The sequence below is a fragment of the Spirosoma lacussanchae genome (genome assembly GCF_005870035.1).
Taxonomy (GTDB): Bacteria; Bacteroidota; Bacteroidia; order Cytophagales; family Spirosomataceae; genus Spirosoma; species Spirosoma lacussanchae.
The window spans coordinates 230687-288357 of sequence record NZ_SWJG01000003.1 but is presented as its reverse complement, the minus strand read 5'-3'; the positions used below and the strand labels follow the sequence as shown (position 1 = coordinate 288357).

At 57.1% G+C, this 57671-nt stretch carries 30 protein-coding genes and 1 tRNA gene (2 of these 31 running past the window's edge); 12 read left to right on the top strand and 19 right to left on the bottom strand.

Annotated elements, in window-relative coordinates; genetic code table 11:
* Window positions 1-2316, top strand: partial view of a hypothetical protein gene (locus FBR45_RS14345; RefSeq protein ID WP_138503498.1) — the 3' portion only. The gene continues 165 nt to the left of window position 1, outside the view; only the last 2316 of its 2481 coding nucleotides appear in the window; its start codon lies beyond the left edge, outside the window; it ends in the stop codon at window positions 2314-2316.
* Window positions 2317-2440: 124 nt separating this feature from the next.
* On the opposite strand, the gene FBR45_RS14340 is transcribed toward FBR45_RS14345, so the two are convergent.
* The 10 genes from FBR45_RS14340 to FBR45_RS14300 all read right to left on the bottom strand — a co-directional run bounded on the left by FBR45_RS14340 (window position 2441) and on the right by FBR45_RS14300 (window position 16525).
* Window positions 2441-3022, bottom strand: a complete 582-nt coding sequence (locus FBR45_RS14340; protein ID WP_138503496.1) for a hypothetical protein — start codon at window positions 3020-3022, stop codon at window positions 2441-2443.
* Between the two features lie 202 nt (window positions 3023-3224).
* A complete protein-coding gene (locus tag FBR45_RS14335; protein WP_138503494.1) occupies window positions 3225-4703 on the bottom strand; it encodes an MBOAT family O-acyltransferase in 1479 nt (492 codons plus the stop codon).
* Between the two features lie 21 nt (window positions 4704-4724).
* Entirely contained in the window at window positions 4725-5801 is a 1077-nt protein-coding gene (locus FBR45_RS14330; RefSeq protein WP_138503492.1) for a hypothetical protein, read from the bottom strand.
* 99 nt (window positions 5802-5900) lie between these two features.
* A complete protein-coding gene (locus FBR45_RS14325; RefSeq protein WP_138503490.1) occupies window positions 5901-6653 on the bottom strand; it encodes a DUF5602 domain-containing protein in 753 nt (250 codons plus the stop codon).
* 165 nt (window positions 6654-6818) lie between these two features.
* Window positions 6819-10916, bottom strand: a complete 4098-nt coding sequence (locus tag FBR45_RS14320) for a hybrid sensor histidine kinase/response regulator transcription factor (protein WP_138503488.1) — start codon at window positions 10914-10916, stop codon at window positions 6819-6821.
* A 162-nt stretch (window positions 10917-11078) separates the two neighbouring features.
* A complete protein-coding gene (lepB, locus tag FBR45_RS14315) occupies window positions 11079-12245 on the bottom strand; it encodes a signal peptidase I (protein ID WP_138503486.1) in 1167 nt (388 codons plus the stop codon).
* Window positions 12246-12421: 176 nt separating this feature from the next.
* Window positions 12422-12580 carry a hypothetical protein gene (locus tag FBR45_RS26385; protein ID WP_171044896.1) on the bottom strand — a complete coding sequence of 53 codons (159 nt, stop codon included), beginning with the start codon at window positions 12578-12580 and terminating at the stop codon, window positions 12422-12424.
* A 352-nt stretch (window positions 12581-12932) separates the two neighbouring features.
* Window positions 12933-13691 carry a succinate dehydrogenase/fumarate reductase iron-sulfur subunit gene (locus tag FBR45_RS14310; RefSeq protein WP_138503484.1) on the bottom strand — a complete coding sequence of 253 codons (759 nt, stop codon included), beginning with the start codon at window positions 13689-13691 and terminating at the stop codon, window positions 12933-12935.
* A gap of 110 nt (window positions 13692-13801) precedes the next feature.
* Complete coding sequence (locus FBR45_RS14305) at window positions 13802-15739, bottom strand: fumarate reductase/succinate dehydrogenase flavoprotein subunit (protein ID WP_138503482.1); 1938 nt, start codon at window positions 15737-15739, stop codon at window positions 13802-13804.
* Window positions 15740-15829: 90 nt separating this feature from the next.
* Complete coding sequence (locus tag FBR45_RS14300; protein ID WP_138503479.1) at window positions 15830-16525, bottom strand: succinate dehydrogenase cytochrome b subunit; 696 nt, start codon at window positions 16523-16525, stop codon at window positions 15830-15832.
* Between the two features lie 252 nt (window positions 16526-16777).
* On the opposite strand from FBR45_RS14300, the gene fabD reads away from it, so the two are divergent.
* The 3 genes from fabD to FBR45_RS14285 all read left to right on the top strand — a co-directional run bounded on the left by fabD (window position 16778) and on the right by FBR45_RS14285 (window position 18912).
* Complete coding sequence (gene fabD, locus FBR45_RS14295) at window positions 16778-17662, top strand: ACP S-malonyltransferase (protein WP_138503477.1); 885 nt, start codon at window positions 16778-16780, stop codon at window positions 17660-17662.
* 116 nt (window positions 17663-17778) lie between these two features.
* Window positions 17779-17849 (top strand) — tRNA-Gln (locus tag FBR45_RS14290).
* A gap of 370 nt (window positions 17850-18219) precedes the next feature.
* Entirely contained in the window at window positions 18220-18912 is a 693-nt protein-coding gene (locus tag FBR45_RS14285; protein WP_138503475.1) for a TetR/AcrR family transcriptional regulator, read from the top strand.
* Between the two features lie 104 nt (window positions 18913-19016).
* Here the strand turns inward: FBR45_RS14285 and FBR45_RS14280 are convergent, their stop codons facing one another.
* The 8 genes from FBR45_RS14280 to FBR45_RS14245 all read right to left on the bottom strand — a co-directional run bounded on the left by FBR45_RS14280 (window position 19017) and on the right by FBR45_RS14245 (window position 38602).
* Window positions 19017-21050, bottom strand: coding sequence for a glycosyl hydrolase family 95 catalytic domain-containing protein (locus FBR45_RS14280; protein WP_394344384.1), 2034 nt, complete (start codon window positions 21048-21050; stop codon window positions 19017-19019).
* A gap of 99 nt (window positions 21051-21149) precedes the next feature.
* Window positions 21150-21869: a hypothetical protein gene (locus tag FBR45_RS14275; RefSeq protein ID WP_138503471.1), complete on the bottom strand. Its 720-nt coding sequence runs from the start codon at window positions 21867-21869 to the stop codon at window positions 21150-21152.
* Window positions 21870-21946: 77 nt separating this feature from the next.
* A complete protein-coding gene (locus tag FBR45_RS14270; protein ID WP_138503469.1) occupies window positions 21947-23302 on the bottom strand; it encodes a vanadium-dependent haloperoxidase in 1356 nt (451 codons plus the stop codon).
* Window positions 23303-23519: 217 nt separating this feature from the next.
* Window positions 23520-26897: a VCBS repeat-containing protein gene (locus FBR45_RS14265; RefSeq protein WP_138503467.1), complete on the bottom strand. Its 3378-nt coding sequence runs from the start codon at window positions 26895-26897 to the stop codon at window positions 23520-23522.
* Window positions 26894-30334 carry a VCBS repeat-containing protein gene (locus FBR45_RS14260; protein WP_138503465.1) on the bottom strand — a complete coding sequence of 1147 codons (3441 nt, stop codon included), beginning with the start codon at window positions 30332-30334 and terminating at the stop codon, window positions 26894-26896. Before FBR45_RS14260 ends, FBR45_RS14265 begins: the two co-directional genes overlap by 4 nt.
* A 29-nt stretch (window positions 30335-30363) precedes the next feature.
* Window positions 30364-33660 (bottom strand): VCBS repeat-containing protein, encoded by a 3297-nt coding sequence (locus FBR45_RS14255; protein ID WP_246082245.1) that lies wholly within the window; start codon window positions 33658-33660, stop codon window positions 30364-30366.
* 137 nt (window positions 33661-33797) lie between these two features.
* Window positions 33798-35348: a RagB/SusD family nutrient uptake outer membrane protein gene (locus FBR45_RS14250; protein ID WP_138503463.1), complete on the bottom strand. Its 1551-nt coding sequence runs from the start codon at window positions 35346-35348 to the stop codon at window positions 33798-33800.
* Window positions 35349-35500: 152 nt separating this feature from the next.
* Window positions 35501-38602 carry a SusC/RagA family TonB-linked outer membrane protein gene (locus FBR45_RS14245; RefSeq protein ID WP_246082244.1) on the bottom strand — a complete coding sequence of 1034 codons (3102 nt, stop codon included), beginning with the start codon at window positions 38600-38602 and terminating at the stop codon, window positions 35501-35503.
* 943 nt (window positions 38603-39545) lie between these two features.
* Between FBR45_RS14245 and FBR45_RS14240 the strand changes: the two genes are divergently transcribed.
* The 7 genes from FBR45_RS14240 to FBR45_RS14210 all read left to right on the top strand — a co-directional run bounded on the left by FBR45_RS14240 (window position 39546) and on the right by FBR45_RS14210 (window position 53855).
* Window positions 39546-42500, top strand: a complete 2955-nt coding sequence (locus tag FBR45_RS14240) for a SusC/RagA family TonB-linked outer membrane protein (RefSeq protein WP_246082243.1) — start codon at window positions 39546-39548, stop codon at window positions 42498-42500.
* 60 nt (window positions 42501-42560) lie between these two features.
* On the top strand, window positions 42561-44021 hold the full coding sequence (locus FBR45_RS14235; RefSeq protein WP_246082242.1) for a RagB/SusD family nutrient uptake outer membrane protein: 1461 nt from the start codon (window positions 42561-42563) through the stop codon (window positions 44019-44021).
* Between the two features lie 83 nt (window positions 44022-44104).
* A complete protein-coding gene (locus FBR45_RS14230) occupies window positions 44105-44662 on the top strand; it encodes a hypothetical protein (protein ID WP_138503457.1) in 558 nt (185 codons plus the stop codon).
* A gap of 41 nt (window positions 44663-44703) precedes the next feature.
* Window positions 44704-48138, top strand: a complete 3435-nt coding sequence (locus FBR45_RS14225) for a VCBS repeat-containing protein (protein ID WP_246082241.1) — start codon at window positions 44704-44706, stop codon at window positions 48136-48138.
* Window positions 48139-48155: 17 nt separating this feature from the next.
* Window positions 48156-49880: a GMC oxidoreductase gene (locus FBR45_RS14220; protein WP_138503455.1), complete on the top strand. Its 1725-nt coding sequence runs from the start codon at window positions 48156-48158 to the stop codon at window positions 49878-49880.
* On the top strand, window positions 49877-50473 hold the full coding sequence (locus FBR45_RS14215; protein WP_138503453.1) for a gluconate 2-dehydrogenase subunit 3 family protein: 597 nt from the start codon (window positions 49877-49879) through the stop codon (window positions 50471-50473). The genes FBR45_RS14220 and FBR45_RS14215 overlap by 4 nt, the downstream gene beginning before the upstream one ends.
* Window positions 50466-53855 (top strand): VCBS repeat-containing protein, encoded by a 3390-nt coding sequence (locus FBR45_RS14210; protein ID WP_138503451.1) that lies wholly within the window; start codon window positions 50466-50468, stop codon window positions 53853-53855. The genes FBR45_RS14215 and FBR45_RS14210 overlap by 8 nt, the downstream gene beginning before the upstream one ends.
* A gap of 22 nt (window positions 53856-53877) precedes the next feature.
* Here FBR45_RS14210 and FBR45_RS14205 read toward each other — a convergent pair whose 3' ends face one another.
* Entirely contained in the window at window positions 53878-54630 is a 753-nt protein-coding gene (locus FBR45_RS14205; RefSeq protein ID WP_171044895.1) for a CPBP family intramembrane glutamic endopeptidase, read from the bottom strand.
* Between the two features lie 237 nt (window positions 54631-54867).
* Between FBR45_RS14205 and FBR45_RS14200 the strand changes: the two genes are divergently transcribed.
* Window positions 54868-57671, top strand: partial view of an FAD-binding and (Fe-S)-binding domain-containing protein gene (locus FBR45_RS14200; protein ID WP_138503447.1) — the 5' portion only. It continues 157 nt past the right edge of the window; 2804 of the gene's 2961 nt are visible here — the first part of the coding sequence; it begins with the start codon at window positions 54868-54870; its stop codon lies beyond the right edge, outside the window.

Sequence of the window (57671 nt, the reverse complement as noted above, 5' to 3'; positions counted from 1 at the left end):
GCAGGCCGGCTCTGGGTAATTACCTACGGCCCGCACCTACCGTTCGGCTCGTCGGACAAACTCTACGAAATAACCCCCGACCGGAAGCAGATTGTGCGGTCAGAAAGTATCGGCGGAACCCCCGCCAACCGGATGATCCACCCCGAGAGTAATCAACTTTTTATTGGCCCGTATGCCATAGACAGCAAAGCCCACGTTCGGGTTATTCCCTACAGCGCCATGCCGGGACGCCATACCGGTAATGCCCGCCACCTGACCGACCCGAAAGACAAGATCTACTACGCCACCATGGAAGAAGGCTTTTACGAAGTAGACGTAAACACCCTGACGCCAACCCTGCTGTACGAAGACGGAAACCTGAAGACCAAAAAAGAGTCGGACGAGTCGAATAACCTGCGAAACAACCTCCTGCCCGGCGCCCATGGCAAGGGTGCCTACTCGGGCCAGGGTGTACTGGTCTACTCGAACAACGGCGAGCCGGGTCCCAAAGCGCTGGCCCAGTTCGACGTAGATGCCGGCTCGCTTTCGGAGTGGAACGGTAAAGACTGGACCGTTGTCCGCCGGAATCAGTTCGTTGAGGTAACGGGCCCCGGGGGTCTTTACGGCAACAAAAACCCCGCTACCGACCCCATCTGGGCTACCGGCTGGGACCATAAGTCGGTGTTGCTGGGCGTACGGGACAGCCAGATCGGATGGCATTTTTTTCGTCTTCCCAAAGCCAGCCATGCCTACGACGGCGCCCACGGCTGGAACACCGAATGGCCCCGCATCCGCGATGTCGGCACGGCCGCTCAACCCGACTATCTGATGACCATGCACGGCATGTTCTGGCGGTTTCCGGGTACATTTAGCGCTACCAGCACGGCCGGCATCAGACCGCGTTCGGCGTATCTGAAAGTCATCGGCGACTACGCCCGCTGGAACGATCAGCTGGTGTTCGGCTGCGACGATTCGGCCCAGAAAGAGTTCCTGAACAAGCGGAAGACCAAAGGCAACCTCGAAGGCCCCGGCCAGTCGAACTCCAACCTCTGGTTTACGCCCCTGACCCTGCCCGATCAGCTCGGCCCCGCTACGGCCGAAGGCGCTGTCTGGCTGAACGAATCCGTCAAGGCCAACGAACCGTCGGAACCGTTTCTGTTTGCAGGCTGGGCCAACCGCTCGGCCTGGGTCCAGAATACCGGCGCCCAGCCGATACAGATCACCTTCGAGGTCGACAAAACCGGTCAGGGTACCTGGACACCCCTGCAAACCGTTACTGTTGGTGCCCGCCAGTCGGCCTACACCGCCTTTGGTACCGACGCCCCCGGCGAATGGATACGGGTCCGATCCGACAAAGCCACCACGCTGTCGGCACAGTTTACGTACTCGGCAACCGATACCCGCAATACCGCTCCCAGGGCGCTGTTTTCGGGACTCAGCTCCGTATCCAGCGCCAGTACGTCGGGCGGTTTGATGTACGGTCTGGGTAACAACCGGCGGGCGCTGGGCCTGGCTGCTCTGTCATACGAGGGTGGGCAGGCTACCGATGTCGGCTATTATGAACTGAATGCCAGTATGCAGCTCGTTCGGAAAGAAGACGCCGGGGTTCTGGACGTGATCAAGGATAAATTCGCCATTCCGAAGCAGGTAGTGACGATCGATGAGTCGAGCGTGCTGATCGTTGATGACAAAGGCCGTCGCTGGCGGCTTCCCCTGGGTCATGCGGCCTATACGCCCCTGACCAACCAGGCGGCCCTCCGCATCTGCCGGGAAGTATCGACCGAGCGCGACCTGCTCAACTGCCACGGCACCTTTTACGAATTACCCGCCGAAAATGCCGACGGCTACGCCAAGATGCGGCCGGTGGCGTCGCATACCCTGCGCATCAACGATTATGCTTCGTACCGGGGCCTGCTCGTTATGACGGGCATCGACCTGAAAGCGGCCGGCAAAAATCCGCACATCATCGTCTCGGACGATAAGAAAGCGGCCGTTTGGGCGGGGGCCATTGATGATCTCTGGCAACTGGGCAAACCCACCGGACAGGGTGGGCCCTGGAAGAACGCATCCGTAAAAGCCGACGAAGCCTCCGATCCGTACCTGATTGGTTTTTATGACCAGCGCAGCCTGCAGCTCTCCCACAAAGCGACCCAGCCCGTAACGATCACGGTCGAAGCCGATCCGGTCGGCACCGGGGTCTGGATGCCGTACAAGTCGTTTACTGTGGCGCCCGGCCAAACCGTCGATTATAAATTTCCGGCCGATTTCCAGGCTCGGTGGGTCCGGTTCAAAGCTGATAAAGCCTGCCAAGCAACCACCCTGCTCCAGTACCGCTAGAGTAGCCGTTTGCGCCAACGCATCGGCCGCGTACTATACAGTTGTAGGTACGCGGCCGATGCGTTAATGACTCGTTATCAACACGGAAAACGCTACAACCTGTCAGCCACCAAACGGGTCAGCCCTACTGTAGCTTAACCTTGAACCGACCATTCCGGAAGCGGGCTGTCGGGGCCGCGTCTGAGTAGGCAGGCCGCGTCGTGTCTCGAACCAGGGTAATCTCGAAGGTACCTTCAACTTCGGCCAGGACAGTATCATAGCGGGTTATGGCCAGCGTGCCGGACTGGGTTGGGCGGGGTTGATACTGATCCTGTATCACATCGCCCCCAATCAAGGTTATGTAACTGGCCCCAACCCGGCCTACAACGGCCGAAGAGCAGGGTTGCGACGGAGTAAAGGTATACTGCCCCACGGCCCGGGGGATACGGTTAAAATTCAGGCTCTGGGTTCCGCAATCGACGCAGAACGCCGGTGCCTGCACCCGCGCCCCTTTCGGATAGGGAGAGCTGCTTGTTATGGATATAGTGAAGGTATTAGCCGCGCAGGGTTCGTTCTGAACGTTCGCCTGCCAGGCCGTGGCCAGCCCGTCCCACGGCTGATCATTCAGCAAAGCACGGGTGTTTGCCCCGAGGTCCGGATTAGGGCCGTCTTTGCCGCACGACATAGCGCCCACCAATATACAACACACCAGTCTGTAGAGTCTCATAGCCCGGTCTTTATCGGAACAGACCCCAACCCGGTCAGAAACGTTGGAACCAGCAGGCGTATCACAAACAAAATCCGGCTCGGGCTGCGTTTGCCCAGACACTATTGACCGGTCACAACCCGATAACCGAACAGGCCCGGCCTGCCGGACAGCTAACCCGCTGAATGGCGTTGACTTACCGGCAACAAGCGCATTGATCCCGTCAGAACTGGAAGTAGATGAACGAACTGCTGCTTTTCTGGCTTAGCACCACCAGCAGTAAAAGCCCTGCCCAGCCTGCGCTCAGCACCCACCACGGCAACCGCTTTGCCTGCTCGGCCACCGACGTGTTCCGCATGAGCCAGTGGCAGCCGACCAGCCCGACCGTTACAACGCCGACCGTCAGCAGGGCGGTGTTGGTCAGCATAGGAGGCCCGTTGCTTATCAGTCCGAACATAGACAGCAGGAGCAGCATAGCCCCGTCGAAGGTAGGCGCCCGAAAAAAGACCCAGGTGATGTTAACCAGAAAGAGCGTCAGCAGTACCAGCCCGAAGCGGGCCAGCGGTGCAGCCAGCGAAGCCGGTACTACTGAAGCCCGGCTAATTACGGCTCCGTCGGCGATGGAGACGGCGGCCTGCCGGTTCGCAAGCCCCTGCCGGATCAGGCGTTCGGCGCACAGAAACAGCCCGTGTAAGGCGCCCCAGACCACAAACGTCCAGGAGGCTCCATGCCAGAGCCCGCCTATGAGCATCGTCACCATCAGATTCACATACGTCCGGACGGGGCCCTTCCGGTTGCCACCGAGCGGAATGTAGAGGTAGTCGCGGAGCCAGGTCGAGAGGGTAATATGCCACCGGCGCCAGAAGTCCTGAAACCCCATGGCCGCGTACGGATACCGGAAGTTGTCGGGCAGTACGAACCCCAGACAAAGCGATACCCCGATGGCGCAAGTCGAGTAGCCCGCAAAATCACAAAAAATCTGCGACGAAAAGGCCAGTACCCCCATCCAGGCATCGAGCGTCTGCACCGGAAACGGCAGCGAGAATATTAGATCAGCCGTATCGGCCAGCAGGCCATCGGCTACGGTCACTTTCATGAACAACCCCAGCGATAGCAGAAACAGCCCCCAGCTTAGTTGCTGAGCAGTGGCCCGGCGCGGGGTTTCGAACTGCGGAATCAGGTCTTCGGGCCGCACAATCGGGCCGGCCACCAGGTGCGGAAAAAAGGTAACGAACAGGGCAAAGTTCAGGAACGACGGCTCGGGCGCGAACTTACGACGGTACACATCGAGCGTGTAGGAAAGCGTGACGAAGGTATAAAACGAAATGCCGACCGGCAGAATGATATCGGGCTGGGCGGCCTGAAACGCAATCCCCATTGCCGACAGCAGGGCCGTAAAGTTGTCGAGCAGGAAACCGCCGTATTTGAAGTAGCTCAGCATACCGAGGTTCAGCACGAGGCTAACCGTCAGCAGGAGTTTTCGGCGCAGGGGGCGCTCTTCTTCCCCAATCAGGCGGGCCATGTAGAAGTCGACCACCGTTGAGAGCCACAGCAGCAGAATAAAGGGCGGGTTCCAGAGGGCGTAGAAGAGATAGCTGGCCAGCAGCAGGATTATTTTCTTCGTCCGCCAGGCCAGCGGCAGGCTATGCAGCCCCAGAACGACCGCGAAGAAGACGATGAATGTGTAGGAGTTGAAGACCATATCAGGAAGAGCGGCTGTGGATTAACGACAGGTAGGAATTGACTGGCTGAGCATGGCCGACAGCGGCTCGCCCAGCGGCCAGCCCGTTTTCCGGGCCACGATCGGAATCAGATCTTCGGTAAACTGAACGGCGTCGGCCGGGGTCAGGTGCGACCATTCGGGGCAGCTGAAACGGGTCAGGGCCGGGTAGTCTTCAAAATAGATGCCGGGCGCCTGGGTGTAGGCCAGCAGCCGATCCCAGTACTGAGCCCGCGGGTAGAGCTTGTTTTCGGCTGCCCGCATGACCCCATCCGATGGGGTTCGGAGAAACAGCACCTGCCCGCCCCGCGCCCGAATCTGCTTGACCGACCGTTTGGTCGCGTCCAAGATAGCCTGCAGGGCCGGGCCCGTAACGGCGTTCGGTGGACTATGGGCGCCCACATCCAGCCAGACGCCTTTTACTTTGTTCTGCAACGCCGTATCGGCCACGAACGCCGGGGTCATAATCGACTGCCGGTTCTGATCAACCACGAAGAACTCACGCGGAAACTGCGGCCCACTCCAGGTGCCGGGCCGGGCGGGCAGCGGCAGCAGGTTCAGCAACGGCCCCAGCGCCAGATTCCGGTCATCGAGGAAGAGCAGACCCGACTCGAGCAGCCGGTTAATCTGGAAGCTGGCCTGCTGCGACAGCGACCAGGTTGGGTAGGCCTTGACCCGTTTGATGGCATCTTTCTCCGGAAAAGACCCGTCTGGCGCGAAGAACAGCATTTCCGTCACGTCGATGATCAGGGTGCCTTTAAAATTCGGGTCGTTACCAAGGTCGGTCAGTACCGGGCGCGGAGAGGTGCCGTCCATCGACAGCTGGATGGGTTTTTCGCCGGTAATTCGTGCCCAGGTCCCCTGGTCGAGGTCGAATTTGATCCGCGACGAGCCGATCAGAACGGGGCGCGTGGGGCTGCTCTCGTACACCTGTCTGCGTTTGCTGGCCCACATGCTTTCATCGTCATTGTAGCCAATGGGCAGGTGCTGGCTCCGCCAGTATAGCTCCCAGCCAGCTACGAAAGCCAGCACCAGGCCGAGCGCCAGCCAGGCCGATTTTGCGTAATTAGGTGTGTTCATTGGAATGCATAGCCATGGTTCATCCCAACCCTCCCATCAGGCCGACGGGAGGATTGAGAAAAGAGGAAGGTAGAATAAAGTATATAGGAGAGAGAAGAATTAGCGCCTGGTGAGGCCGTCCATCGCCACGTCCTGACTGCCGTCGGCGTTGGTACGGATGCTGTAGCGGGTTGGGTAATAGCCCGGCGTCTCGAATTTGGCGGGCTGCCGGATGGCTTTGTCCAGATTCGGATTCGTTTTCAGGAAATCGAGGGTTACCATCTGCTCCCAGAATGTCACCTTGCCATCGTACGACCCGAATACGAACGTTTCGGTAAAGGGCTGGCCTTTGAACTCGGGGCTGGTAACGTCTGACCAGTGCGCGCCCATAGCCGGAACCCCGCCCGGCCCCTTCACGAAGTCGACGGGCAGATAGGCCGCAGCCGGTACGTTATCGAATTTGGCGGGGGCTTTATCGTAGGTCGGAATAGCCATCACTTCGTTCATCGGCTGTATATAGAAATGGAAGTCGAAGTGCGGCACCGTATAGATGCCCGCCGGTTCGTGTCCCTGCGGGTTCCAGTCGATCATCACGTGTTTGAAAGGCGTTTTTTCCGTTGCCTCATCGGGCAGCGCCAGCATGAACGCGCTGACGGTCTGGATGGATGGCATACTTTCCAGCGCTTCTTTGGTCATGGTGAACCCGATAGAAGCCGGATTACCCTGAGCATCGCGCGAAAGCCAGGTTCTGACTTTTCCTTTTCCCATCGCTATCGAAGGCCCGTAGACCCGATCGGGCAGGCTGTCGGTATCGCTTTTGCCGCAGCCCAGCAGTAGCGTAGCGGCTGATAAATAAAGGAGAATTTGTTTCATTGACGGGTTAAAAAAAGAGCGTTTCATGGCGAACTGATTAGGTCGGCAAGTAGCGCCCGGCGGCTCCAATCCGCTAACACCCTCGTAACATCTGCTAACACCCTCGTAACAATCCCCAAAAAAAGCCCGGAAAACCGGGCCTTCAACGCTATAAACAACCAGCTATCAGACCGTTGCCGCGCCGGGCTTGTGGTACTGGGAGGGCAGCACGCCGTACTTTTCCTGAAATACCCGGGCAAAGTAGGACAGGTTATCGAACCCCACGGCATACGCAACCTGGGTCACACTCTGATTGCCCTGCCGGAGCAACCGGGCAGCCTGGTCCAGCCGGATCTCCCGAATGAAGTGGGTTGCGGTTGAGTTTGTCAGGGCTTTGAGCTTACGATGCAGCTGCATCCGGCTTAGGTTGGCAGCCTCGGCCAGCGCTTCGACCGAGAAATCGGTATCGTCGAGGTGTTGCATGACCAGCGCCGTCAGCCGATCGATGAACCGTTGCTCGGCCGTGAGCGGAGCCAGTACGAGCAGGCTGGCGCTGGTCGTACTTAGCCGGGTAGCGAACCACTCATACAGCCGCTGCCGCTGCCGGATCAGATTTCGTACCCGCGTCTGGAGTTCGACCCGGTTGAAGGGCTTGGTCAGGTAGTCGTCGGCCCCGCGCTCGAACCCCTCGATGCGCTTTTCAACGGTAGACCGGGCCGTCAACATCACGACCGGAATGTGGCTGGTTGTTTCCTGGGTTTTCAGCGCCTGGCAAAAGCCGAAGCCGTCGAGCCGGGGCATCATCAGATCACAGATTACGAGGCTGGGTAACAAGGTCGTAGCTTTGTCGAGGCCGTCGTAGCCATCTTCCGCTTCGATGATCTGATACTGATCGTCAAACACGGAGCGGATATACGCCCGGATATCGGCATTGTCGTCGATGATGAGTAGACTGTCGGCCGACTCGCCCAGCGGAACAGCGGGCTCGGGCGGCACCGCCGTGGGTTCGGGTTCGGGCAACATCGCAACGGGCTGAGCCCCTGCCGACGTACCAGCCGACGGCAGGGGGAGCCAGACGGTAAACGTGGTACCGGCCCCGTGGGTACTGGCTACGTCGATGGTACCGCCCAGCACGTCTACCAGCTCGCTGACCAGCGCCAGCCCGATGCCTGTGCCTTCGTACAAGCGGTTGGCTTTCCCATCGGCCTGGTAAAACCGCTCAAAAATATGCGGGAGGTGATCGGGTGCAATGCCGATGCCCGTGTCGGCAACGGTAAGCTGCAGCCTGTCGGCCCGGGGTGGTTCGGGGTAGCTGACCGTCAGGCATACGTCCTGCCCGGCCGGCGTGAATTTCAGGGCGTTGGCCAGCAGGTTGGTAACAATCTTCTCGATCTTGTCAGCGTCGAAATCAGCCCAGTATTCGGTAGCGGTCTGGCGAAAGCTGAACCGGATCTGCCGATCCCTGGCCAGGGCGTCGAACGAATGAGCCAGCAGCTGAAAGAAAGCCGCTATGTCGCCCCGCTCGGGTTCAGGCCTGAACTGTCCTGCTTCCAGCTTACTCAGATCGAGCAACTGGTTAATCAGGCTCAACAGGCGGTGACTGCTTCGCTCCATCAGGGCTACCGTCTGCTGGGTCAGCGTCACCGTCGCCTCCGTCTGGAAACGCCGTTTCAGATCGGTGAGCGGCCCTAGAATCAGGGTAAGGGGAGTGCGAAACTCGTGTGAGATGGTCGTAAAGAAGCGGGTCTTCAGCGCATCCAGCTCGGCCAGCCGGGTAGCCTCCTGCTGCTCGAAGAGAAGCCGCTGCTGCAGTTTCCAGCGCTGGGTCTGAAACCGGTAAAGCTGCCAGCTCAGCAGACCCGCTGCCAGCGCGTACAGCAGATAAGCCCACCAGGTTCGGTAAACCGGCGGATGAATCCGAATCCGTAACGCGACCGGCTCGCTCCAGGTCTGCCCGTCGGCCGACCCCATAACCCGAAAAGTATAGTACCCGTCGGGCAACTGGGCGTAGTTGGCAAAGCGGGTTGTACCGGCTTCGACCCAGTCCTGATCGATACCTTCCATCCGGTACCGGTAGCGGTTTTTGGCCGAATTGGTAAAGTCCATGACCGAGAACTCGAGGGTAAGCAGGTTCTGGTTATGAGCCAGTTCGAGCCGGTCCGTATAGTCGATGGTCTGGGTCAGTATGGCCGTGGGATCGGCCACGGAAACGGCTTTGTTATTAATCCTAAGGCCGATGATATGAATCAGCGGCCGCTTTTGCGAGGTACCGGCCACCTCAGACGCCCGGAGTGTGGTGAGGCCATTCACCCCGCCGAAGAGCAGCTCACCCGTGGGTGACCTGACGTACGAGCTGGTGTTGAACTCATCGTCCTGCAGGCCATCGGCCTTGGTGTAGGTTTTGAACCGGAGGGTTTGCGGATCGAGCTGGGCCAGCCCCCGGTTCGTGCTCATCCAGAGCATCCCGAACTCGTCGGCCAGCAAACCGTACACGACCTTATTGGGCAGCCCCTGCTCTTCGGTGATGTGCATAAACTGCCCGGTTTGTTTGTCCAGCCGCTCCAATCCGCCCCCTTTGGTAGCTACCCACAAATAGCGATCGGGCTGGCGCGGGTCGTTGATAACGCTCAGCACAAAGTCGTTGCTCAGGCTATGCCGATCCTTTTTCGAGTTTTTATAGATTGAAAAAGTGGGTTTTGTCTGGTAATGCCGGGCTTTGACCAGCCCCTGCTGCGTGCCGATCCAGAGCGTGCCGGATTGATCCTCACAGAGCGAGTAGGTTTCTATTTCGGCCCCGCTGCGGGGTAATAGGCCCTGGTAGCTGAAGACGGTAAAGGTTTCGGTGACGGGGTTGAACCGCAGCAACTGCCCGTTGGTGCATCCAAGCCAGAGCTGGCCGTCTTTTGCTTCGATCGTCTGATTGCCGTAGAACCCGAAATCAGCCTGAGCGGGCAACGGGTACTTTTTGACCAGCTGCCAGTTGTACGAGAACCGGATCAGCGAGGCTTTGTGGGTCTGAAAGTTGACGTTCGACGCCCAGAAGTTCCCCTGACGATCCTGCATCAGGTAGCGTTGGCGCTTGTCGGCGGCTGGCAGACCCGCATCCAGAAACGGCAGCATCTGGTTCTTGGCCCGGTCCAGCCGGGCGTAGGCGTATGTATACCGCACGTAGGTACGCCCCTGCCGGTCAACGTAAAGACCGGATAACGACGTCCTGGGCAGATACGTTTGAAAAGACTTGATACGGGGGTTGAACTTCCGAAGCCCGTAGCCGCTGGTGCCGATCCAGATGTTATCGGTCCTGTCTTTCATCAGATTGGTGACCGAGTACAGATTGGGGGGTAACTGCGCAAAAGCTGTACGGGCGCTCAGACTGTCCTGCCCGAAAAGGGCGGCCGGCGACAGGATCCAGAGGTGATCGGTAGTGGCAACGGCCATCTGCAGCGAATCGATGGGGCGGAGCTTCACACTGAAGTAATCCTTTCCTGGCAGCCAGATCGTTTTGCGCTGCCCCCGGTACCACCCAACAATCCGGTCGCTGTAGGTCACGAACCGGAACTGGTGAGCCGGGTCCTCGTACATCGAGTGCATATCGACAGACGCCGGTTCAAACGACGGCAGTTTGGTTGCACCGGCCGGGCGCTGCCAGTTGATGGTGTAGATCGCATCCGACGTGCAAACAAAGGCCTCCCCGTTCGGGTGGAAACTGACATAGTTGGTGTTGTTCTTGGTGTTGATATCGGCCAGCGCCAGCGAAACAGGACTGATGCTGACCTGGCGGGTAACGTTAGGCCGGTCGGGGTAGTGCGCCTGGAGCGGGGCAGGCAGGCTGATTTTGAATACCTTATTCTTATCGGTTCCGACCCAGATGTTACCGGCGGGGTCTTCGGTCAGTAAACAGATTTCGTAGTTGCCCGCGTCGGGAGCCGCCTGATCGCTGATATCGATATGATAAAACCGCTGGGTTCGATCGTCGAAGAGGTTGAGCCCTTTGTTGACAGTACCCACCCAGAGCCGCTGGTGCCGGTCGATGAGCAGGGTCGAGCAGCTGTTGTCCGAAAGCGTAAAGTCGTTGTAGGGGTCGTGGGTAAACACCGTAAAATTATGCCCGTCGTACCGGTTGAGGCCGTCTTTAGTAGCAATCCAGATGAATCCCTTCCGGTCCTGCTTGAGGTCAAAGATCATACCCTGCGACAGACCGTCGGATATAGTCAGCTCCTGCCAACCTTTCGGTTGGCCAAAACTTAGCAGAGGAAGACAAACCAGTAGGTATAAGAAGCGCATTTTGAGCCGTTTAGCTGCCCAAAATACGTAAATCAGCCGTGCCTAGATCTGACTATTCCCAATTTTTCTATATGATTACTTCCGGAAAGGCTGACGTCTTATCAGCACCACCAACGTATAGACTCAACCGGTTCGAAGCTGACCCGTTCTGACCAGGCTGCCTCAGTCGACCAGGCTGAACAGGTGGTTCCAGCGGATTTTATGCCAGATGTCAGCCGGAACGGGGTCGATCGACATCCAGACCAGGACGGCTTTTCCGATCACGTGGTCGTCGGGTACGAAGCCCCAGAAGCGGGAATCTTCGGAGTTATGCCGATGGTCGCCCATCATGAAGTAGTAATCCTGCCGAAAGGTATAAGACGTCACGGTGCGTCCGTCAATGGTTACCGTGGCTGGGGTTAGCCGCACATTAGTCAGGCCTTCGTAGCGCTCGATAACGGGCCCGTAAACCGCAATGGTCTGCTTGTTGATGGGTACGGTCATGCCTTTCTTAGGTACCGTAAGCGGGCCGAAGTTGTCCAGATTCCACGGAAACACAGACGAGCCGTAGACACCAGGCTGTGCCCGACCCGGCTGTTCCAGCATCGGTTCGACGCTGCTTATCCAGCTAAACGTTTTAAACTGATTAATGATGGTTTCGCTGGCGTGAACCCGATACCCTACCAGCACCGGCCTCTTTGTCGCTTCGTCAACAGCTTCCAGCGGCTGCCAGTTGATAAAGGGCCCCTCCGCGGAGTTGAAATCGTTGACGATGCCATATTTTCGGAAGAAGCGCTCGTCGAGCACTTCGGTCGTTTTCAGAAAATAGCTTTGCTGCGCCTTCACCGGAACGGCCAGGGGGCTGTTGTTCACCAACACCTGCCCCGCCCGGATAGCCACGACATCGCCCGGAAGCGCCACGCATCGCTTGATAAAATTGGTTTTCAGATCGCTGGGATAGCCAGCCTCATCGGCCCGGGGCGCGGGGTAGTTGAAAACCACCACATCGCCCCTTTTTACGTGCGAAAAGCCCGGTAGCCGAAACGAAGGCAGTTGAATAGCGGTACTGAAAGCCAGCAGGTCGGTACCCCAAATTTTCTGGTGGGTGAGTGGTATCTGCAACGGTGTTTTGGGCGTCCGGGCTCCGTAGTGCAGTTTGCTCACGAACAGATAATCACCCACGAACAGGCTCTGCTCCATAGACGGCGTCGGAATGGCATACGCTTCGAAGGTCAGAAATCGAATTAGCGTAGCGGCCACCACGGCAAACAGGATCGAATCGGCCCATTCGCGGAGCGCAGATTTGGATGAGCTGGCCGGTTTTGCAGCCTTCGTTTTCTTGGTAAACATGATACGATTACTTTTTTCGGGTGAATGACCACTACCAACGCCCTGTGAGATAGTAGCTAAAAGGTAGTGTAAACCTCAACCGCTATACCTGCCTTTTACACAAACGGCTTTTTTGCCAGTTTAAATCACTCTGGGTTGACGTAAACTCAGGCAAAAGCCAGGCCCTGTCTGTGCCATCACAGCACAATGTCGGTAGCATCGTTCAGGATCGTCCATAGCCCGTTAGGGCCCAAACAGCGCAGCGTCGGCAGGGATTGACAGGCGCCCATCAATCCATGGCCCGTCAGGGCCAGAACAGCGTAGCGTCGGTAGAAATCGACAGGCACCCAGATCATCCATGGCCCGTTAGGGCCAGAACAGCGTAGCGTCGGTAGAAAACATCCCTCCAGGTGGGAACCAGGTGCCGTCAGGTACCTAACTCAACGGCACCTGGCTCTGGACGGGGTCCGCTCCCATGATGCTACCGATGCTATGCTGTGATGTACCTGACGGCACATTGTATTTGCTGACCCCGCTTCGCTACCCACGCTGCGCTGTAATGGCCCTGACGGGCCAGGGGCGATCCTGAACGATGCTACCAAAGCTCTGGCCCGTCAGGGCCATTACAGCGTATCGTCGGTAGAGAGGAACAAAAAAAGCGGGCTCTTTCGCTGAAAGAGCCCGCCTTGCATGATGTACCTACGCTGCTTATCCCTGAACGTTGTCGGAGGTCAGCTTGGCACCCAGATATTCCCGGTTCATGCGGGCAATATGGTCGAGCGAAATCGACTTGGGGCACTCGACCGAGCAGGCGCCGGTAAAGGAGCAGGCACCGAAACCTTCGGCATCCATCTGAGCCACCATACGCTCGGCCCGCTGCTGGCTCTCGGCCTTACCCTGCGGCAGAATAGCCAGCTGGGATACCTTAGCCGATACGAACAGCATAGCCGATGCGTTCTTGCAGGCCGCTACGCAGGCGCCACAGCCAATGCAGGCAGCGGCATCCATAGCCTCATCGGCCACTGTACGTGGAATCAGGATTTCGTTCGCGTCGCGCGCCGAGCCCGTGTTCACCGATACGTAACCACCGGCCTGAATAACCCGGTCAAACGCCGACCGGTCAACGATCAGGTCTTTGATAACCGGGAAGGCCCGCGCCCGCCATGGCTCAACCACAATGGTATCGCCATCGTTGAACGAACGCATGTGCAGCTGGCAGGTAGTGGCTCCCGTCTGCGGCCCGTGGGCGCGGCCGTTGATATACATCGAGCAAGAGCCACAGATACCTTCGCGGCAGTCGTGGTCAAACGCAACGATTTCTTCGCCCTTTTTGGTTAGCTCGCCGTTCAGCACGTCGAACATTTCCAGGAACGACATATCCGGCGAGATGTTATCGAGTTGGTACTCGACCAGCTTGCCCGGGGTATTATTATTTTTCTGTCTCCAGACTTTTAAGTTGATCTTCATTGTTTGATGGGTTTTGCGCGGTTCCCCGCCGGGATTTTCGGTTTATAGTTGTCGATGGGCCTTTGCCCGGGTTGGGCATGACCGGAAAACGAAAACCGAAAACCCATCACTTATTTATAGCTACGCTGCGTCAGCTTCACGTTTTCGAACTCCAGTATTTCTTTATGGAGCGTTTCGGGCTGGTTCTCGCCCTGGTATTCCCAGGCCGCTACGTAGGCAAAGTTAGCGTCGTCGCGCAGGGCCTCGCCGTCTTCGGTCTGGTGCTCCTCGCGGAAGTGACCACCGCAGGACTCTTCCCGGTTGAGCGCATCGTCGACCATCAACTCACCCAGCTCAATGAAATCGGCCACGCGACCGGCTCCTTCGAGCGACTGGTTCATCTCTTCGTTTTCGCCCATGATCCGCACGTTGCTCCAGAACTCGGCCTTCAGATCCTGAATCATCTTCTTGGCTTTTTTCAGCCCCTCGGCGTTGCGCGACATACCGCAGTAATCCCACATAATCAGACCCAGCTGCCGGTGGAACTCATCGACGGGCTTAGTACCCTTGATCGACAGCAGCCGCTGAATCTGGCTGGTTACGCGTTGTTCTGCTTCTTTAAACGCGGGTGCATCGACGGGCAGTTTGTCGGCCGGGCCAATGGTAGCCAGGTAATCACCTACCGTATACGGAATCACGAAGTACCCGTCGGCCAGCCCCTGCATCAGCGCCGAGGCCCCAAGGCGGTTGGCGCCGTGGTCCGAGAAGTTGGCTTCGCCGAGCGCGTACAGACCCGGAATGCTCGTCATCAGGTTGTAATCGACCCACAGGCCACCCATCGTGTAGTGAACAGCCGGGTAAATCATCATCGGCGTCTCGTACGGGTTGTCGTCAACGATCTTTTCGTACATCTCGAACAGGTTGCCGTACTTCGCTTCGATGGTTTTACGACCGTCGCGCTTGATGGCATCCGCAAAATCGAGATAAACCGCCAGCCCTGTTTTACTGACGCCACGACCTTCGTCACAAACGTATTTGGCGTTCCGGGACGCTACGTCGCGCGGAACCAGGTTACCGAACGATGGGTAGCGCCGTTCCAGGAAGTAGTCGCGGTCTTCTTCCTTGAGGTCGGTTGGTTTGAGCTGACCTTTCCGGATTTTTTCGGCGTCTTCCTTGGTTTTGGGCACCCATACGCGCCCGTCGTTCCGGAGCGACTCCGACATCAGCGTCAGCTTCGACTGGTAATCGCCTTTTACCGGAATACAGGTCGGGTGAATCTGGGTGAAGCAGGGGTTGGCAAACAGAGCTCCGTGTTTGTGAGCCCGCCAGGCCGCCGTCACGTTGGAGTTCATGGCGTTGGTCGAGAGGTAGAACACGTTGCCGTAGCCACCCGTACACAGCAGCACCGCATGGGCCGAGTGCGATTCTATTTTTCCCGTAATGAGGTTGCGGGTTACAATGCCGCGGGCTTTACCCCCTTCCACGACGATGTCGAGCAGTTCGGTACGGGTCAGCATTTTCACCTTACCGGTGGTCACCTGCCGACTCAGCGCCGAGTAAGCACCCAGCAGCAGTTGCTGACCGGTCTGGCCGCGGGCGTAGAACGTGCGCGATACCTGAGCTCCCCCGAACGAACGGTTTGCCAGCAGACCGCCGTACTCCCGCGCAAACGGAACTCCCTGCGCTACGCACTGGTCAATAATATTAACACTCACCTCAGCCAGGCGATACACATTGCCTTCGCGGGCGCGGTAGTCACCTCCTTTAATGGTGTCGTAGAACAGCCGGAAGACCGAGTCACCGTCGTTCTGATAATTTTTAGCTGCGTTGATACCACCCTGGGCGGCAATGGAGTGCGCCCGACGGGCGCTATCATGGAACGTAAGGGCTTTTACGTTATAGCCAAGCTCCGCCAGCGAGGCTGCGGCCGACGCACCGGCCAGCCCCGTACCAACTACAATGATATCGTACTTCCGCTTGTTCGCCGGGTTTACCAGCTTCAAGCCGAACTTATGCCGGGCCCACTTCTCGGCTAACGGCCCCTCGGGAATCTTTGAATCCAGCTTCATAGTCAGTTGTGATTAGGCGGTTGAGTAATAAAGTGACAGTAGGCCTAAGCCAACGATTCACTCAATCGCTCAACCATTGATTCACTCATTTTATAATATCCCGTGAACTTGCAAAAACACGTAAATCGGCATGGCCGCAAAAGCCGCCGGAATGATGAAGGCGAAGAAATACCGGCCTACCGTCTCGATAATGGGCGTGTACTTCGGGTGCCGAACTCCCAGCGACTGAAACCCACTCTGGAAACCATGGGCCAGGTGATAGCCCACCGCAACCATCGACAGTACATACAACAGCACGTACCACCACTCCGCGAACGCTACTTTCACAACGGCGTACAGATCTTTGTACTGCTTGCCGTCATACTCAGCCATCGGAACCGAGCCAAAGTGCATCTCATACCAGAACGTGCGCATGTGAATGATAATGAATACCAGCAGTACCGTGCCCAGAATACCCATGTTGCGCGATGCCCAGGGGCTATTGGCCTCTGGTTTACTGTAGGCGTACTTAACCGGCCGCGATGCTGAGTTATGCCGCGTCAGCACGAGCGCCATCAGGGCATGAACCAGAATGGAGGTGTAGAGCAGATACGAGACAGTAATGATGAGCGGATTGTGCGTCATGAAGTAGGTGTACTCGTTAAACGCCCGGCCGCCATCAGCCTTGAACAGCTGGAGATTACCAGCCATGTGTACAATGAGGAAAGTACTCAGAAACAGCCCCGTCAATGACATGATGACCTTGCGGCCGAGGGAGCTGGATAGTGTTTGTGTTACCCAAGCCATACGGTGAACGACACGAAAGAAGTAGTTGTAAACAAGTGAAAAATAGCCAGTTTCAATGGCGCATCAAAACTATATCACAAACGCGACGCAAACAAGATTTGTGCCCTGCAGACGCCGGTTTATGTCTAATTTATTGCCTATAAAAATTACACAAACGACGTGCGTCCCTAACCGGATGTCCAAAGTTTTTGTTTGCCGACCGAACCCCTTTACTTTGCTCCGACAAATGGCTTGGTGCCGTTTTATTCTTCTATGAAAGCATATGTTTTTCCCGGCCAGGGGTCGCAGTTCCGCGGCATGGGCCATGACCTTTATCAACAGTCAGAAGCGGCCCGGACCCTTTTCGACCAGGCCAACCAGATCCTCGGCTACGATCTGACCCGGATCATGTTTGAAGGAACCGACGAGGACCTTAAACAAACAATTTATACACAGCCCGCGGTTTTTCTGCATGGCGTCGTGCTGGCGCTCACCACCGACTCGTTTTCTCCCGATATGGTAGCGGGTCATTCGCTGGGCGAACTGTCGGCACTGACGGCGGCTGGCGTGCTGTCGTTCGAAGATGGGCTTCGATTGGCGTCGATCCGGGCAACGGCTATGCAGCGCGCCTGCGAGATTGCACCCTCGACCATGGCAGCGGTGCTTGGACTGGCCGACGATGCCATTGAGCGGATCTGCGCCGAAGTAACCGAAGAGATTGTGGTACCGGCCAATTATAATTGTCCCGGCCAGGTGGTGATCTCGGGGAGTCTGGCGGGGATCGAGCTGGCGGGTGAACGACTCAAGGCAGCCGGTGCCCGGCGGGTGTTACCACTGGCCGTAGGGGGTGCGTTTCACTCGCCTTTTATGGAACCCGCCCGCGACGAGTTTGCCCAGGCCGTTACCAGCATGACGTTTGCGCAGCCGCGTTGCCCGGTCTATCAGAACGTAGACGCCCGCCCCGCTACTGATCCGGCGCAAATCAAAGCCAACCTGATTGCTCAGCTCACCTCACCCGTTCGGTGGACCCAGTCCGTTGAGCAGATGGTAGCCGACGGCGCTACCGAATTTATCGAGAGCGGCCCGGGTAAAGTATTGCAGGGAATGGTCAAAAAAATAAGTCCGGCCGTAACAATCGACGGCTTATCGGTAGCCTGATCGGCTGATTATCAGCGCAGACAGGCTCGACACCCCGTTTGTGTCGCTTTTTTTTGAGAAATGGTTTTGCATTTACGCACAGAAATACGTTATCTTTGCACTCGCAAATGCAAAACAGCCCGATAGTATAAGGGTAGTACGACAGATTTTGGTTCTGTTTGTGGAGGTTCGAATCCTTCTCGGGCTACTTGCCGAAAGCCGCTTGATCTTCAGGCGGCTTTCGTGTTTTATAGCCATTTTAGAGGTCATTTATACGGTACAAATCTGCTTAGTAATTTTTTACCATTATATTTTGTTTTTTTTTGTTGTCTGCTTAAAAAATACTTTCCTTTGCTTATTATCAATTAAAAGTTACATCGAAGAGGTTTTCTTTCTATATCCGTCTCTTGGTTGTACAATCATTCGGCCCTTTGAATATACCGTAAAGGTCGTTTTGGACAACCGAAGCCAGCGTAAAGCGAGAGAATTAACGGCGTTAATTTGGTGTTTTAAGTGTATTGTAGTGACCCTTGTAGGGAATTATAGTCAAATAAGTGTAACTACTTGCTTGAATTATCATGAATGCAATTCTTATGGAGAAAGAAGAAAAGGTAAGGAGAAACCGAGCCAAAACCACCCAGCGCATTGTTGAAGCACTGGAAGAGGTTATTGCTGAGCGGGGTCTTGAAGGGGTTGGCGTAAACCGTGTAGCGGAAAAAGCCAACGTCAGCAAGGTCTTGATTTACCGGTACTTTGGCGGTATGGAAGGCCTGCTCGAATACTACGTGAAAATGGGAAAGCTGTTTCCGGTTTTCAATCCGGCAGTATTGGATCAGATTCGGCCGCTGCACGACTCGGATGTTGCCCGTATCTGGTACAGACAGGTAATCCAGACGTATCGGTATTTCAGAACCTTCAAAGCAGCCCGCGAAGTACTGAAAGCTACCGTTATTGAAAATGATTCCATTGCTGAAACAGCCGCCAAAGCGCAGGACGAAGAAATGACCCGGCTCGTAAGCCAGCTATCTTTCGTAAAAGGTGCTGACACCCAGGCTATATCAGCCGTTATTCTGGGAGCGATGACGTATCTGACGATCATGGCGCAGAACGACCGGACCATGGTCAGCATCGATCTGCGGAGCGAAGAAGGCTGGAAGCGGATCGAAAATGCCGTTAAAGCGATCTACATCGCCCTGAACAAAATGGCTATTCAGTCGAAAGACGTTGAACTCGAATTACAATCGGCTCATCTGCCGACTGCCCAATGGTAAAATCAGGATGCCCGTTATCAGTAACCAATTAGTAGTGCACGAAGACAGCCTCTGAATACACTACTAATTGCTGACTGATAACAGGAACTGCATCCTATACGCGCTTATTGAACCTGTACCGTTTTAGCCTGCGGCCCTACTCCTTTAATAGTCAGGGACTTCCACTTCTTCGGCAGTTTCGTCTTCAGCTGCGTAATCCCACTATCCGTGATATCGATCCCTCCGAATCCATTCAGAACCGCCTGTAACATACCTCCGGCCCCCGTTGCGAAATACGGGTTCGTGCCACCAGCGGTTTCAGCCAGCACCCCAAACGGTGGTACCTCATTGGGTTTGTAGCTCTTTACAAACCAGTCATACGCCTTGTCCGTATTGCCCAGCCGCGCATTCAGCGTGGCCAGTACCGACCAGCCCATAGCAGGCCCCTCCGGCGAATAGCGTGGTTCATAATAAGTCAGGTCTTTCCGGATCAGGGCCGGATCCGTTATGACCGTGAGCGGGTAAGCCAGCAGGTTTACATCAGCCTGTTTGATCGTGACGCCATCGTAGGTACGGTTTTCTTTGGTCGTGCCGTCCGGAAATTTCAGGATCGGGATGTTGTCGGCTACAGTTTTCCAGTCGGGATTGGGCGTTATTCCCAGCTCCTGAGCGGCCTGGCTGGCGTATTGCAGGGATGTTTTGGCCATCCCATTCGTGAAGGCGTTATCATCGATGTTTTCCTGCCATTCGTTGGCGCCGATTACGTTATTGATATGGTATTTGCCCGGCCCTTCGCGCTCGACCCGGCTCGCCCAGAAATCAGCTACTTCTTTCAGCATCGGGTAGCCACGGGTGCGCAGCCACTCCTTGTCTTTCGTAACCTGATAATATTTCCAGAAAGCCCAGCCCACACAGCCGGTGATGTGGTGCTGAAAGGGGCCCGTTAGGGCCCAGACGGGCGTTGCTTCCTGCCCGTCGGCGTCCGATTCCCACGGAAACATCACCCCGGCATAGCCGTGGCTGAAGGCGTTTTGTTTGGCCATCTGCATGCGTTCGAAGCGGTATTCGAGCAGGGAGCGGGCCATTTCGGGTTTCAGCGTCAGCAGGGGCGGGTACATCCATAACTCCGTGTCCCAGAATACGTGTCCGTTATAGCCCAGCCCCGACAAGCCCATGGGCGACAGACTGTAGGCCTGCCCTTCACGCGCAAACGAATACAGGTGGTACAGTGCCGACCGTACGGCCCGCTGCGCATCCGGATCGCCCTCAATGATAATATCGCTCCGCCACAGTTTGGCCCATTCGGCGTTGTGGCGCATCAGCAGCCGTTCGGTCCGTTCCAGCGCGGCAAAGATGGTCAGCCGTTCGGCTTCGTTGTGCGGATCGGCGGTATGGGCCGTCGACGATACCGAGCCAACAATGCTGAACCGGTACGTTTCGCCCGCTTTGAGCCGTTTTTTAAACTTGGCCAGGTGCATGTTGTAATCCCAGTCTTCGTGAATCACGTCCGGCTCCTGACCGTGTGGCTCGTCAAAAATGAAGCTGTTACTGGCAGCTACGGTATGCCGGCCCGACGGACTTTTGGCAACCGATGTCAGCAGACGGATGGTCACGTGCGACCGGTCGATCTCGGCGTAGAAATTCTTGACTTCTTTCAGGTTCTCGGGCGTTTCGATTACGCTCATCGGGCTGATTTCGCAGTCCTTACGGGCCGTAATTTCGACCATGGTCAGGGCCGAGTACGGCAGATGCCGCAGGGCCATGACCGTTTGCCGAACGCCAACCTTGTCTTTGTAGTCGAAGGTAGTGGTTAGGGCCGCTTTCTGCATGTCGAGCGTTTGCCGGTAATTGGCAATATCTTTTGGTCCGAGCCGCGAACCGTCAACATCGAGGTTCATGTTGACGAAGTTGAAGACCTTCAGGATGTTGGACACCCGGCCACGCCCGTAGGTATCAAAAGCCCCGTTCAGTACCACATCTTTCACTTTCATCGGCTCCGGCGACGAGACCAGACCGATCATGCCGTTGGCTACGGTAATGCCATAGTAATTGGCGGGGTTAATATTCTGACCAACAATCTGCCAGTCCGGGCTGGTCGTCTGACCAAACACGCCTTGTGACTGATTCCCAATAAGGAGAGCCAGCCCAACGCCATACATTAGTTTACGCATATTCATTACTAGTTGAAATATGGACTAAAAATAATGCAATTCGCGGGCATGTTCACATCCGGGTCAGTAGTTTTTCCGGTCGCCGGTTTATTCGGGGTTATAGGTCAGTTGCAATACCAGCGCCTGTTGTCCGTCGCGGTTGATCCGTTGCCAGCCCAGGGCTACCGGGAAATGCTTGCCCAGGTATACTTCCACTCCCAATACCAATTGGCCCAGGTCGTGACCGCCCGAAATCCAGTCGCCCAGCAGGTGAAATTTCTGGTAGAAGATACCGGCGTCGAAACCCGCCTGAAACCCCGCCCGGGGGCCGTCGCCCAGGTAGCGCGCGTTGGCGGTATAGCCCCCAAACGACCAGTTGTAGTGTTCATCGTGTAACGAACCGGCTACGTGCCCATAGAGGTAACCCACCCACTGCGCCGGTCGGTCGGGCGTCAGGTTGAAGCCGGTCTGCGCCCCAATGGCCAGCTCCAGCTGATCCGTAATATCGAAGGCTTTCTGCGTGTTCAGCAGCAACAGCGGACTATAGGCCTGCCCGGTGGTCGAGTCGTTCCGCATAAACCGATGTGCCGACGGTTTATAATCGAGGTTATAGAGATTGGCGCCGACCTCCCACTCACGCCCAAGTCCGAAGGAGACGGTTGTGCCCGACCGGATCGACTCGGCAATGGTAAACTGCTGCTGAACAGACAGCTCGTGCTTCTCGACAATATCGGACGACGGTACGTTGAAATACGTTTGCTGGGCCAGGGTCGGCAACGAGAGCGAAAGCAATACCAGCAATCCACTGAGTACACCAATTTTTTTCATAACGTCATGCATGTGAAAGGTCCTCAGCCTAAACTACGACTGAGGACCTTTCGCTTACATTGACCCGTAAATTGGAGCTAGCGGCCCGCTACGGCCGACTTCCGGGTATGCAGTTTCTGCAGCACCCACTGCCCTACTTTCTCGCCCTGCACCTGCCCGTTGTCCAGGGCAGCCCGGTAATGGATACCGCCGTAGAGCCGGCTGATGGAAGCTTCGTTAGCCGCGTCGCGGAACGACTTGAACGACCGAACGCCGTGACCATATTTAAATTCTGTCGAATCAACGAACGCAATACTGTCGCCAATGAGCGCAGTCATCACAGTAGCGGCCGCCGTCGAGATGACGCTGTGCCCGCTGGAGTATTCCGGGAACGGGGGCGTTTGCAGAAAAGGCGTCCATTTGGGGTCCATGTATTTGTTGATGACCGTTTCGGGGCGAACCATGTTGGAGCGGTATTTCTCGTCCCAGCACGAGATGAACCCGTCGGTCAGGGCAAACGATGTCAGGGCATACATCTCTACCGTCCGCATCAGATTCAGCTTCTGTTGCCGGGCCACGGTTTGCCCAATAGCCAGCCAGTGTCCACCGGGGGTCATTTTCTTAGAGGCATAGGATACGTGACCGGCCACGTTCATGACAAAGGCGTTATCGTCCCAGAAGTAGGCGATATCCTGCTTCTGCTTGTCCATGCTCTTCCCGATCGTATACACCTCCTGCAGCTCTTTGTCGTAGGGGCTGCCTTTGGTCAGGTTATAGGCGGGCGGGCGGGGCGGCATGAACTGATTACAGGTATCCATAGCCCAGCAGCGGAGTTTGTTCCACTGGGGTTCGGCGGCATCCATGTAGGCCGGGGGCGTGGGTACCCAGGTGCCATCCTGATTGGTTACGGTATGTTTGAACCCGCGGGTCTGCTTGTAATTATCCTTGGCCGCGTAGTCCAGCACGTGTTTGGCAACCGCTTCGCCATAGGCCATCGAGCGCTCGTAGACCTCGTCAGGTACCCCCGCCTTTTTGTACTGCTCGTAGAAAGACGGTTCAAACTCATCGTAGAACTCGACCGAAAACGTCAGCGCGCGGGCCACCGTCATAAACGCGCGGGCACTGGCCAGCGGAAAGCAATAGTCCTGACCGGGCGTGGGCACAGGACCGGCCTCGTAGCGTTTGAGTTTACCGCCCAGCGACTGATACTGCGCATCGAACGGCACGAGCGCTTCGTAACCCGCCAGGTTCGCGTAGGCATAGATCCGGCTGGCAACGGGGGGCGAGAATATATCGTGGATAATAACCTGCGTCAGCTTGTTGAGCGCGGTATTATAATACTCCGGATTGGCCGCTTTGGCATTATATTCAGCAGGCGTCGCTGGCTTCTGGCAGCCGGCAAACCCGACCAGCAACAGCGCCATCAGGAAACCTGATCGTAGCAATGTGTTCATTAGACAACAGATAGGTTAGTCAAGCAATTTCAATAGTTACGACTCGATTAGTACTTACAAAATTACGGGAAAATACCAGAGAAAAAGAAGATGAAGACCCGAAATACGTATAGAGCCAACCAAACCGATCGGGCTGATAGTCACGCAGGAACCCAGTCGAGACTACTCATCATACCCCCCAATGCCCAACCGCTCTTACACGGGGCAGCTCAGCCGTCTACCGCCCCTGTTCGGGCCAGAATCCCAGCAGGCCGGCGCCGTTGCGACTAACTACCAGCAGCGGCCCCCGGGCTGTACGAACGGGTCGAATATCCCGAATTTCGCCGTCGAGCAGAAACCCGCTCTCTACGGGCGACAGACTGCTGAAATGGCCTTTACCATCGTTTCGCAACACCAGTCCGCTGCTGGCATCGTAACGCCCCTGGTACATACTGGCACCGAAAAAGTTGCCGCCCCCCAGCAAATCGAGGTCGCCGTCGCCGTCAATGTCGATGGGCAGTAACGCGAAGAGTTTTGACACCTGCGCCTGCATCGGCAATTCACGAACGACAAAGGTACCGTTCTGATTTTCGAGATAAACCGAAGCGAACTGGTTAACGGTAAACGCACCGGTACCGCTTAGTTCGCTATCGGTCAGTACGTCGGTCAGGGGTTTGCCGGCAAACGATGCGTAGTTGGTGAAGCGCTTGTTGATGATACCCGGCATCTGCTTGCCCAGCTCGTCCTTGAAGGCCAGTGGATACCAGGTCGGCCCCCGGTTATAGGCCATGATCTGCTCGGTAGTCTGGTTATTGTCGAGGTCCCCGACCCAGAGTTTAAGAGCCGAGTCGGGCGTCTTGCGCAGTTTTGTGTTCGTACCCAGGTTAGCTGCCATCAGATCGAGATCACCGTCGCGGTCGAAGTCAGCGGCTACGATGCGCTGGTAGAATCCGTTGAGGGGCGTATCGCTGGCCGTGATCGTTTTCAACTCGTCGAACCGCCCGTTTCGGTTGGCGAAGATGCGTACCGGCATCCAGTCGCCGACCAGGATCAGGTCCACATCCCGGTCGTTGTCGTAATCGGCCCAGATAGCATCGGTAACCATACCGACCCGACGCAGGCCCGCAGCCCGTTTGTCGGTTTCGTCGGTAAACTGCCCTTTACCATTGTTGATGAGCAGATACGACCGGGGTGATTTCCCGTAGGCGTACCCGACGACCCGCCCGCCCACGAACAAATCGAGGTCACCATCACCGTCGACGTCAGCGGGCTTCACGCAGCTTTTGTTGTCGTACATGGGCGGCAGGGCCTGCGCGGCCCGGCTAAAGTGGCCTTGCCCGTCGTTCAGATAGAGCCGATCGAGGAGCGGCAAGTCCTGCCCGGAAAATTCGTTACCCGCCGAAACCACGTACAGGTCGAGGTCTTTATCCCCGTCGGCATCGAAGAAAACAGCGTCGACATCTTCGCAGGCGGCATCGGCGCCGAAAGCGGCCTGACTCATGGCCGCAAACCGGCCCGACGGCTGCTGCATCAGTAACTGACCGGCCTGGTTGCGGGCCCCACCGGCGTAGATATCGTCAAGCCCGTCGCCGTTCACGTCGCCCACCGCCAGCCGCGGCCCTTCGGTCGACAGTTTGAACGGCATCAGCGACTCCCGCACGAAGTCGTAGTACTGCTTATTTTCCTGATGCACGAACGGCAGCGCTGTCGTGTCGGCAACGGGGGTAAACAGGCGCGTGTCAACGGGAGTAGTGTAGCGGTAGCCGGTGGCATCGAGCCGGGCGTCGGTCTGGCGGAGCGTGAGCGTCTGGCCCGTCGGTACGTTTGTCCGGACTTCCATCTGCTGGTTTGGCCAGATCACGATCAGCGAGTCGATCCGGCGACGACTGCCCAGCCCAAACAGCAATTCGGGCGCTACCGCCGACTCGAATCCCCGCGTAGGCATCAGCTGCTGTACCTGCAGCGAATCCCGCTGCGCGGCCCCGCCGTATTTCAGCACCACTTTTGCGCCGACGCCGAACGTATTGGGGGCGTTGCCTTTCAGCCGGACAGTCAGGTGCTGCCGTTCCGGGAAGAGCCGGTCGGTCTCGTTGCGGTACAAACTGGCCGGGGCATCGATGTTATTCGTAATCAGATCGAGGTCGCCGTCATTGTCGAGGTCGGCGTAGGCGGCTCCGCACGAGACAGAAGGCTGGTCGAAGCCCCAGCTCAGCGACTTATCCTCGAACCGGCCGCTGGCCTGCCCCCGGTACAGGTAGTTACGCACGTTGCCTTCGGGCATTCGTTCGATGGCGCCGGTATTGCCAGCACCAACCTGGGTATAGGGCCCCGACTCGTCGGAGATGTATTTGACATAGTCGAGATCGTTGGGCCGACGCACGATGCCGTTGGCGATGAACAGATCTTTCAGCCCGTCGTTGTCGTAATCGGCCAGCAGGGGCGACCAGCTCCAGTCGGTAGCGGCTACGCCCGCCAGCAGCCCCACGTCCATGAACCGTTTGCCCGACTGACTCATCTGCAAACAGTTGCGGCTGTACTGATCCATATAGCCGTAGGTCAGCTTATACCGGTAGATATCGAGCGGATCTTCGCCCAGCGATGACTTTTCGACGGTTTCGTCGGCGGGGTACATATCGAGCGTGATCAGGTCGGGGTAGCCGTCGTTGTTGACATCGGCCGCATCGTTCCCCATCGAAAACCGGCTCGTATGGCCAAACGCCTGCCGAACGCTTTCGGTAAAACCGCCCCGCTGGTTATTGACATAATAGTAGTCGTCTTCGTGGAAATCGTTCGAGACGTAGATATCCTCCCAGCCGTCGTTGTTCAGATCGGCCACCGAAACGCCCAGGCCGTAGCCCATTTCGGCCCCGAAAATGCCGGCCTGCTCCGACACGTCAACGAAATAAGGCGACGCAGCTGACGACGGTTTCTGCCCCGATGACGGTTTGGGACCCTCATTCCGGAACAGGTAATCGCCTGCTTCGCGGTTGCGGATGGTGCGGATCGAGACGCGGTCGTAGCTGCGGGCGGTATGTACGGCGTGGTTGAGCAGGAAGCAGTCCAGATCGCCATCGTGGTCGTAATCGAAGAATGCAGCCTGGGTCGAGAAGCCCGCAAAGGCCAGCCCGTACTCGGCGGCCCGCTCGGTGAAGGTGCCGTTCCGGTTGTTGATATACAGCTCGTTCGTGCCCCGCAGCCCTTTGAACCGGCTCACCGCACAGACGTAGATATCGAGCCAGCCGTCGCCGTTCACATCGGCCATGGTAACGCCCGTTTGCCAGTCGGCCCGACCCGCCAGCCCGGCCTGTTCGGTAGCGTCGGCAAAGGTGAAGTTGCCTTTGTTCAGATACAGCTTGTTCGGCCCCTGGTTGGAAACGAAATACAGGTCGGTCAGGCCATCGTTGTTGAGGTCGCCGGCCGCTACGCCCCCGCCATTATAGAAATACAGGTAATCGAGAATAGACAGGCTATCGGTGTTGCGCAGCTGGTTAGTAAACGTGACGCCCGTCTGTTGAGCATCCTGCACCCGAAACAGCGGCTCTTCAGCCGGTTCGGACGAGCAACTGGCCAGGGTCATCAGCCACCCAATCCCGATCAGCCCCAGCAGATACCTCATGGTTTCGGACGGTTTTGGACCGCAAACACCTGCGCCCGGTCGTTATTCTTGGCCAGCACGATATACGACTGGCCGTTGGCGCCCCGGGCGGTCTGCATCCGGCGCACCTGCCCCCGTACAAAGAAGCCCGTTTGGGTCGGCTTCGCAGCGCGGAAGTTCAGTTTGCCGTCGCCGGTGAGTAATAGTCCGTAATTGGCGTCGTAGCGACCTATCTCGGGCAGCACGTCGAAAAAGTTACCGGCCAGCAGGATGTCCAGCTTGCCGTCGCCGTTGTAATCGCCGGTCTGGATGGCCTGAACGAGCGAGGTCTGCGCATCGATAGGGAGCGGCTTCAGAGTAAACTGGCCCTTGCCGTCGTTGATCAGGATCGAGGTCTCGGCGGTATGTACCGTCTGAACGGTCATGCCTTCGCGCTGCTGGCTCGAAAAAATATCCTCGAACCCGGCTTTGGCGTAGTCGGTATGCTTGATGTATTTCGTTTTGATGGATGGGATGCGTTTCTGCAGATCGGGTTTGAGTACCATCAGGCACTCGCGGCTCTGTCCGTCCAGGCCCTTCCGGTAGCAGGTCATCACCTGCTCATAGGCTCCGTTCCGGTCGAAGTCGTTGCCGTACAGATGCGCGGGCTCATCGGCCGAAGCGACCATCCGGCTGTTAAGGCCCAGGTTGCCCACAACGAAATCGAGGTCGCCATCGCCGTCGAGGTCGGCGGGCCGGATGGCGTTCCACCAGCCGCCCGATTTGTCCAGCGTTTCGGATGTCATTCGCTCAAACCCTTTGCCAGCCTTGTTTTTCAGGATGGTGATCGGCATCCAGTCGCCGACCAGTACCAGATCGGGAAACTTGTCACCGTCGACATCGGCCCAGACGGCATCTTTCACCATACCGATCTCGTTCGCAAACGGAATCAGCTCTTTAGTCGCGTTCCGGAACGCGCTGCCGCCCTTACCCGTCGACCGGTCGTTGATCAGCAGCAGCTGGTTCGGATGCTGGCCATAGCGCCCCGACACCATCCGACTGCCGACAAACAGATCCTGATCGCCGTCGCGGTCGAAGTCGGCCGCTACCACGCAGGAGTTGTTATCGCTGCTGCGAGGCATGGTACGATCCCAGGTGAAGCGGCCCTTGCCGTCGTTGATGAACAGCCGATCCTGCAGGAAGGTCGGGTCCTCGAACTCGTTGCCTCCGGTAGCCACGTACAGGTCGAGGTCTTTATCCCCGTCGGCATCGAAAAAGGTGGCGGCAATGTCTTCTGTATAAATAGCATCGAGCAGAAACGGCTGTTTCTCGGGCGCAAACCCGGCGCCGTTGGGCTGCTGGAGGTAAAGCGACCGGGGCATGTTGGCGGCCCCGCCCAGAAAGACATCGTCGAGCCCATCGCCGTTCACGTCGCCCACGGCCAGCGCCGGTCCTTCGCGCGAGAGCAGCTGCTTCATCAGCCCATCGCGGTTGTAGTCGACAAAATCGTTTTCGCGGTGAACATAATCCAGCTTCATGGGGGTCGTCACGTCGGTAAACAGGGTCGTGATACCGGCTGGAACCGCTGCCGTACCTGGTGCACGGAAGATAGCGACCTGGTCGGCGTTTTTGTGGGCCAGCGTCAGGGTTGCGTTGGCCGTTGGTCGGCTGATCCGCTGCTTTTTGTCGTCGGGCCAGATGACCGTTACCGAGTCGATGACCGGGTTGCTGCCCAGGCCAAACACCATTGTCAGGTCTACCGACGATTCGAAGCCCCGGTTCGGCATCTGCTGCAGGTACTGTACGTTACCCTGCTGATGTACGTATACTTTGGCCCCGATGGCGTTGAGGTTTTTGCCGTAGCCGTTCAGCTGCACCCGCAGAAAGTTGCGTTTGTGCAGCTCTACCGACCGGTTCTTATAGATCGACACCGGCGCGTTGTTGTTGTTGACAACCAGGTCCAGATCGCCATCGCCGTCGAGATCGCCATAGGCGGCCCCGTTCGAGAAATCGGGCTTACCCAGTCCCCAGTCGGCGGCTTTGTTTTCGTACTGCATACCATTGCCTTTGTTACGGAAGGCGTAGTTGGGCAGCGGAGTAGAAGGCATCCGGTCAACGTATTCTTTGTAGTCGAATTTTTTGGTGCCTTCGATCATGGTCTGCAAATCCGGGTTGTCGGCCAGAAAAGCGATAAAATCCTGATCGGTCAGGTCCTTCAGAATCCCGTTCGCGACGAAAATATCTTTCAGGCCGTCCATGTCCATGTCGAACAGCAGTGCCCCCCAGCTCCAGTCGGTAGCGCTGGCCCCCGCCATCCGGCCCACTTCCGAAAAGGTGTTGTTGCCGTTGTTGAGGTGCAGCATATTGCGCGGGTCCTGGTGGTAAAAATCGCGCGACTCTTTCAGCTGGGTTAGCTCGTAGCTATCGAACGAGGCCGTGGTTTTGAGCCGGTAATCATCGTCGGGCAGCATGTCCGTTACGAAGATGTCGAGCGTGCCATCGTTGTTGACATCGGCAATATCGGCGCCCATGGAGGTGGTGCTGATGTGCCCCATCTGGTTCTTGATATCCTCTTTGAAGGTGCCGTCGCGCTGGTTGATATACAGGTAGTCGCGCTCGTAGAAGTCGTTGGAGACGTAAATATCGGGCCAGTTGTCGTTGTTGACGTCGCCTACGGTAATGCCCAGTCCGAACCCGATCAGACTCCCGTAGATGCCCGCCTGCTCGCTCACGTCGACGAACAGGGGGCAAGCAGTACTTGTAGCACCGGCTTTTGCGGCCCCGCGCTCTACGGCCATGTTGCGGAAGAGTTTGTCGCCCCCGAGCCGATCGCGGATGTCACGGGTGTTGGCAAAGGCTAGCCGGTCCATGGGGGTAAAGCTGTTGTTAAGCAGGTACATATCGAGGTCACCGTCGCGGTCGTAGTCGAAGAAAGCCGCGTGGGTCGAGAACCCACCGTCGACGAGGCCGTATTCAGCCGCTTTTTCCACAAACGCGGGCATGGGCGGCCCGCTTTTACCGGCCCCGGCCGGGCGTATACCCTGGTTGATATAGAGCTGGTTACCGCGGGCATCGCGGCTACCGGAGTTACAGACGTAGATATCCATCAGGCCGTCGCCGTTCACGTCGGCAAAGGTGACGCCGGTTGACCAGAATTTTTTCCCGGTGATCCCGACCTTCTCCGTTACGTCTTCAAACTGCATACCGCCCTTGTTGAGGTAGAGTTTGTTGGCTTCGAAGTTAGACGTCAGAAACAGGTCGGGCAGGCCGTCATTGTTGACGTCGCCGATAGCTACGCCCCCGCCGTTGTAGAAATTCCGGTAGCGAAAGATGTTGAAGTCTTTGCGATCGAGGCTGCGGTTCACGAAATCGACGCCCGTTTGGGTAGCGGGCAGCGTTTCGAACAGCGGCTCTTCCTGGCTGCCGCAAGACCAAAGCGAAACGAGTATGGCGGCCATCAGGCCAGATTTGATCGTCATTGTCTTATACAGATACGGCTTTATAGGCATCAGCGCGTTGGGTTAAGCCCAAGCAGCGACTGCCCGCTCACGCCCATCATAATGGTGTTTCCTACTTTTTTCACGTCCCGCACATCGCCCCGCACAAACAGGCCCGTCTGCTCGGGCGTCATGGCCTCGAAGCGCCAGCCCCCCCGGTTGCTCAAGACGAGTCCATGGTTGGCATCGACCTTACCGATCCGCAACCGCAGCCGGGCGTTATTACCTACGAGCAGCAGATCGGTCGTTCCGTTTTTATCAAAATCACTGGCCAGAATTCCGTAAACGGGTGCGTACTGGGCCGCCAGTGGCAACGCGTGCGGTACAAGCGTTCCGTTGCTGTTCTCCAGCACCAGCGTCCGCAACTCGGTAATCTGTTTTTGCCGGGCCTGCTGGAGTTGCTGCTCGTCGAAACACTGCTCGAGCGTGGCGTCGGCATAGGCTTTGTAATTCGTGAACCGCTTCCGAAGCGAGGGCACCTGTTCGCAGATTTCGTCGCGCGAATAGGCCGGATACACTTTCCCCTGTACGGCATAACTCATGAAAAAGTCGAGCGTGCCGTTCTGGTCGAAATCGTCGTAGGTCAGCAGCGCCGGCTGGTCGCGGCTGGCCCGGAGCTGGGTGTTGAGGCCCAGGTTACCGACAATCAGATCGTCGTCGCCATCGCCGTCGAGGTCAGCTTTTTCGATGCGGCTCCACCAGCCTGTCAGGCTTTCGCTGGTCGAGGGGTTCTGTGGTTTGAGCATTCCCTGCTGGTTGAGCAGTACCGTAACGGGCATCCACTCGCCCACCACCACCAGGTCGGGCCAGCCGTTTTTGTCGAGATCCAGCACGGTGGCATCGGTCACCAAACCCAGCTTACCCAGGGCCCGGCGCGAGAAATTGGCCCGCCCGTCGTTGATGAGCAGGTAGCTTTCTTCGGCCGCCGGATAGCGGTATGGCACGATGGAACCGCCCACGAACAAATCCAGATCACCGTCGCGGTCAATGTCCAGAGCCTTCACACAGCTTCCGTTTTCAGTTTCGGCGGGCAGCGCTTTGGGCACGAACGTACCGCGGCTGTTGAGCCAGAGCTGGTCCTGTCGTTTGCTGGCATTGGGCAATCCGTACCCCCCGTTGACTACGTACAGATCGGGTTGTTTATCCCCGTCGAAGTCGGCCAACAGCGCATCGGCATTGGCTCCGTTGTCCGCGCCGGGCAGCGGGACGGGGCTAAACGTGCCGGGAGCCGTTTGCCGAAACAGCTGACCGGGTTGTCGGGCGCTGCCACCCGCAAATACATCCGCCAGGCCGTCGCCGTCGAGATCACCCACCGCCAGCCGGGGGCCAGGGCTGGTATACTGCATGGGCAGTAGAATCTGCCGGTCGAAGTCGTTGATGGAGTCGATTCGGTGGGTAAACGCGGGGGTGCTGGCTGGCCGGAACAGAGGCTTTACGGCGGGGGCTGCGGGAGTCCGAGCCAACACGGCCTGACGGTGCGTAACGGTCAGCATTTGATTGGGCGCCACCGCTGCCAGCGTCTGGGTTTTGCCGTCGGGCCAGCGAACCGTTACCGCCACCGGCTCCGGACCCGAGCCCAGCCCGAACAGCAGCTGATCATGGCTGCACGACTCGAAGCCGCGCGTAGGGTAAAATTCCTGCGTCTGGGTCTGGCCCCGCCCCCTTACCGTTACCGTTGTGCCGACGCCGAACGGGTTGCCGGCCGGACCCTCGAGCCGAAGTTTCAGGTAAGCGGTTTCGCCCGTTTCGCGGCTGCGGTTGCGGTAGATGCGGGCCGTTTCGTTCAGGTTGTTCGTGATGATGTCCAGATCGCCGTCGTTGTCGAGGTCGGCATAGGCACAGCCGTTCGAGATCGTTGGCTGGTCGAAGCCCCAGCTGGTCTGTTCATTCGTAAACGTCAGGTCGCGGTTATTGCGGAATATGTAGTTCCGGGTGGGCGTGGATGGCATCTGGCGGATCTGTTCCAGCACCGGCATACCCGCAGCCTGATCGGAGAATTTGATAAAGTCGGCGTCGGTAAAATCGCGCAGAATCCCGTTGCTGACAAATACGTCTTTGTAGCCATCCAGGTCGAAGTCGGCCAGCAGCACGCCCCAGCTCCAGTCGGTACCGGCCAGACCGGCCAGCTGACCCAGCTCGGCAAAGCGACCGTCGGCCTGCTGAATCTGGAGCATGTTGCGCATATTCTGGTGCCAGAAGCCGTTGCGGAGCTGGGCCTGGTATACGTTCCAGTTGTCGGGCCAGGGCAGGGTCTTTTGCCGGGCATTGCTTTCGGGCAGCATGTCCAGCGTCATAATGTCGGGGCGGGCGTCGTTATTAAGATCGGCTATATCGGCCCCCATAGCCGAGTAAGAAGTATGCTCTACCCGTTCGCGGAGTTCGTCGCGGAAAGCGGGACCATCTGACGCCGTACCCAGCTGGTTGATGTAGCAATAATCATCTTCTACGTAATCGTTGGTCACGTACAGGTCGGGCCAGCCATCTCCGTTTATATCCGACACCGAACAGCCCAGCCCGAACCCCAGCGGATTACCCTTGATACCGGCTGCTTCCGACACATCGACGAAGCGGGGCGCGGGGCCAGCAACGCCGGGAGTAGCCGCCGAACGGGACGGCTGCTTCGCTTCGCTTCGCTGCTCAACGCTCATGTTGCGGAAGAGCTTATCGCCGGCGTTGGGGTCGCGCTCGGCCCGCATGACAGCGGCTTCCTTACGCTGGTAGTTCTTGAGGTTATGGTTGATCAGGAAGCAGTCGAGGTCGCCGTCGCGGTCATAATCGAAGAAAGTGGCCTGAACAGAATAGCCCGCGTCGGCCAGCCCGTACTCGGCCGCGCGGTCGGTAAAGGTGAGGTCGTGGTTATTGATAAAGAGTTGATTCCGGCGCAGCGAATCGGGCCGTAGTCCCGAGTAGCAGACGTAGATATCGAGCCAACCATCGGCGTTGACATCGGCCAGGGTCACGCCCGTTTTCCAGCCGTTGGCCCGCCCGCCCACACCCGCTTTCTGAGTCAGGTCGTCGAATGTCAGCTCGTCCGTACCCGGCGAAGTCCGGTTTATGTACAGCGCATTGCTGACCTGGTTGCCGGTGAAGAAAAGATCGACCCGACCGTCGTTGTTGAGGTCGCCAGCCGCAACGCCCCCGCCATTATAGAAGTACTCGAACGCGAGCACGTTTTCCTGCTCGGTTTCGCGCAGCTGGTTGACAAACGTAACCCCCGTAGAGGCCGCTTCGGTTTTCTGAAAAAGAGGATCGTTGTTTCGGCACGCGGTCATGCCCAGCAGAACAGCCAGCCAAACGAACTTAGTCATACTATACTAACGAAATAGAACGGCCTGGCGTACGGACTCCATATCGCAAACCGGGTACTATAAATACGAACAGCCGCCCGATGGAGCGGCTGTTCGCGGGATCTGTCCAGACTAGTATCTGGCTTGCCAAACCTGGCTTAGTAGCCGAAGTTCTGCGTCAGGTTGGGGTTGGTATCAACAGCCTGCTGCGGAATGGGGTATACGACCCGGTGGTCCGGCGTTGTGGTGGGCTTCTGATCAAACGGAGCCGTAAACGTACCAAAGCGAATCATGTCGTTCCGGCGCCAGCCTTCCCAATACAACTCACGGCCGCGCTCGGCCAGCAGGTTCGCTTCGGTCACGGTGGTGAACGGCGTAGCGCCCCGAGCCGTGCGGATCTGGTTGACCAGGCTCAGGGCCGTAGCACCACCCGTCGGCGTACCGCCCCGCAGAATCGCTTCGGCTTTCATCAGCAGCACATCGGCATAGCGGAACAGCACGTAGTCGTTACCGGGGTTATCGGTATTTTCGGGGTTGGGCAGGTACTTGATAACCCGGATACCGGCTTTCTCATCCGAGTACAGCAGGTTCAGGTTGGGCGAGTAAACCAGCGGAGCACCCGCCCGGTCGGTCAGGGCCTTGCCGGTCTGGTCGTTTTGCTGACCGACCAGGAATCCTGCCCGCAGGCCGGTCCGGTTGGTCAGGCCCGTGATGGCAGCCCCCCGGCGCTGATCACCGGCTTCGAAGCTGTTGTAGAAATCGGCCAGCGTAGTGAAGCCGTTCCAGCCGCCCGGCGTCTGGTTGTAGTGCAGCGTCATGCGGTAGCGGTTCTGCGCCGATCCCTGCGACGTACCTACTTCGTTGGTGATCACGAAGATCAGCTCTTTCGAGAGGGTCGAGTTATCCCAGTGGAAGTTATCGAAGTACTTACCCGACGTAGTCAGCGAAAACGCACCCGATCCGATAATGGCATCGCAGTTGGCAATTACCGCGTTCATATCGGCCGGGGTAAACGTGTACGGACCGGCAGGCTGCTCCGGGTTCTGGGTAAATACAGCTTTGTTGAGCAGTACTTTAGCCAGCAGGAAACGGGCGCTGTTTTTGTTGGCGCGGCCCGGATCGCCCGTGGCGGGCAGACCGGCAATGGCCGCATTCAGGTCATCGATAATGAACTGGGTAGCCTCGGCCCGGGTCAGTACGCGCGGGTTTGAATCGAAGCTGGCGTTGGCTTCCCGGAACGGCACTTTACCGTACAGGTCGGCTACGTTGTACATGAAGAACGCCCGCAGGAACCGACCTTCGGCCAGTACGTTCGCATTGCTGCTGGCCGCAGCAATCAGTTCGGTAGCCCGGAATACGCCGGTGTTCAGGTTGTTCCAGGTGGCAATGATCTGGTTGTGGGTAGCATCCCAGGTGTGCTGGTGCAACCGGCGCCAGGTGCCGAAGTCGTCCCAGTCGGTACCGCGGGTGGGGCCCATCATTTCATCGGATGCGTGCTCGCCCAGGGCGTAGGTATTGGCCTGATCGGTCAGTCCGTTCACCTGCGCGTATACCCCGTTGAGCAGACCCGTCAGATTGCCCCCGGCAGCCGCACCGGCGGCCAGGTCGACCGGCTGGCCAACTACTTTATCGTCCAGATCCGTACAGCCCACAGCTGTTAACAGCAGCGCACCAACAACGGCAGAAGTAACGTGAATTGAAGTTTTCATTTGTTTGGTTCAGTTGTCTAATTACAAAGAAGTCAGGCTCATTTCTTGAACTATAGAAAGAAACCGTTTAACTAAATTGTTATAAACGAAACAGGTAAATCGATAGATCAGGCAGTCATTGAACAGTCAGCGACTGCCTGATCAGGTGTTACTTAGAATCCCGCACTCACGCCGAACGTAACGATACGCTGCGATGGGAAAGCGGTATAGTCGATACCCAGCGACGGGATACCATCAATCGACTTGTTCGTGTTCACCTCCGGATCAACCCCCGAGTAGCCCGTGATGAGCAGCAGGTTCTGGCCCGTCAGCGACACACGCAGGTTCCGGATCTGTTTGCTGGTCAGCGGTACGGTATAGCCAACGGTCAGGTTCGACAGGCGCGCAAACGAGCCTTTTTCCAGGAAGCGGGTCGATACCAGCGGTGGGTTCAATGCATTTTCGGCGCTGTTGGCCGCATCGACCGTTACGTTACGACCGTTGCGCAGGTTACCCTTGGTGAAAATGGCGTTGGCGGTGTTATTGTAGATGTAGTTACCCGACACGCCGTTCCAGAACATGCTGACGTTGAAATTGCCGAACGATACGTTGTTGGTCACCCCGAAGTTGAAGGTCGGGATGGCGCTGCCTACGTACTCCAGGTTCAGCGACGGATCGGTATAGGTAGCAAACCCGTTGCTGTCGTAGCCGGTGAAGGTCGGCATGAAGAACGAGAACAGCGGCCGGCCGTTCACGATCCGTTGGGCATAGGCACCCGACAGGCCCTGACCGTTGATAGCACCGGTGTTGTAGATACCCGAGAAATTGGTCACTTCGTTCTTCAGGAACGTAGCGTTACCCACAATGTCCCAGCGCACTTTGCTGCCGCGCAGAATGTCGTAGGCTACCTGAAGCTCGACCCCGCGGTTGATCACGTTGGCGTCGAGGTTGATCCAGCGCGCCCGGGCCGGTGCTGGCTGTGCGTAGAGGGCTTCGAACAGCAGATCGGTCGTATTCTTGTTGAAGTAATCGATCGTAGCGGTCAGGCGCCCCCCGAAGAAACCTAGGTCGGCACCGATACCGTACTGAGTCGTCGTTTCCCAGCGCAGGTTGTCGTTCGGGGTAATGTCACGAGCCGTACCCGAGCCGTTATTTACGAAGGTGTACAGGTTACGGGTACGGTTCGAGGGGAACTCCTGGTTACCCGTAATACCGTAGTTGGCCCGCAGCTTGATATCGACACCCAGATTTTTGGCGAACGCTTCGTCCGACACGCGCCAGGCTGCCGCCAGAGCCGGGAATACACCGTACTTATTGTTGGCGCCGAACTTGCTCGAACCATCGGCCCGCACCGTGGCGGTGATCAGGTACTTGTCGTTGATGTTGTAGTTCACCCGGCCAAATACCGACTGCAGTTCGCTCTGGCCCCGGTTCGAGCCAGCGGTGTAGGCTTTGTTGGTGCCGTTGTTGTTGGCACCACCAATGTTATTAGCGTAGGGGAACAGCTCGTCGGCATCCGGAATAAACAGGTTAGCCTGTACGAAGCTATACTGATCCTGAAACTTCTGGTATGAAAAACCACCTACGGCATCGAGGTTACCCACGCCTACTTTCCGGTTGAAATTCAGGGTATGCTCGATCAGCTGCGACGAGCGGTCGTTATTCTGGATCGTTGCCTGACCAGCGTTGTTGGTGATGGCAAAGCCCGGAATATTCCGGAAAATCGACGTACGACGCTCGGAGCTTGAGTTATCGATACCGAAGTTGATCTTATACGACAGACCGTCCAGAATTTTCCAGGTGGCGCTGATGCTGGCCAGCGTCCGGTTGGTACGGCCCTGATCGTCGATCAGATCGAGCAACGACACCGGGTTCCGGAAGGAGTTACCGTTCGGGCGGCCAAAGCTTGTGCTGGTCGGATCTTCGTTATACCCGTCGGGGTTGAAGAAACGGCCCTGCGAATCATAGATCGGATAGGTTGGGTTAGCCTGGATGGCCGAGCCGATGAGGTTACCTTCGAAACCTGCGTTGTCGCTGTTGGGTACGTATACGTCATTAACGTTCGAGGTAGTCAGCGCCAGGTCGATCACAACCTTATCGTCGAATAGCTCGTGCGAGGCATTGATACGGCCCGTCAGACGCTTCAGCGCCGATTTCTTGATAACGCCCTGCTGATCCGAATAGCCCAGCGAGAGGTTATACCGGGTGTTGTCGTTACCACCACCGTAGCTCATGTTGTAGTTCTGCGAGAACGAGGTGCGAAAAATCTGATCCTGCCAGTCGGTCGACGCACCGGCGTTAACGGCCGGCAACGACGCATCACCACCCGCCCGAGTTACAGCCGCAGCGTAGTCAGACGCGCTCAGCAGGTCGTACCGACGAAGCGTTCCGCCTACGCTGGTATTGGCCGACAGGTTGAATGTCTGCTGGCCCGATTTGCCCCGGCGGGTCGTGATCAGGACAACGCCATTCGCACCGCGCGAGCCGTAAATAGCCGCCGACGAAGCGTCTTTCAAGACCGAGATATTCTCGATATCGTCGGGGTTGAGGAAGTTCAGCGGGTTACGGGCCGATTGCGTACCGGCCCCGAAATCGCGGCCACCGCTAGAGGTTTCGCCCCCGTCGAGCGGGATACCATCAACGACGAAGAGCGGGTTGTTACCCGACCGGAGCGACGATGTACCCCGGATACGGATGTTCACCCCGGCACCGGGTTCACCGCTGGCGGGTGTGATCTGGATACCAGCCGCGCGGCCCTGGAGCAGTTGCTCAGGCGACGCAATCACCCCTTTGTTAAAATCTTTGGTACCGATGGCTACTACAGAACCGGTAGCATCTTTGGCGCGCTGGGTACCGTAACCCACCACGACCACCTCGTTCAGCGACTTGGTATCGTCCTGTAGCGTCAGGTTCACTTCGCTCCGGTTACCTACCGCAACCTCCTGTGTAGCGAACCCAATCGAGCTGAACACCAGCGTGGCTCCGCCGGGTACGTCAGACAGCCGATACGCGCCATCGCCATCGGTCGATGTGCCCCGGTTAGCGCCTTTAATTTGTACGGTTACACCGGGCAGGCCAATACCCGATTTGTCAACCACCTTACCCGTCAGGGTTGTGCCCTGCGCCCACGCCAGCTGGTTTCCCAGCAGTAGTACCATGGCCAGTAACGATAAAAAGCCGTAGCAAGCTTTCTTACGAAATGGCTGGGGTTGAGCGCTCCCAACCTGACCTACGTAACCGCCGAAACGGTCACCTGTGTAGGATTTGTCCATCATAGGTTTACAGTAAAATGTTTTGAATAATTAAAAATGGTTTTGGTTACTGGCCAGACGGACTGTCGGCTGTGGCAGCGAGGCCATCCTGCTTTCATAACATTGAATGATCATCATAACAGGGTACAGTCTGGGAGACTGGATTCAGATGGACAGACGTTCGTCAATAAACCACTAAATAAAGCTTTGCAATAGACATAGTATAGCCTATAGTCAAAGTATAATCTATAGCAAAAGTAGCTATCTTGATTTGACAAACGCAAATAGAGAATTGTTAAAATCGGTATACTATTGGTAAATATAGTACTATATTGGGGCAGTCAGCAATCTGTCGTTTTGTACTTTATAGTTAAAAAATCATAATCTTTTTGTCTGTTACTGAATAAGTTACCTACGTTATCGTTACGCCTTTTTCGTACGTTTTTACCTGATATACGGGTATCCGTATAGGATTAATTTAGGAAAAAAATTGCCAATTGTAGTAAAAAAAAGCTATCCGATGGCCTGCTCCAGTGGCGAAAAAACCCCCACAACCAACGGATTATAGTCTGATGTTTGCCAGGTTTACCCACCCAAATCGGCCTGTTTAAGCCGATTGCCAACCCACTGCCCCCCCTTCCTTTGAACTCTGCTACTGAACTTATCCGATGCAGTGGGTTATATGTCATCACAAAAACTATATACTTAAGTATATCTACATAAAAAATAGAATAATATTTTAATGGGAATTTATAGATACTCACCTTGACGTTTTGCAAAAAACACTACTTATTTGCAGCCCAATTGCTATTTAATGCTCAAATAATACCACTTTTTGGTAAGATTTAGGTAGATTGCATTGAAAGGCATAAACAGTAACCTGGTACTTATACTTAATTTATCAAAATCTATGATGCACAGTTACGCAGTGGCAAGCCGGATCAGCTGTTACCGACTTACTACTTTTGTGAGCAGGCTCCTGCTTACCACTCTATTTTTTGCTATAACAGTTAGCACATGGGCGCAGGATCGCCAGGTGTCGGGTGTGGTGAAGGACGCCAATGGAACGGCCATGCCGGGCGTAAGCATTGCGGTTAAAGGTTCCCAACGCGGGACCAACTCAGACGCGTCTGGTAACTACCGCATTGCCGTGCCGGATCGGGCCGTACTGGTCTTCAGTTTTGTCGGCTATGAATCGCGGGAAGTAACGGTGGGTAATCAGAGCGTTATTAACGTGTCGCTGACCGAAGATAATCAGACCCTGAACGAGGTCGTCGTTATCGGTTATGGTTCGGTGAAAAAGAAGGACGCTACAGGTGCGGTGAACGTAATTGGCACCAAAGACTTTAACAAAGGAATTATAACATCGCCTGAGCAACTCATGCAGGGTCGGGTACCCGGGGTGGCCATTACGCAAAACAGCGGGGAGCCCGGCGGTGGTATTAACATCCGTATCCGGGGTACCTCATCTGTACGGAACGGTAATAACCCACTCTTCGTCGTTGACGGCGTACCCCTCAGTGGTGACAATACCCAGTCGGATGGTCAGAACTCGGGGATCGGTAGCTCCTCGCCCCGTAACCCGCTCAACTTCCTGAACCCGGAAGATATTCAGAGCATCGACATCCTGAAAGATGCGTCGGCTACGGCCATCTACGGATCGCGCGGTGCCAACGGCGTTGTTCTGATCACGACAAAAAAAGGAAAGTCGGGCAAAGGCAGCCTCGAATATTCGCCTTCGTTCGGGATCAGCAACATTACCAAACGCTATGATTTGCTGAGCCCCGACGAGTATGCCAAACTGCAACCTTCTCAGGATCGGGGTGCACGCACCGACTGGCAGGACGTACTGTTCCGGACGGGTCTGACCAACCAGCATAACCTCGCCTACGGTGGCGGTGACGGAACGGGCAACTACCGCTTTTCGCTTGGCTACCTCGACCAGCAGGGTATCATGCAGAAAAGCTCCCTCAACCGCCTGAGCGCTACGTTCAATGGCAACAAGAAGTTCATCAATAACAAGCTGAACATCGGTATCCAGGCCACGGTATCGGAAACCCAGGATGGCAACGTCCCGGTTACCGACAACGCCGGCTACCAGGGTGACCTGCTGGCGGGTATTCTGAAATCGAACCCAACGCTGTCGGTTTACAATCCGGATGGCACGCTCTATCAGTCGAGCAACGTAGCCGAGCCGAACCCACAGGCCCTGCTCGACCTGTCGCGCGACAATACCAAAACACTGCGGTCACTGGGTAACCTCAATGCCGAATATGAAATCATAACCGGCTTGAAATTTAAGACGGTACTGGGTTTCGACAAGTCAATGTCGTCCCGGAAAGCAGCTTTCTCTAAAGATCTCGTCTATCAGGATATTCAGAACGTGGGTCGCCTGTTCCTGACCGACATTCAGATTAATAACAATCTGATGGAGAACTACTTCACCTACGACAAGGAGATCAACAAGAACATCAGCCTGAACGCGCTGCTGGGTTACTCGTACCAGAGCTTTGAGTATACCTTCCAACGGGCAACTGCAACCAATTTCCGGACAGGCAATCTGGATCTGATGATCAACAACGCGGCCTCTGCCGACAACTCGAAGGGCTTTGGTAGCCTGATTCAAAACACAGCCTACACCAAAGATGAACTGCAGTCGTACTTTGGCCGGGTAAACCTGACCATTGGCAAGCTGATCACGACGGCCACGCTGCGGGCCGATGGCTCGACCCGCTTTGGTGGCGGTAACAAATACGGTTATTTCCCTTCGGCGGCCGTTGCCTACCGGTTGGGCGAAGAGTCATTCATTCCGAAAGCGGTCTTCTCCGACCTGAAAGTTCGGTTAGGCTACGGCGTAACGGGTAACCAGTCGATTCCGCACAACCTCTACGATCAGCGTCAGCGGTTCAGCGACTGGGGTTTCAACGCATCGTCGGATAACATCAACGGCGGTGGCCTGAGTGACGTATCGTTTCCCAACCCGGATCTGAAATGGGAATCTACGGCCCAGTTCAACGCCGGTGTCGACTTCGGTATTGCCGGTAGCCGCGTAACGGGTTCGATCGATTTCTACCGGAAAGACACCAAAGACCTGCTGATTCAGGTTACATCGGCGCAACCAGCTCTGACGCCATTCGTCTGGAGAAACCTCGACGCCAACGTAATCAACAGCGGGGTTGAACTCGGCCTGAACGTCGGCATTGTCGACAAACCCAAGTTTGGCTGGGATGTACAGTTCAACGCAGCCTACAACAAGAACATCGTGAAAAATTACGGAGGTCTGATCAATACCGGCGGCATCAGCGGCCAGGGTCTGACGGGCGCTTTTGCCCAGCGGATCGCCAATGATCAGCCGTTGTTTGCGTTCTTCCTGCGCGAGTTTGGCGGTTACGATGAAGCAGGCAACACCATCTATACGGGTGGCGACGTGCAAAAGTTCATCGGCAAAAGCCCACTGCCGACCTTTACGGGTGGCCTGACCAACAACCTGCACTACGGCAACTGGAACCTGAGCTTCTTCTTCAACGGGGTATTTGGCAACTGGGTGTATAATAACAATGCCAACGCATTCTTCACCAAGGGTGCTTTCAACAACGGCCGCAACGTAACCCGCGATGTACCTAGCCTGAAAGAAGGACCCTTCAACGCACCTGACGTATCGACCCGCTTCCTCGAAAACGGATCGTTCGTTCGCCTGCAGAACCTGAGCCTGGGCTACCGTTTTAACACGGGTAACAAAACCCTCTCAAACCTGCGGCTGTTCCTGACCGGTCAGAACCTCTTCGTCATTACCAATTATACGGGCCAGGACCCTGAGGTAAATACCAACAAATCGCTGAACGGTGTACCATCGCTGGGTATCGATTACACAGCCTATCCCCGCGCTCGTACCTGGACTCTGGGTGCCAATATCGCATTCTAATTCAATCAATTAGTTTAAAAAAGACTCATGAATACGCATATAACAAGCAAGGTATTGAGTATGACCGCTGTACTGGCTGTGCTGTCGTCGTGCACAGACCTGAATGTGGTCGAGAAAGACTCGCTGGTCGTTAAGTCGGCCGGCGGGTTCAAATCCGTCGACGTAGCGCAGTCCCTCCAGGCGGTTTACAACGATCTGGGCAACCAGTTTTCCGATCAGGCTAATATATACGCCCTGGGTGAGCACACAACGGCCGAGATGATTCCGCCCACGCGCGGTGTCGACTGGGGCGATAATGGCGTATGGCGCACGCTCGATCAGCACACCTGGGATGCTACCCACTCCTGGAACCTGAACGCCTGGAATAACCTGAACTCGCAGGTGTTCAAGTGTACACAGATTCTGGCCTCCAGCCCAACGCCCGCGCAGGCTGCCCAGGCCAAGTTTCTCCGGGCCTGGAACATGTTCTACGTCATGGACTATTGGGGCCAGGTTCCGTTCCGCGAAGCTACTGAAGGGGTAAACGACAACCCGAAGGTGAAAAGCCGGTCTGAGGCTTTCGACTTTATTCTGAAAGACCTGACCGAAGCCCTCCCGGCACTGACCGAAGCCAACCCGGCTTCGTCCGACAACCCGACCGCTACGAAAGCTGCGGCCAACTACCTGCTGGCCAAACTGTACCTGAACAAAGCCGTGTTCAAATCTGCGAAAGCCGAAGGCCCCTATACGTTCGACAAAGCCGACATGGACAACGTGGTTAAGGCCGTTGACGCTATTACTGCCGCTGGCTTTAAGCTGAACCCCGATTATTTCAGCAACTTCACCAAAACGGCTGCCAACGAGATCATTCTGACCGGCGCGCAGGGATCTCCGCAGAACCGCTGGTATATGACGCTCCACTACGACCAGAACCCTTCGGGCTGGAACGGTTTTGCTACGCTGGCCGACTTCTACGACAAGTTCGAGACGAGCGATGTCCGGAAAGGTGTAGCGGCTAAGAGAGACGGGAAAGAGTTCTCAGGTATTGGCCGTGGCTTCCTGATCGGGCAGCAGTATAACGACAAGGGCGCGGCTATCGTCGACTCGCGCACGCAAAAGCCGCTGCAGTTCACCCGCGACGTAACGCTGGCCGGTACGCCGACCGACAAAGGAATCCGGGTTATTAAGTACCACCCGGCCGATGCCAACAAGTACATCATTGCCCGCTACGGCGATGCGTACCTAATGAAAGCCGAGGCCCTGCTTCGGTCGGGCAATGCAGCCGCGGCATTGGCGCAGGTAAACGACCTCCGCAAACTGCGGGGCGCGTCGGCGCTGACATCGCTGACCGAAGATGCCATGTTCGACGAGATCGGTCGAGAAACTTACTGGGAAGGCGGCAAGCGGACGGTAGAAGTTCGTTTCGGCAAATTCCTGACCGGCACCGGTGTTGACAACAAGAGCGCGCACACGGTACTGTTCCCCATTCCGTCTGACGCTACGGTGTCGAACCCGAACCTGAAACAGAACCCAGGCTATTGATTGACAGCCTGTTTATGCATCCCCAAAACGCCATTGGGCGTTTTGGGGATATTTTGTTCTGGTACTTCCGTATCCATCGTAACATGAAACTTTCTTTTCTGCTCATTGGCCTGTTATTCATATGGCTGGCGGGCTGCCGCCCAGAAGCCACTGTCGATGAGTTATATGCATCGCTTAAACCGGGTCAGGCCCGGGTTCGGATACAGCTCGATGGCGCCGATTTTTACCCGGCCGAGAGCCAGTTCAGCGGGCAGGTCGATGTGTATGATACGTTTATGCGGCTCAACCTCTTCGATCAGTTCGAAAGCAACATCATCGTGGCGTTCAGCGGCAGCGACTGGTACAAAGACAAACCCATCAAACGGCAGGTATTCCTCGACAACCAGGTGGCGGGCAGCGTGATGATCGGTCGGTTGATCGACAAAGCCAACCGGCGGGGCGAAGGCTACCTGATGACCGACGGCACGATTACCGTTGAAACCCTGACGGACGATAAACTGGTCATGCGCCTGACCGGCAAGGCGGGTAAGTATGAATTTCAGCGGGTACCTACCAAATGGATTACTGTTCAGGGGTTGATCGTAATCCGAAACCCCAGCCTCCGACTTCAGCACGTTACCCGAAAAGACGTGTTCTTCTGAGCCCTTTCCCCTTTTGACAGACACCGTAACGACGCAATCGCGTGGATTCAACCCTATTTCGACCGGCTTTGGTACCGGCTGTTGTACTCGCCCTGCTGACCAGCCTCTTCGCCTGCTCGAGCCCGGCCGACAAAGCCCTGTTCGAGCGGATGGATAACGACCGCATCGGCATCTCGTTTGAGAACAAGGTGGTCAACCGCGAAGATTTCAACATTTTTAACTACCGCAACTTTTACAATGGCGGGGGCGTAGCCGTGGGCGACCTTAATAATGATGGCCTGCCCGATGTTTACTTCACCGCCAACATGGGTACCAACAAACTGTACCTGAACCAGACCAAACCCGGTACGGGCAATTGGCAGTTTACTGATATTACCGACCGGGCAGGCGTAGGCAGTACGGGTAAATGGGGCACTGGCGTTGTTATGGTCGATATCAACGCCGACGGTTGGCTCGACATTTACGTCTGCTACGCGGGCTACCAGAAAGGCATTGGCCAACATAACGAACTCTACATCAACAACGGTCTGAAAAACGGCGTACCAACCTTTACCGAATCGGCCCGGCAGTACGGACTCGACGATAACGGCTATACTACCCACGCGGCCTTTTTCGACTACGACCGTGATGGCGATCTCGACTGCTATATTCTCAACAACAGCTTTATTCCGGTTAACACCCTCGACTTTGCCAACAACCGAACGCTACGGGCTAAAGACTGGCCCGTCAAGGATTTTCTGAAAGGCGGTGGTGACCGACTCCTGCGCAACATGACGGTAGAACGCGGGGGCGTAGGGGCGGTGAATAAACGGGGCAACTCACCCAATCTGTCTGCCCCAAACGCGCCCCTTTTTGTCGATGTCAGTGAAAAAACGGGTATTTACAGCAGCCTGATCGGGTTTGGGCTGGGCGTGACCATCGGCGATGTCAACAACGACAGCTGGCCCGACATATATATTTCCAACGACTTTTTTGAGAAAGATTACCTCTACATCAACAATCAGGACGGCACCTTCCGCGAAGACATCGAAAGCCGGATGAATCACCTCAGCATCGCGTCGATGGGCGCCGATCTGGGCGACATTAACAATGACGGCTATCCCGAACTGTTCACGACCGAGATGCTGCCCCGCGATGAATTCCGGAAGAAAACAACCTCCTCGTTCGAGAACCATTATCTCTTCAACCTCAAAAAAGAGCGCGGCTTTTACAACCAGTACCAGCAAAACTGCCTGCAGCTAAATAACCAGGACGGCACCTTCAGCGAGATTGCGTACTACGCCGACGTGGCTGCCAGCGACTGGAGCTGGGGCGCGCTGTTGTTCGACGCCGATAACGACGGCTACAACGACATCTACGTTTGCAACGGCATTTACCACGACGTTATCGACCAGGACTTTATCGATTTCTTCGCCAACGACCTGGCTCAGACCAAGGCTATGTCCGGCAAGAAGAAAGAGTTCGACGAGGTTGTGCGCCACATGCCCTCCACTCCTCTTCCGAATACCTTTTTTCATAACAACGGAAACCTGACGTTTACCGAAAATGCCCGGCAGATGGGCCTCGGCGACCCGTCGTTCTCGAACGGAGCCGCCTACGCCGATCTCGACAACGACGGTGACCTCGACCTGGTAGTCAATACCGTTAACCAGCCCTGCCTTATTTACCAGAACCACGCCGAGCGAAAAACCCCGACGCATCGCTATCTCAAAGTAAAACTCGTAGGCGAGGGCCTCAACACCTTTGCCATCGGCTCAACCATCGAACTGATGCACCGGGGGCAGGTTATCAGCCGCTACCTGGCACCGGCCCGCGGTTTTCAGTCCAGCACCGAATACGTGCAGACGCTGGGCCTCGGCACCATTGGCCAGCCCGACTCGCTCCGCATCCGGTGGTACGACGGTCGCGTCAGCCTGGTCAAAGCGCCTAAGCCCGACCAACTCCTTACCCTGTCCATTCGCGACGCCCAGAACCCGCCACCTGCCCAGCCCCAGCTCCCCGGCCCCGCGCTGCTCGAACGGGTCCAGTCGCCCTTCGTCGCGCACCGTGAAGACGCGTACGACGATTTTTACAACGAACGAAACATCCCCGCCCGGCTCTCGACCGAGGGTCCCAAAGCCGCCATCGGCGATGTTGACGGCGACGGGCGCGACGACCTCTATATCGGCGGAGCCAAAGGGCAGCCTGGTCAGCTTTACCGGCAGACCGCCAGCGGATTTCAGCCCTCATCCCAGGCCGTTTTTACCCGGCTTGCCTCCTTCGAAGATACGGCCCCCCAGTTCTTCGACGCCGACAACGACGACGATCTGGACCTCATCATCGGGAGCGGAGGCAACCAGGTTGCAGCTGGCTCGCCGGAGCTGATGAACCGTCTGTATATGAACGACGGCCACGGCCAGTTTACCCTGAACGGCCGGGCCCTGCCGCCAACCGGTATGAATACGAGCGTCATTGTCCCGGTGGACTATGACGCCGATGGCGACCTCGATCTCTTTGTCGGCAGCCGAAGCTACCCGCAGGAGTACGGGCTCACCCCACCGAGCTACCTCCTGCAAAACGACGGTGCGGGGTATTTCCAGGACGTATCGGCCCGGTATGCGCCAGCGTTTGCCTCGCTCGGTATGGTTCGTGACGCAGCCTGGACCGACGTTACGGGCGACAAACGGCCCGATCTGGTCGTGGCTGGCGACTGGATGGCTCCGAAGGTGTTTTCGGTCCAGGGCGGTATGTTTAAGGAAGTAGACACCGGACTCGATGCGTTTACCGGTTTCTGGGGCAGCCTCAAAGCCGCCGACATAGACAATGATGGCGATACGGATCTGGTACTTGGCAATCTGGGCCTGAACAGCGCCCTGCGCGGCACGCCCGACCAGCCACTAACTCTGTTTGTCAACGACTTCGATAAAAATGACCGGCTGGATAAGATCATGACCCGGACCAGCGCCGACCATCGGCTGATGCCGGTTTTTCTGAAGCGCGAAATGACCGACCAGTTTCCTTTTTTAAAACGCCAGATTTTGAAACATACCGACTACGCCCGCAAATCGATTCAGGACCTGTTTCCGGAGGAGGTGCTGCGGACCAGCCAGACACGAACGGTCAGCTACTGCCAGTCGGTCATTGCGGTCAATAACGGGGCCGGCCGGTTTACAGTCCGGGCGTTACCGGCGCCGGTGCAGCTGTCCTGCGTAAACGCCATAGCCTGGCAGGACGTAAACGCCGACGGCCTGAACGACCTGGTCCTGGGCGGCAACTTTACCCAGTTCATTCCGCAGTTCGGGCGGCTGGACGCCTGCCGGGGTCTGGTGCTGCTAAACCGTCGCCGGGGACAGTTCAGCGTAGTACCGACCCAGCAAAGCGGCTATCTGGAAACCGGGGAGGTCAAGCAAATCAGCTCATTACGCATCGGCCAGCAGTCACATTTGATTACCTTAGCCAACCAGTCGAAACCAACCCTGTACCGCATCAGAAAGTAGCGCTGCCGTAAACCATCATGGCTAACCTGAACACCACTGTTAACAAAACCCACCGGTACGATGCCATCGTGATCGGGTCCGGCATTAGCGGAGGCTGGGCCGCCAAAGAACTCTGCGAAAAAGGCCTTAATACGCTGGTGCTGGAGAAAGGTAGGCTCGTCAACCACATCGACGACTACCCGACCATGAACCACGATCACTGGGACTTTGCGCACCGGGGCAACCTGAGTCATCAGGACCAAACAGATTATTACGTGCAGATCCGCAGTGGGTTCGTGGGCGAAAGCACCAAACATTTCTTCACGAAAGATATAGACGACCCCTACGAAGAAGTGAGGCCCTTCGACTGGATACGGGGCAACCAGACCGGCGGTCGATCGCTGACCTGGGGCAAACACTGCTACCGATGGAGCGACCTCGACTTTACGGCCAACGCCCGCGAAGGTATTGCCATCGACTGGCCTATCCGCTACAAAGACCTTGAGCCCTGGTACACGTATGTCGAGAAATTTGTCGGCATCAGTGGCGAGAAGCTGGGCCTCGACCACCTCCCCGATGGCTATTTCCTACCACCGATGGAGCTGAACTGTATGGAGAATCACTTCAAACAGGAGGTCATGAAGAAATACAGCAACCGCCCCGTAACCATCGGGCGGGTGGCGCACCTGACCGACCCCCAGCCCTGGCATCAGGAGTTGGGCCGGGCCAAATGCCAGAATCGCAACCGCTGCGCGCGGGGCTGCCCCTACGGGGCTTACTTCAGCAGCAACGCGGCCACCCTGCCAGCCGCCAACCGAACCGGCCACTTCGCCATCAGACCCAACTCAGTAGTGCATTCCATCATTTTCGATGAAAAGGCAGGCAAAGCAACCGGCGTACGGGTAGTCGATCGCGAAACGAAAGAGATGACCGAGTTTTACGCAAAACTGATCTTCTGTTGCGCGTCATCGATGGCAACCACCCAGATCCTGCTCAATTCCAAATCTCGGCGTTTCCCCAATGGACTTGGCAACGACAGTGGCGAACTGGGGCACAATATCATGGACCACCATTATCATGTAGGTGCTGTAGGCAGCTACGACGGTTTTGAGGATCAATATTATAAAGGACGGCGGCCCGGCGGGTTGTTCATTCCGCGCTATGTCAACCTCGATGCAAAAACCAGAAACCCTAATTTCCTGCGCGGCTACGACTACCAGGGGGCCGGCGCCGGGCGCGACAACTGGGGCGCGGGTGTAAACCAGCCGGGCGTAGGAGCCTCTTTCAAAGACAGCCTCTTCAAACCCGGTGGCTGGGGTATGGGCCTGATGGGATTCGGCGAGGTACTGCCCGACCACAACAACAAAGTGACGCTGAGCCCGGACAAAAAAGACCAGTGGGGCCTGCCGACGCTGGTGTTCGATGCCGACTTTGGCACCAACGAACGGGCTATGCGCAAACAGATGATGGCCGATGCCGCCGAAATGCTCGAAGCCGCCGGTCTCAACAACATCAAAACCTTCGATCATTCGGGCGGTATGGGAGTAGGCGTTCACGAGATGGGGACGGCCCGCATGGGTCGCGACCCCAAAACGTCGATCCTAAACGGTAACAACCAGGTGTGGGGTTGCAGCAACGTGTTCGTGACCGATGGCGCCTGTATGACCTCTTCGTCCTGCGTAAATCCATCCATTACGTACATGGCACTGACGGCCCGGGCGGTTGATTTCGCCACCCGATCGCTAAACCGCAACGACTTATGACCCGCCGGGACCTACTCAAACAATCGGCTCTGTTCATGGGCTACTCCGTCTCGATTGGAGCGCTGAGCGAGCTGTTTACAGCCTGCTCAACACCCGTTTCCCTAAGCTGGAAACCGGTTTTTCTGACCGACACCCAGGCCAATACCATTGCCGAAATTGCCGAAACCATACTGCCCCGTACCGGCACGCCGGGTGCCAAAGACATTGGGGTACCGCAGTTTATCGACAAAATGCTGAACGACCTGCTGTCAGAAGAAGAGCAGGGTCGGTTCATCGACGGCCTGAACGCGCTGGACGAAGCCGCCGAAGAAGCCCACGGCACCTCGTTCGTTGAGGCCACCCCCGCCCAACGTGAAGCGCTGCTCCTCAAGCTGGACCATGAGGCCGCCAAAACCCCGCTCTCACTCTGGGGCATTACGCTCGAAGACAGCCCACCAACGGCCTTTTACCGCCAGCTGAAAGGGCTTACCCTGCTTGGCTACTTCACCAGCGAGCAGGTTGGCAAAAAAATGCTGAGTTACGATCCCCTACCGGGCAACTTCATTGCCTGTATGCCCCTGCCCGCGTCGGGTATGAATGCCTGGAATGAATAACCGCGTCCGTTCCCTCCTCACGGCGGCATCGGTGGCGCTGACTTTCTTCGCCTGCCAGAAACCCGACCGTCAGCCAGCTACCTTCCGGCTGCTCGACGCGGCCCGTACCGGCATTTCCTTCACGAACGAGCTGGTGCCAACCAACGAACTGAATATTTTCAGCTACATGTACTTCTACAACGGCAGTGGCGTAGGGGCGGGCGATTTCAACAACGACGGGCTGGTCGATCTGTGTTTTACGGCCAATAGCGGCCCCAATCGACTCTACCTCAACAAAGGCCAGCTCCAGTTTACCGACGTTACCGACCAGACCGGTATCAATGCGGGCAAAGGCTGGGCCAATGGCGTGTCGGTCGTTGACATCAACCAGGACGGGCTGCTCGATCTGTACATCAGCCAGGTCAGCGGCTATGGCGACTTCAAAGGGCACAACCGGCTCTTTGTCTGCCGCGAAATTACCAAAGCGGGCGTACCCGTATACGACGAACGCGCCAGCGAGTACGGACTCGATCTGGCGGGACTTGGCACCCAGGCGGCCTTCATCGACTACGATGGCGACGGCGATCTGGACATGTTTCAGCTTAACCACTCGCTGCACCAGAACGGCACCTTCGGCTTCCGGAGCGCGTTCCAGGGAAAAACCCACCCAACCGCCGGCGACCGGCTCTTTCGCAACATGAGCGTTGAGCAGGGAGCGGGTGGCCTGCCCCGCTTCGTAGAAGTAACGCAGGCGGCTGGTATTATCAGCGACGTGCTGGGCTACGGGCTGGGCGTGGGCACGGGCGATGTAAACTTCGATGGCTATCCGGATCTGTACATCGGGAACGACTTCCACGAAAACGACTATCTCTACATCAACCAGCCCGACCCCAAAACCGGATCGAGACGATTTCGGGAAGAGCTTGACCAGCAGATCCGACATACCAGTCAGTTCTCGATGGGCATCGACATTGCCGACATCAACAACGATGCGTTTCCGGAAATCATCTCGCTCGATATGCTTCCGTTCGACCGCGAGATTCTAAAACGGTCGGAGGGCGAAGACTCCTACAACATCTTCAAATACAAAATCAGACAGGGCTACAACTACCAGTTTGCACGCAACAACCTCCAGCTCAATAACAGAAACAATACCTTTTCGGAGATTGGCATGTATGCCGGCGTTCACGCTACCGACTGGTCATGGTCGCCCCTGTTCATGGATTTCGACAATGACGGACGCAAAGACCTGTTCATCTCGAACGGGATTCCGAAGCGCATGAACGACATTGACTACATCGCGTTTGTATCGAACGAGACCATACAGGCGCGCATGGACCGGAAAGAGTTTACCGAAAATGATCAGTCGCTGACCGACAAACTGCCCGAGATCAAGCTGCCCAACAAGTTTTTCCGCAACCAGCCCGACCTGCGTTTTCAGGACCTGGCCGCCACCATCGACAATGATAAACCTGCTTACTCGAACGGAGCCATCTACGCCGACCTCGACAACGACGGCGACCTCGACGTGGTTACCAACAACATCAACGACCACCCCTTCGTCTACGAAAACCTGTCCAGCACCTACGCCCCCGGCAATCAGTCGCTGACCATCCGGCTGACGGGCGCGGCTCCCAACCGCAACGCCATTGGCGCCAAGTGTCTGGTATACAGACAGGGCGAGGTGCTCAGCTACGAGAAATTTCCGGTGCGGGGCTTCCAGTCGAGTATGGAGGTGCCGCTCACGGTCGGGCTGGGTCGCCTGGCTACCGTCGATTCGGTACTGATTGTCTGGCCCGACAACCGCTACCAGCGCGTTAGTCCCGACAGCAGCCAGCGGGTTATCTCGCTCCGCTACCAGCCCGGCCTGCCCCGCTTCGACTACGCGGCTCACCGGCCCCGCCAGCCCCGGACAACGGCCTTTACGGATATTACCCGCCCGGCCAACCTGATTTATCAGCATCAGGAAAACAACTTCAACGAGTTCGACCGCGAAGCCCTGATTCCGCATATGATGTCGGCCGAAGGTCCCCCGCTGGCGGTGGCCGACGTGAACCACGACGGGCTCGAGGACTTATTTGCTGGGTCGGCGCGCGATGGCAAAAGCGCTCTGTTCGTGCAGCAACCCAACGGTACGTTTACCCGAACCCGCCAGCCGGCCCTTGAACGCGACAGCGTCTACGAAGATGTAGACGCCGTTTTCGCCGACGTCGACGGTGACGCGGACCCCGATCTGGTAGTGGCCAGCGGAGGCAACGAGTACCGGGGTACTTCCGAGTATACCCAGCCCCGCCTGTATCTGAACGACGGACGCGGGCAGTTCAGCCGCAAAGCCGACGCGTTTCCGGGTGTCTATCTCACGGCAGCCTGCGTACGGGCTACCGACCTCACCGGCGACGGCAGGCCGGAGCTGTTCATTGGCGGCCGAACCATTCCGTTCGAGTACGGCATGCCCCCCCGCTCCTATCTGCTTCGGAACGATGGCACCGGCCGCTTCACCGACATGACCGCCCGGCAGGCTCCGGAAGCCGCCACGATCGGGCTGGTGAAACAGGCCGAATGGGTCGATTTCGACGCCGATCGCGACCCCGACCTGCTGCTGACGCTGGAATGGGATGGCATCTGCCTGCTCGAAAACCAGCAGAGTCGCTTTACCAAACGGATGCTGACCGAGCGGAAAGGCTGGTGGAACTTCAGCCTGCCCCACGATTTCGACAACGACGGCGACCTCGACATACTGGTGGGCAACCTGGGGCTCAACAGCCGCCTGCGTGCCAGCATTGAGCAGCCCGTCCGGCTCTACGTGGGTGACTTTGACCATAACCAGAAAACGGATCAGCTACTGACCTACTACCTGGGCAACGAAGAGGTGCTGTTTGCCAACAAAGCCGAAACCGAGAAGCAGTTTCCGTTCATCAAGAAGAAGTTCATCTACGCCCGCGACTTTGCCCGAGCCAGCATCGCCGACCTGATCGGCGCCGATAACCTGGCCGACGCCCGCCAGCTCGAGGCCAACACCTTCCAGAATCTGATGCTGGTCAACGATGGCAACGGACGGTTCTCGGCTCAGCCGCTGCCGATGCTGGCCCAACTGGCACCCTACCAGGCAGCGGCCATCATCGATGCCAATGGCGATGCCTTACCCGATGTGCTCATGGGCGGCAATTTTTACGGCTGCAACATTCAGATGGGGCGCTACGATGCCGATTATGGCCTCGTGCTAATCAACAAAGGAAAGTGCCGGTTTGAGCCAACCCGACTAAACGGCCCACCCCTCACCGGGCAGGTCAGACACATACTGCCACTGCGAGTCGGGAACAGACCAGCCCTGGCTATTGCCCGTAATAACGACTCGCTGCTGCTGCTGCAACCGGTCCCAGCCCGGCCATCGGTCGGGCGGTAGTCCGTTTAGGGGCCGGGCTGGGTCAGTGATGTTCAGGCAGAGTAGCCTCGGTACGCACCATGGTAGCGGTCTGGTTTGCTGGCCAGGTAATCAACAGAACAATAATTGCCCCAATAACAACCCACGAATAAGGGGTAGGCAGGCTCGTTTTGGTGAGGGCGTGCAGGCAGACAGCCACCGCTATGGAGCGGGTTCGGGCTACGGCCGCGTTCAAACCATAGGCGCCAATCAGGATCATGCCCAGAAACGTAAGTGCGAAGTTCAGGTCCAGCAAGTCTTTATAGAACACAAAATGCCAGCCGAACCAGAGCAGCCCGCCCACTAAAGCCCTCGTTATGACGGGCAGCGGCAGCAGCGCTTCGTACAGGAACCCACGCCACCCCCATTCTTCGCCGGCGCAGTACACCAGTACCGACAGGGTGAACAGCAGGTGTCGGGTTAAAGAGTCGGCCGTGGCAGCATGGCCCATACTGGCCGCTATCAGCCAGCCCAGTGGCAAGAGGGCTGTCATCAGCCACGCCCGCAGCGGCTGTGCCCCCGCCCAGGATACTTGTCTGACCCGCCGAAATACGAGCAAACCGGCCAGCAACGGTCCCAGCGACACCGGAATACTGGTATCAATCATACGGGCGGCCCAGCTCCCGGCGGGCATCAGCACCCCGGCCAGGTAACTACCTCCCCAGGATATCAAACAGGCCAGGAGCCAGAACATACCGATGCGTTTCAAGTCAAGAGCACGGAGATCATTAGATAAATGAGCAGGATGGAGACTCATAGCGAGGGGGGTAGTAAGCATTGTACCAGTACATTAGAACGATAATCGACAAAATATAAGGTTTCCGGGTATACCGCGCAACCAGGCACCGGTTAACACTATCGGGCGAATAGGTTGTCAACGCCCAAACAACGCGCAGCCAGACCGTAAGCCTATGCCGAATCTGCTTCACCAGCCGATCTGTTGCGGTTCTTTTCCTTATCTTTACCGTCCGATTCCCGCTTCTATTTGCCTGCGATGCCCACAACAATTGACCAGCCGTTCGATGAGTTGAAGACCCGCCTGACGGGCGATTTCTTTACGGATACCACCCATCGAACGCTCTATGCCACCGACGCATCGGCCTACCGCGAGATGCCGACGGCCGTGGCAGTTCCCAAGACCATCGACGACCTCAAAACGCTCATCGCCTTCGCGCGTGAGCACAAGCTCTCGCTCATTCCGCGTACGGCGGGTACGTCGCTGGCGGGGCAGGTCGTTGGCGCCGGTATCGTGGTCGACGTATCGAAGCATTTTACGCAGATTCTGGAAGTGAACGCCGAAGAGCGCTGGGTACGCGTGCAGCCCGGCGTCGTGCGCGATGAGCTGAACCGGTTTCTGAAGCCCTACGGCCTGTATTTCGGTCCCGAAACCTCAACGGCCAACCGGGCCATGATTGGCGGTATGGTTGGCAACAACTCCTGCGGCTCCAACTCGGTCGTCTATCGCGATACGCGCAACCATACCCTGTCGGTGAAGGCGCTGCTGGCCGACGGCTCCGAAGCGGAGTTTGGCCCCATGAGCGGCTGGGACTTCACCAAACAGGTCAGCGCAGCCAGCCGCAAAAACGGGTCTGCTACCCTGGCCGATACCATCCTGCTCAAAACCAGCGCTATCCTCTCCGACCCGGCCAACCAGGACGAAATCCGGCGCAACTTCCCCAAACGTACCATCGAACGGCGCAACACCGGCTACGCCCTCGACGAGGTGCTGGAGATGGAACCGTTTACACCAACCGGCCCGCCGTTTAACCTGGCCAAGTTCATTGCCGGCTCCGAAGGTACGCTCTGTTTCCTGACCGAAATCAAGCTGAACCTGGTGCCGCTGCCACCCAAAGAAACCGGGCTGGTCTGCGTTCATTGCCACTCCATCGATGAGTCGCTGCGCGCTACGCTGGTGGCCCTGAACTACGGCCCCTACGCCGTTGAGCTCATCGACGATATTATTCTGGAACGGGCCGACGAGAACGCCGAGCAGCGGAAAAACTCGTTTTTCGTGCAGAAAACGCCAACCAACCATTTCCCCATCATTCTGGTCGTTGACCTCTCGCGCGATACCCGCGCCGAGATCGAGCAGCTGGCCGCGCAGATGGAAGCCGAGATGCGGGCGGCCGGACTAGGTTACCATTTCCCGCTCCTGTTCGGCGACGATACCAAAAAAATCTGGACGCTCCGCAAAGCCGGTCTGGGCCTGCTGGGCAACCTCCCCGGCGACGAAAAGGCGGTGGCGGTCATTGAAGATACGGCCGTTGACGTGCGCGACCTGCCCGACTACATCCGCGAGTTCAACGAGATTCTGCGGAAACACAACATGACGTCGGTTCACTACGCCCATGCCGGGTCGGGGGAGCTGCACCTGCGGCCAATCATCAACCTGAAAACCGCCGAAGGCCATCGGCAGTACCGACTCATTGCCGAAGAAATAGCCACGCTCGTCAAGAAATATAACGGCTCCCTCTCCGGCGAACACGGCGACGGGCGGCTGCGGGGGGAGTTTATTCCGCAGATGGTTGGGCCGCATAACTACGAGCTGATGCGGCAGATCAAGCACACCTGGGACCCCGACGGCATCTTCAACCCCGGCAAGATTGTAGAAACGCCCCCCATGGATACGTTTCTGCGCTACGAAGCCGGGCAGCAGACGCCCAGCTTCCAGACCTATTTCCGTTATCACAATCAGGACGTGCTGCAGCATGCCGAGCAGTGCAACGGCTCGGGCGACTGCCGCAAAACCCAATCGTCGGGCGGAACGATGTGCCCCAGCTACATGGCCACCCGCAACGAAAAAGACACCACGCGGGCGCGGGCCAACATCCTGCGCGAGATGCTGACCCACTCGCCGAAAGACAACCGCTTCGACCACGAAGAAATCAAGCAGGTATACGACCTCTGTCTGTCGTGCAAAGGCTGTAAGAACGAATGCCCGTCAAACGTAGACGTAGCCAAGCTGAAGGCCGAGTTTCTGCAGCATTACTACGACACCAACGGCGTACCGATCCGGTCGCGGCTGATTGCCAACTTCACCCGGCTGGCGGGGCTGGCCAGCTACGTACCCTGGGCCTGGAACGGGGTGCTGGGAACACCCGCTCTCCGGCGTATTGCCAACCGCATTGTCGGTTTCCACCCCGACCGGACCATGCCGCTGCTGGGAAAAACGACCGTGCGGGCCTGGAGCCAGCGCCAGGCCGTTGCCAAGCCCCAGGGGGCGGCTCCGCGGTTTTATCTCTTCTGCGACGAGTTTACGAACTATAACGATGTAGAGGTTGGCAAGAAAGCCATCGAACTGTTCCGACGGCTGGGCTACGAGGTGCTCATTCCCGAACATGGCGAAAGCGGCCGGGCGGCTCTGTCGAAGGGGATGCTGAAATACGCCAAAACCCTGGCCGAGCGTAATATCCGCGCCCTGAGCCAGCTCATCACCGCCGAAACCCCCCTGGTCGGGCTGGAACCATCGGCCATCCTGACCTTCCGCGACGAATACCCCGACCTGGTCGATGAATCGCTGGTGGCCGATGCGAAACGGATTGCCGAACACGCGCTGACGTTTGAGGAGTTCATAGCACGCGAGTCCGACGCGGGACGCATCCGCCCCGAGCAGTTCACCGACGAAACCCGGCTCATCAAGCTCCACGGCCACTGTCAGCAGAAAGCCGTATCGTCGCTGGTGCCGGGGAAGAAGTCGCTCTCGCTGCCTAAAAATTACACAGTACAGCTGATTCCGTCGGGCTGCTGCGGCATGGCGGGTTCGTTTGGCTACGAAGCCGAGCATTATGAGGTATCGAT

What these genes read in the sequence shown, in the direction of transcription:
- FBR45_RS14340 (WP_138503496.1), bottom strand. Translation starts at nt 3,022, where the DNA reads ATGAGACTCTACAGACTGGTGTGTTGTATATTGGTGGGCGCTATGTCG.
- FBR45_RS14335 (WP_138503494.1), bottom strand. Translation starts at nt 4,703, where the DNA reads ATGGTCTTCAACTCCTACACATTCATCGTCTTCTTCGCGGTCGTTCTG.
- FBR45_RS14330 (WP_138503492.1), bottom strand. Translation starts at nt 5,801, where the DNA reads ATGAACACACCTAATTACGCAAAATCGGCCTGGCTGGCGCTCGGCCTG.
- FBR45_RS14325 (WP_138503490.1), bottom strand. Translation starts at nt 6,653, where the DNA reads ATGAAACAAATTCTCCTTTATTTATCAGCCGCTACGCTACTGCTGGGC.
- FBR45_RS14320 (WP_138503488.1), bottom strand. Translation starts at nt 10,916, where the DNA reads ATGCGCTTCTTATACCTACTGGTTTGTCTTCCTCTGCTAAGTTTTGGC.
- lepB (WP_138503486.1), bottom strand. Translation starts at nt 12,245, where the DNA reads ATGTTTACCAAGAAAACGAAGGCTGCAAAACCGGCCAGCTCATCCAAA.
- FBR45_RS26385 (WP_171044896.1), bottom strand. Translation starts at nt 12,580, where the DNA reads ATGATCTGGGTGCCTGTCGATTTCTACCGACGCTACGCTGTTCTGGCC.
- FBR45_RS14310 (WP_138503484.1), bottom strand. Translation starts at nt 13,691, where the DNA reads ATGAAGATCAACTTAAAAGTCTGGAGACAGAAAAATAATAATACCCCG.
- FBR45_RS14305 (WP_138503482.1), bottom strand. Translation starts at nt 15,739, where the DNA reads ATGAAGCTGGATTCAAAGATTCCCGAGGGGCCGTTAGCCGAGAAGTGG.
- FBR45_RS14300 (WP_138503479.1), bottom strand. Translation starts at nt 16,525, where the DNA reads ATGGCTTGGGTAACACAAACACTATCCAGCTCCCTCGGCCGCAAGGTC.
- fabD (WP_138503477.1), top strand. Translation starts at nt 16,778, where the DNA reads ATGAAAGCATATGTTTTTCCCGGCCAGGGGTCGCAGTTCCGCGGCATG.
- FBR45_RS14285 (WP_138503475.1), top strand. Translation starts at nt 18,220, where the DNA reads ATGAATGCAATTCTTATGGAGAAAGAAGAAAAGGTAAGGAGAAACCGA.
- FBR45_RS14280 (WP_394344384.1), bottom strand. Translation starts at nt 21,050, where the DNA reads ATGTATGGCGTTGGGCTGGCTCTCCTTATTGGGAATCAGTCACAAGGC.
- FBR45_RS14275 (WP_138503471.1), bottom strand. Translation starts at nt 21,869, where the DNA reads ATGAAAAAAATTGGTGTACTCAGTGGATTGCTGGTATTGCTTTCGCTC.
- FBR45_RS14270 (WP_138503469.1), bottom strand. Translation starts at nt 23,302, where the DNA reads ATGAACACATTGCTACGATCAGGTTTCCTGATGGCGCTGTTGCTGGTC.
- FBR45_RS14265 (WP_138503467.1), bottom strand. Translation starts at nt 26,897, where the DNA reads ATGAGGTATCTGCTGGGGCTGATCGGGATTGGGTGGCTGATGACCCTG.
- FBR45_RS14260 (WP_138503465.1), bottom strand. Translation starts at nt 30,334, where the DNA reads ATGACGATCAAATCTGGCCTGATGGCCGCCATACTCGTTTCGCTTTGG.
- FBR45_RS14255 (WP_246082245.1), bottom strand. Translation starts at nt 33,660, where the DNA reads ATGACTAAGTTCGTTTGGCTGGCTGTTCTGCTGGGCATGACCGCGTGC.
- FBR45_RS14250 (WP_138503463.1), bottom strand. Translation starts at nt 35,348, where the DNA reads ATGAAAACTTCAATTCACGTTACTTCTGCCGTTGTTGGTGCGCTGCTG.
- FBR45_RS14245 (WP_246082244.1), bottom strand. Translation starts at nt 38,602, where the DNA reads ATGATGGACAAATCCTACACAGGTGACCGTTTCGGCGGTTACGTAGGT.
- FBR45_RS14235 (WP_246082242.1), top strand. Translation starts at nt 42,561, where the DNA reads ATGACCGCTGTACTGGCTGTGCTGTCGTCGTGCACAGACCTGAATGTG.
- FBR45_RS14230 (WP_138503457.1), top strand. Translation starts at nt 44,105, where the DNA reads ATGAAACTTTCTTTTCTGCTCATTGGCCTGTTATTCATATGGCTGGCG.
- FBR45_RS14220 (WP_138503455.1), top strand. Translation starts at nt 48,156, where the DNA reads ATGGCTAACCTGAACACCACTGTTAACAAAACCCACCGGTACGATGCC.
- FBR45_RS14215 (WP_138503453.1), top strand. Translation starts at nt 49,877, where the DNA reads ATGACCCGCCGGGACCTACTCAAACAATCGGCTCTGTTCATGGGCTAC.
- FBR45_RS14210 (WP_138503451.1), top strand. Translation starts at nt 50,466, where the DNA reads ATGAATAACCGCGTCCGTTCCCTCCTCACGGCGGCATCGGTGGCGCTG.
- FBR45_RS14205 (WP_171044895.1), bottom strand. Translation starts at nt 54,630, where the DNA reads ATGAGTCTCCATCCTGCTCATTTATCTAATGATCTCCGTGCTCTTGAC.